This is a genomic window from Roseovarius sp. MMSF_3281 (assembly GCF_030733685.1).
Lineage (GTDB): Bacteria > Pseudomonadota > Alphaproteobacteria > Rhodobacterales > Rhodobacteraceae > Roseovarius.
The window spans coordinates 1-56,495 of the sequence record NZ_JASHIM010000015.1 but is presented as its reverse complement, the minus strand read 5'-3'; the positions used below and the strand labels follow the sequence as shown (position 1 = coordinate 56,495).

60 protein-coding genes (1 of these 60 running past the window's edge) are annotated in these 56,495 nt (G+C 61.8%); 33 read left to right on the top strand and 27 right to left on the bottom strand.

Annotated elements, in window-relative coordinates:
- The 9 genes from RBB32_RS14195 to yihA form a co-directional block, all read left to right on the top strand.
- Positions 1-495, top strand: the 3' portion of a protein-coding gene (locus tag RBB32_RS14195; protein ID WP_306153582.1) for an ABC transporter ATP-binding protein. 165 nt of this gene lie to the left of the window's left edge; 495 of the gene's 660 nt are visible here — the last part of the coding sequence; the start codon falls outside the window, past its left edge; it ends in the stop codon at positions 493-495.
- Positions 473-2,149 (top strand): capsule biosynthesis protein, encoded by a 1,677-nt coding sequence (locus RBB32_RS14190; protein ID WP_306153580.1) that lies wholly within the window; start codon positions 473-475, stop codon positions 2,147-2,149. The genes RBB32_RS14195 and RBB32_RS14190 overlap by 23 nt, the downstream gene beginning before the upstream one ends.
- A 3-nt stretch (positions 2,150-2,152) precedes the next feature.
- Complete coding sequence (kdsA, locus tag RBB32_RS14185) at positions 2,153-2,986, top strand: 3-deoxy-8-phosphooctulonate synthase (RefSeq protein ID WP_306153578.1); 834 nt, start codon at positions 2,153-2,155, stop codon at positions 2,984-2,986.
- Positions 2,987-3,068: 82 nt separating this feature from the next.
- Entirely contained in the window at positions 3,069-4,508 is a 1,440-nt protein-coding gene (locus RBB32_RS14180; protein WP_371931065.1) for a phosphomannomutase/phosphoglucomutase, read from the top strand.
- A gap of 47 nt (positions 4,509-4,555) precedes the next feature.
- Positions 4,556-5,425, top strand: coding sequence for a tRNA 2-thiocytidine(32) synthetase TtcA (ttcA, locus tag RBB32_RS14175; RefSeq protein WP_306153574.1), 870 nt, complete (start codon positions 4,556-4,558; stop codon positions 5,423-5,425).
- A 56-nt stretch (positions 5,426-5,481) separates the two neighbouring features.
- Positions 5,482-6,996 carry a bifunctional diguanylate cyclase/phosphodiesterase gene (locus tag RBB32_RS14170; RefSeq protein ID WP_306153572.1) on the top strand — a complete coding sequence of 505 codons (1,515 nt, stop codon included), beginning with the start codon at positions 5,482-5,484 and terminating at the stop codon, positions 6,994-6,996.
- Between the two features lie 112 nt (positions 6,997-7,108).
- Complete coding sequence (yidC, locus tag RBB32_RS14165) at positions 7,109-8,941, top strand: membrane protein insertase YidC (RefSeq protein WP_306153570.1); 1,833 nt, start codon at positions 7,109-7,111, stop codon at positions 8,939-8,941.
- Positions 8,938-9,681: an MOSC domain-containing protein gene (locus tag RBB32_RS14160; RefSeq protein ID WP_306153568.1), complete on the top strand. Its 744-nt coding sequence runs from the start codon at positions 8,938-8,940 to the stop codon at positions 9,679-9,681. Before yidC ends, RBB32_RS14160 begins: the two co-directional genes overlap by 4 nt.
- Positions 9,681-10,331: a ribosome biogenesis GTP-binding protein YihA/YsxC gene (gene yihA / locus RBB32_RS14155; protein WP_306153566.1), complete on the top strand. Its 651-nt coding sequence runs from the start codon at positions 9,681-9,683 to the stop codon at positions 10,329-10,331. Before RBB32_RS14160 ends, yihA begins: the two co-directional genes overlap by 1 nt.
- Positions 10,332-10,444: 113 nt before the next feature.
- Here yihA and RBB32_RS14150 read toward each other — a convergent pair whose 3' ends face one another.
- The 8 genes from RBB32_RS14150 to crcB form a co-directional block, all read right to left on the bottom strand.
- A complete protein-coding gene (locus tag RBB32_RS14150) occupies positions 10,445-11,212 on the bottom strand; it encodes an amino acid ABC transporter ATP-binding protein (RefSeq protein ID WP_306153564.1) in 768 nt (255 codons plus the stop codon).
- A gap of 15 nt (positions 11,213-11,227) precedes the next feature.
- Positions 11,228-12,529 carry an amino acid ABC transporter permease gene (locus RBB32_RS14145; RefSeq protein WP_306153562.1) on the bottom strand — a complete coding sequence of 434 codons (1,302 nt, stop codon included), beginning with the start codon at positions 12,527-12,529 and terminating at the stop codon, positions 11,228-11,230.
- Position 12,530: 1 nt separating this feature from the next.
- A complete protein-coding gene (locus RBB32_RS14140) occupies positions 12,531-13,745 on the bottom strand; it encodes an amino acid ABC transporter permease (RefSeq protein WP_306153560.1) in 1,215 nt (404 codons plus the stop codon).
- Between the two features lie 129 nt (positions 13,746-13,874).
- Entirely contained in the window at positions 13,875-14,894 is a 1,020-nt protein-coding gene (locus RBB32_RS14135; RefSeq protein ID WP_306153558.1) for an amino acid ABC transporter substrate-binding protein, read from the bottom strand.
- A 204-nt stretch (positions 14,895-15,098) separates the two neighbouring features.
- Positions 15,099-15,809 (bottom strand): ATP12 family chaperone protein, encoded by a 711-nt coding sequence (locus RBB32_RS14130; RefSeq protein ID WP_306153556.1) that lies wholly within the window; start codon positions 15,807-15,809, stop codon positions 15,099-15,101.
- Entirely contained in the window at positions 15,806-16,489 is a 684-nt protein-coding gene (locus RBB32_RS14125) for an HAD-IA family hydrolase (RefSeq protein ID WP_306153553.1), read from the bottom strand. Before RBB32_RS14125 ends, RBB32_RS14130 begins: the two co-directional genes overlap by 4 nt.
- Positions 16,486-17,529 carry an RluA family pseudouridine synthase gene (locus RBB32_RS14120; RefSeq protein WP_306153551.1) on the bottom strand — a complete coding sequence of 348 codons (1,044 nt, stop codon included), beginning with the start codon at positions 17,527-17,529 and terminating at the stop codon, positions 16,486-16,488. The genes RBB32_RS14125 and RBB32_RS14120 overlap by 4 nt, the downstream gene beginning before the upstream one ends.
- Entirely contained in the window at positions 17,526-17,903 is a 378-nt protein-coding gene (gene crcB, locus RBB32_RS14115) for a fluoride efflux transporter CrcB (RefSeq protein ID WP_306153549.1), read from the bottom strand. Before crcB ends, RBB32_RS14120 begins: the two co-directional genes overlap by 4 nt.
- A gap of 108 nt (positions 17,904-18,011) precedes the next feature.
- Between crcB and RBB32_RS14110 the strand changes: the two genes are divergently transcribed.
- Positions 18,012-19,271, top strand: coding sequence for a glycerate kinase (locus tag RBB32_RS14110; protein ID WP_306153547.1), 1,260 nt, complete (start codon positions 18,012-18,014; stop codon positions 19,269-19,271).
- Between the two features lie 177 nt (positions 19,272-19,448).
- Here RBB32_RS14110 and galE read toward each other — a convergent pair whose 3' ends face one another.
- On the bottom strand, positions 19,449-20,441 hold the full coding sequence (gene galE, locus RBB32_RS14105; protein WP_306153705.1) for a UDP-glucose 4-epimerase GalE: 993 nt from the start codon (positions 20,439-20,441) through the stop codon (positions 19,449-19,451).
- A gap of 321 nt (positions 20,442-20,762) precedes the next feature.
- On the opposite strand from galE, the gene RBB32_RS14100 reads away from it, so the two are divergent.
- From RBB32_RS14100 to RBB32_RS14065, 8 genes are all read left to right on the top strand, one after another.
- The gene (locus RBB32_RS14100; RefSeq protein ID WP_306153545.1) at positions 20,763-21,689 is read left to right on the top strand and encodes a branched-chain amino acid ABC transporter permease; all 927 of its coding nucleotides are present in this window, start codon (positions 20,763-20,765) and stop codon (positions 21,687-21,689) included.
- Complete coding sequence (locus RBB32_RS14095; protein WP_306153543.1) at positions 21,686-22,630, top strand: branched-chain amino acid ABC transporter permease; 945 nt, start codon at positions 21,686-21,688, stop codon at positions 22,628-22,630. The genes RBB32_RS14100 and RBB32_RS14095 overlap by 4 nt, the downstream gene beginning before the upstream one ends.
- Positions 22,627-23,334: an ABC transporter ATP-binding protein gene (locus RBB32_RS14090; RefSeq protein ID WP_306153541.1), complete on the top strand. Its 708-nt coding sequence runs from the start codon at positions 22,627-22,629 to the stop codon at positions 23,332-23,334. Before RBB32_RS14095 ends, RBB32_RS14090 begins: the two co-directional genes overlap by 4 nt.
- A complete protein-coding gene (locus RBB32_RS14085; protein WP_306153539.1) occupies positions 23,334-24,029 on the top strand; it encodes an ABC transporter ATP-binding protein in 696 nt (231 codons plus the stop codon). Before RBB32_RS14090 ends, RBB32_RS14085 begins: the two co-directional genes overlap by 1 nt.
- Positions 24,030-24,084: 55 nt before the next feature.
- On the top strand, positions 24,085-24,948 hold the full coding sequence (gene argB / locus RBB32_RS14080; protein ID WP_306153534.1) for an acetylglutamate kinase: 864 nt from the start codon (positions 24,085-24,087) through the stop codon (positions 24,946-24,948).
- Between the two features lie 72 nt (positions 24,949-25,020).
- A complete protein-coding gene (locus RBB32_RS14075; protein ID WP_306153532.1) occupies positions 25,021-25,815 on the top strand; it encodes a sterol desaturase family protein in 795 nt (264 codons plus the stop codon).
- Positions 25,812-26,444, top strand: coding sequence for a ferredoxin (locus RBB32_RS14070; RefSeq protein WP_306153530.1), 633 nt, complete (start codon positions 25,812-25,814; stop codon positions 26,442-26,444). The genes RBB32_RS14075 and RBB32_RS14070 overlap by 4 nt, the downstream gene beginning before the upstream one ends.
- Positions 26,441-26,935 (top strand): histidine phosphatase family protein, encoded by a 495-nt coding sequence (locus RBB32_RS14065; RefSeq protein ID WP_306153528.1) that lies wholly within the window; start codon positions 26,441-26,443, stop codon positions 26,933-26,935. The genes RBB32_RS14070 and RBB32_RS14065 overlap by 4 nt, the downstream gene beginning before the upstream one ends.
- Before the next feature lie 4 nt (positions 26,936-26,939).
- On the opposite strand, the gene RBB32_RS14060 is transcribed toward RBB32_RS14065, so the two are convergent.
- Positions 26,940-28,412, bottom strand: a complete 1,473-nt coding sequence (locus RBB32_RS14060) for an ABC transporter substrate-binding protein (RefSeq protein ID WP_306153527.1) — start codon at positions 28,410-28,412, stop codon at positions 26,940-26,942.
- Between the two features lie 157 nt (positions 28,413-28,569).
- Between RBB32_RS14060 and panB the strand changes: the two genes are divergently transcribed.
- Both panB and panC read left to right on the top strand, forming a co-directional pair.
- Entirely contained in the window at positions 28,570-29,397 is an 828-nt protein-coding gene (gene panB / locus RBB32_RS14055) for a 3-methyl-2-oxobutanoate hydroxymethyltransferase (RefSeq protein WP_306153525.1), read from the top strand.
- On the top strand, positions 29,394-30,242 hold the full coding sequence (gene panC / locus RBB32_RS14050) for a pantoate--beta-alanine ligase (protein WP_306153523.1): 849 nt from the start codon (positions 29,394-29,396) through the stop codon (positions 30,240-30,242). The genes panB and panC overlap by 4 nt, the downstream gene beginning before the upstream one ends.
- A gap of 6 nt (positions 30,243-30,248) precedes the next feature.
- Here the strand turns inward: panC and RBB32_RS14045 are convergent, their stop codons facing one another.
- The 12 genes from RBB32_RS14045 to RBB32_RS13985 all read right to left on the bottom strand — a co-directional run bounded on the left by RBB32_RS14045 (position 30,249) and on the right by RBB32_RS13985 (position 39,341).
- A complete protein-coding gene (locus tag RBB32_RS14045; protein ID WP_306153521.1) occupies positions 30,249-31,091 on the bottom strand; it encodes a DUF1989 domain-containing protein in 843 nt (280 codons plus the stop codon).
- Positions 31,092-31,411: 320 nt separating this feature from the next.
- Positions 31,412-31,567, bottom strand: coding sequence for a hypothetical protein (locus RBB32_RS14035; RefSeq protein WP_306153517.1), 156 nt, complete (start codon positions 31,565-31,567; stop codon positions 31,412-31,414).
- 168 nt (positions 31,568-31,735) lie between these two features.
- Positions 31,736-32,515 (bottom strand): succinate dehydrogenase iron-sulfur subunit, encoded by a 780-nt coding sequence (locus RBB32_RS14030; protein ID WP_306153514.1) that lies wholly within the window; start codon positions 32,513-32,515, stop codon positions 31,736-31,738.
- A gap of 13 nt (positions 32,516-32,528) precedes the next feature.
- A complete protein-coding gene (locus RBB32_RS14025) occupies positions 32,529-32,855 on the bottom strand; it encodes a succinate dehydrogenase (RefSeq protein WP_306153512.1) in 327 nt (108 codons plus the stop codon).
- Positions 32,856-32,866: 11 nt separating this feature from the next.
- A complete protein-coding gene (locus RBB32_RS14020) occupies positions 32,867-33,742 on the bottom strand; it encodes a hypothetical protein (protein WP_306153510.1) in 876 nt (291 codons plus the stop codon).
- Between the two features lie 55 nt (positions 33,743-33,797).
- Complete coding sequence (gene sdhA, locus RBB32_RS14015) at positions 33,798-35,603, bottom strand: succinate dehydrogenase flavoprotein subunit (protein ID WP_306153509.1); 1,806 nt, start codon at positions 35,601-35,603, stop codon at positions 33,798-33,800.
- A gap of 19 nt (positions 35,604-35,622) precedes the next feature.
- A complete protein-coding gene (sdhD, locus tag RBB32_RS14010; RefSeq protein WP_306153507.1) occupies positions 35,623-35,994 on the bottom strand; it encodes a succinate dehydrogenase, hydrophobic membrane anchor protein in 372 nt (123 codons plus the stop codon).
- A gap of 13 nt (positions 35,995-36,007) precedes the next feature.
- Complete coding sequence (gene sdhC, locus RBB32_RS14005) at positions 36,008-36,391, bottom strand: succinate dehydrogenase, cytochrome b556 subunit (protein ID WP_306153505.1); 384 nt, start codon at positions 36,389-36,391, stop codon at positions 36,008-36,010.
- A 291-nt stretch (positions 36,392-36,682) separates the two neighbouring features.
- Entirely contained in the window at positions 36,683-37,714 is a 1,032-nt protein-coding gene (locus tag RBB32_RS14000) for a MaoC family dehydratase (protein ID WP_306153503.1), read from the bottom strand.
- Positions 37,715-37,716: 2 nt separating this feature from the next.
- The gene (locus RBB32_RS13995; RefSeq protein WP_306153501.1) at positions 37,717-37,920 is read right to left on the bottom strand and encodes a DUF1737 domain-containing protein; all 204 of its coding nucleotides are present in this window, start codon (positions 37,918-37,920) and stop codon (positions 37,717-37,719) included.
- A gap of 5 nt (positions 37,921-37,925) precedes the next feature.
- Positions 37,926-38,471 carry an NnrU family protein gene (locus RBB32_RS13990; protein WP_306153499.1) on the bottom strand — a complete coding sequence of 182 codons (546 nt, stop codon included), beginning with the start codon at positions 38,469-38,471 and terminating at the stop codon, positions 37,926-37,928.
- A 6-nt stretch (positions 38,472-38,477) separates the two neighbouring features.
- Positions 38,478-39,341: a CoA ester lyase gene (locus RBB32_RS13985; RefSeq protein WP_306153498.1), complete on the bottom strand. Its 864-nt coding sequence runs from the start codon at positions 39,339-39,341 to the stop codon at positions 38,478-38,480.
- On the opposite strand from RBB32_RS13985, the gene RBB32_RS13980 reads away from it, so the two are divergent.
- Both RBB32_RS13980 and RBB32_RS13975 read left to right on the top strand, forming a co-directional pair.
- Entirely contained in the window at positions 39,340-39,474 is a 135-nt protein-coding gene (locus RBB32_RS13980; protein ID WP_306153497.1) for a hypothetical protein, read from the top strand. The two genes, RBB32_RS13985 and RBB32_RS13980, sit on opposite strands and share 2 nt — an antisense overlap.
- A 60-nt stretch (positions 39,475-39,534) precedes the next feature.
- Entirely contained in the window at positions 39,535-39,843 is a 309-nt protein-coding gene (locus RBB32_RS13975; protein ID WP_371931064.1) for a hypothetical protein, read from the top strand.
- A gap of 4 nt (positions 39,844-39,847) precedes the next feature.
- Here the strand turns inward: RBB32_RS13975 and RBB32_RS13970 are convergent, their stop codons facing one another.
- Complete coding sequence (locus RBB32_RS13970; RefSeq protein ID WP_306153703.1) at positions 39,848-40,603, bottom strand: sulfite exporter TauE/SafE family protein; 756 nt, start codon at positions 40,601-40,603, stop codon at positions 39,848-39,850.
- Between the two features lie 162 nt (positions 40,604-40,765).
- Here RBB32_RS13970 and mdh point away from each other — a divergent pair, with 162 nt between their 5' ends.
- From mdh to lpdA, 10 genes are all read left to right on the top strand, one after another.
- Positions 40,766-41,728 carry a malate dehydrogenase gene (gene mdh / locus RBB32_RS13965; RefSeq protein WP_306153495.1) on the top strand — a complete coding sequence of 321 codons (963 nt, stop codon included), beginning with the start codon at positions 40,766-40,768 and terminating at the stop codon, positions 41,726-41,728.
- Positions 41,729-41,824: 96 nt separating this feature from the next.
- Positions 41,825-43,015: a DUF563 domain-containing protein gene (locus RBB32_RS13960; protein ID WP_306153494.1), complete on the top strand. Its 1,191-nt coding sequence runs from the start codon at positions 41,825-41,827 to the stop codon at positions 43,013-43,015.
- A gap of 239 nt (positions 43,016-43,254) precedes the next feature.
- Positions 43,255-44,448, top strand: a complete 1,194-nt coding sequence (sucC, locus tag RBB32_RS13955) for an ADP-forming succinate--CoA ligase subunit beta (RefSeq protein WP_306153491.1) — start codon at positions 43,255-43,257, stop codon at positions 44,446-44,448.
- Between the two features lie 57 nt (positions 44,449-44,505).
- The gene (gene sucD / locus RBB32_RS13950; protein ID WP_306153489.1) at positions 44,506-45,390 is read left to right on the top strand and encodes a succinate--CoA ligase subunit alpha; all 885 of its coding nucleotides are present in this window, start codon (positions 44,506-44,508) and stop codon (positions 45,388-45,390) included.
- Positions 45,387-45,707: a hypothetical protein gene (locus tag RBB32_RS13945; protein WP_306153486.1), complete on the top strand. Its 321-nt coding sequence runs from the start codon at positions 45,387-45,389 to the stop codon at positions 45,705-45,707. Before sucD ends, RBB32_RS13945 begins: the two co-directional genes overlap by 4 nt.
- A 131-nt stretch (positions 45,708-45,838) precedes the next feature.
- Positions 45,839-48,799 (top strand): 2-oxoglutarate dehydrogenase E1 component, encoded by a 2,961-nt coding sequence (locus RBB32_RS13940; RefSeq protein ID WP_306153484.1) that lies wholly within the window; start codon positions 45,839-45,841, stop codon positions 48,797-48,799.
- 3 nt (positions 48,800-48,802) lie between these two features.
- A complete protein-coding gene (gene odhB, locus RBB32_RS13935; protein ID WP_306153482.1) occupies positions 48,803-50,335 on the top strand; it encodes a 2-oxoglutarate dehydrogenase complex dihydrolipoyllysine-residue succinyltransferase in 1,533 nt (510 codons plus the stop codon).
- Positions 50,336-50,407: 72 nt separating this feature from the next.
- Positions 50,408-50,920, top strand: a complete 513-nt coding sequence (locus RBB32_RS13930) for a hypothetical protein (RefSeq protein WP_306153480.1) — start codon at positions 50,408-50,410, stop codon at positions 50,918-50,920.
- On the top strand, positions 50,917-51,312 hold the full coding sequence (locus RBB32_RS13925) for an MAPEG family protein (protein ID WP_306153477.1): 396 nt from the start codon (positions 50,917-50,919) through the stop codon (positions 51,310-51,312). Before RBB32_RS13930 ends, RBB32_RS13925 begins: the two co-directional genes overlap by 4 nt.
- A 129-nt stretch (positions 51,313-51,441) precedes the next feature.
- Positions 51,442-52,830 (top strand): dihydrolipoyl dehydrogenase, encoded by a 1,389-nt coding sequence (gene lpdA, locus RBB32_RS13920; RefSeq protein ID WP_306153475.1) that lies wholly within the window; start codon positions 51,442-51,444, stop codon positions 52,828-52,830.
- A gap of 451 nt (positions 52,831-53,281) precedes the next feature.
- Here the strand turns inward: lpdA and RBB32_RS13915 are convergent, their stop codons facing one another.
- Genes RBB32_RS13915 through RBB32_RS13900 form a run of 4 tightly spaced genes read right to left on the bottom strand, consistent with a single transcriptional unit; the run spans position 53,282 to position 56,190 of the window.
- Entirely contained in the window at positions 53,282-53,896 is a 615-nt protein-coding gene (locus tag RBB32_RS13915; RefSeq protein ID WP_306153474.1) for a pyridoxamine 5'-phosphate oxidase family protein, read from the bottom strand.
- The gene (locus tag RBB32_RS13910) at positions 53,880-54,614 is read right to left on the bottom strand and encodes a 1-acyl-sn-glycerol-3-phosphate acyltransferase (RefSeq protein WP_306153472.1); all 735 of its coding nucleotides are present in this window, start codon (positions 54,612-54,614) and stop codon (positions 53,880-53,882) included. Before RBB32_RS13910 ends, RBB32_RS13915 begins: the two co-directional genes overlap by 17 nt.
- Complete coding sequence (locus tag RBB32_RS13905) at positions 54,611-55,516, bottom strand: ABC transporter permease (RefSeq protein WP_306153470.1); 906 nt, start codon at positions 55,514-55,516, stop codon at positions 54,611-54,613. Before RBB32_RS13905 ends, RBB32_RS13910 begins: the two co-directional genes overlap by 4 nt.
- Positions 55,513-56,190, bottom strand: coding sequence for a cell division ATP-binding protein FtsE (locus RBB32_RS13900; protein WP_306153468.1), 678 nt, complete (start codon positions 56,188-56,190; stop codon positions 55,513-55,515). Before RBB32_RS13900 ends, RBB32_RS13905 begins: the two co-directional genes overlap by 4 nt.
- 163 nt (positions 56,191-56,353) lie before the next feature.
- On the opposite strand from RBB32_RS13900, the gene RBB32_RS13895 reads away from it, so the two are divergent.
- Positions 56,354-56,495 (top strand): zinc-ribbon domain-containing protein (locus RBB32_RS13895; RefSeq protein WP_306153701.1); only part of this gene is annotated, 142 nt, incomplete at its 3' end.

Sequence of the window (56,495 nt, the reverse complement as noted above, 5' to 3'; positions counted from 1 at the left end):
AAGCCCGACGAAGGCGAAATTCGCCGTGGCTGCCGGATCAGCTTTCCGCTTGGCTTCATGGGGGGGGTCATCTCGAAGATCTCTGCCATGGAAAATTCCCGATACATCGCGCGCCTTTACGGCCTCGACCCCGATTATATCGAGGCATTCTGCCGCTGGATGTGCAATCTGGGTGAATATTTCGACCAACCGCTCGGGACGTACTCCTCGGGGATGCGGGCGCGCTTCACCTTCTCACTCATGCTCGCGCTGGATTTCGACATGTACCTCATCGACGAGGGCATGCCCGGTTCGACAGACGTGGAATTCAACCGCAAGGCCGGTGAAATTCTCAAGGAACGCCTGCGCACCACCACCGTGATCATCGTGTCCCACCAACCCGAAACGCTCGAAAAATTTGCACGGTCCGCTGCCGTTCTGATGAATGGTCAGTTATACATGTTTGATACCTTGGAAGAGGCAAAGCAGCTTTATGACTACGAAACCCAAGGCTAGAAAGTTCCGCATCCGCCGCACCATCCCCACGCCCAACGGTGCAGCATCGCAGCAGGCTGAAACCGCCCGCGCCGCAGACCAGGGCAGCGAGGCACCCGCCGATCAAACTGCGCCGCATGTCCATGCGCCACAGGCCCATGAGGGCGAGGTAAGCTCGGCCCGTGAAATGGCCTCGGCCCAAAGCATTGATGAAATTCGCAAAGAGGGGCTGACCGGCCGCCAATTGCGCATGGCCCGCCGCATGGCGCAAAAATACGGCCTTGCACCGACGTCCGACTTCGATGCCGTCAGGCTTTTGCGCGCCAAGGGCGTGGACCCGTTCCAACGGGCCAATATCCTTGAACTGGTGGCCCCCGGCGGTGGCGGCACGGGCAACGGCGGTACGGGAAACACCCAAACCGGGGTCACACCGGAAAGTGACACCCCCAAGGTGCAACTGCCGCAGACGGTTCCGGCGGGGCAGCAAAACCTGCCCACCACCAATCAACTCAGCCCGGCAGACCGCCGCGCCCATGAAATCCAGGAAATTCAACGCGACATCGCCAAACGCCGGCGCCGCAGGCTGCTTTTGCTGCTGACCCGCCTGTCGGCCTTCGTGTTTCTGCCCACGCTCATTGCAGGCTACTATTTCTATGCGGTCGCCACGCCGATGTATTCGACCAAATCGGAGTTCCTTATCCTGACCGCCGATGGCGGCGGCGGCGCGGGCGGTGCGGCGGCAGGCCTGTTCAGCGGAACCGCCTTCGCAACCGGGCAGGATTCGATTGCAACGCAATCCTATCTCGAATCGAAAGACGCCATGCTGCGCCTTGATCAGGATGTCGGCTTTCGCGATCATTTCAGCCAAGACTGGATCGACCCGCTGCAGCGGCTTGACGAAGATGCCAGCAACGAAGCGGCCTACAAACTTTACAAGAAATACGTGAAACTTGGCTATGACCCGACAGAGGGCGTGATCCGGATGGAGCTTTCTACCGCCGATCCGGAAACCAGCGCCCGGTTTTCCGAAAAGCTTCTCGACTACGCCGAGGAACGGGTTGACCACCTCAGCCAGGAAAAACGCCAGGATGCGGTAAAAACCGCCAGCGCCTCCCTTGAGGACGCCAAGGATGAACGCCGCGCGGCCCAGGAACGGCTTGTCGCACTGCAAGAAGGCACGCTGCTTGACCCCGAGGGCGAAATCGCCTCGATCCGGTCATTGATCAACTCGGTCGAACTGCAGCTTCAGGAAAAGCAACTGGCCCTTAATACGCAACTCAACAACCAAAGACCCAACAGCGCCAAGGTGGCCGCCCTGCGCAGCGAAATCGAAGTTCTGACCGAAGAATTCGACAAGCAGTCCGCCCGCTTGAACGAAGCCACCGAAGGAAGTGCCTCACTGGCGTCACAAGCGGCAGAAATCCAGATGGCGCAGGCCGATCTGGCCACGGCCGACATGGTGCTGCAATCCGCGCTGGAATCAAAACGCCAATCCGAGATTGAAGCCAATAAACAGGTGCGCTACCTCACCGTCAGCGTCAAACCGGTCGCCTCGCAAGATCCCTCCTATCCGCGGTCTTTCGAGAATACGATCTTGGCCTTCCTGATTTTCTCGGGCATCTACCTGATGATCTCACTTACCGCATCAATCCTCCGCGAACAGGTATCGTCATAACCCATGAAACACATCGACATCTCCGGCCTGAGCGTTGGGAACGACCTGCCCCTGACGCTGCTCGCGGGGCCCTGCGCACTACAAAGTATCGACCACGCCCAAATGATCGCCGGCACCCTGCAGGAGGCCTGCGCGAAACACGGCGCGCAACTGGTCTTCAAGGGCAGCTTCGACAAGGCCAATCGCACGTCGGTTGGCGCCCGGCGCGGTGCCGGGCTTGAGGAAGGGCTGAAAATTCTTCAGGCGGTCAAAACCGGCCTTGGTGTGCCCGTGGTGACCGACATCCACCTGCCCGATCAATGCGCGCCGGTGGCCGAGGTGGCCGATATCCTGCAAATCCCCGCCTTCCTGTGCCGCCAGACCGATCTTTTGGTCGCCGCCGGGGAAACCGGCGCGGCGATCAACGTCAAGAAGGGCCAGTTTCTGGCGCCCTGGGACATGATCAATGTCATCAAGAAGATCGAAAGCACCGGGAACACGCGCATCCTGCTGACCGAACGCGGCACCTCCTTTGGCTATAACACGCTTGTCACCGACATGCGCGCCTTGCCGCAGATGGCCGCCAGCGGGTACCCGGTGGTCATGGATGCCACCCATTCGGTTCAGCAACCCGGCGGTCAGGGCGGAAGCACGGGCGGCCAACGCGAATTTGCCCCGGTCATGGCGCGGGCTGCCGTTTCGCTTGGCGTGGCGGCTGTCTTCATCGAAACCCATGAAGACCCTGATAATGCGCCCTCCGACGGCCCCAACATGATCCCGCTGGCACGGATGCCTGCGCTGATCGACAGCTTGATGAAATTCGACGCATTGGCGAAATCCGATCCGATGCACCTGTAACCATATAAAACGAGTGATTAAGACAGTGAAAAAGCCTTCTCCCCAAGTGATTCAAAACAGTTGGTCGTTCCTTCGCGACGCGATGATCGCCCCAACGGGTTTCCGCGAATATGACGCGCGCTGGAAATACCCCGACGAAATCAACCTGCCCGGCATGACGGCCCTTGGCCTCGGCCTTGGCACGCAAATCCACCGGCGCGGGATCAAGCCGGAAATCGCGGTGGGCAATGACTACCGCGATTATTCGCTGGCCATCAAACAGGCGCTGATCCTCGGGCTCATGCAGGCAGGCGTCAAGGTCAAGGATATCGGCCCGGCCGTTAGCCCCATGGCCTATTTCTCGCAATTTCATCTTGATGTGCCCGCCGTCGCCATGGTCACGGCAAGCCACAACCCCAACGGCTGGACAGGCGTCAAGATGGGCTTTGACCGCCCGCTGACACATGGACCCGATGAAATGGCCGAACTGCGCGATATCGTCCTGAACGGCGAAGGGCAGGCACGCGATGGCGGCGGTTACGAATTCGTCGACGGGGTGCGCGAGGCCTATCTCGACGATCTGGCCGGCGATTTCAAAATGTCGCGCAAGTTGCGGGTGGTCTGCGCCACCGGCAACGGCACCGCCTCGGCCTTCGCACCTGAACTTTTCGAACGCATCGGGGTGGAGGTTGTCCCCTCCCACAACGATCTCGATTACACCTTCCCCAACTACAACCCCAATCCCGAAGCCATGGAAATGCTGCACGACATGGCCCAAAGCGTGAAAGACTCGGGCGCGGACTTTGCCCTTGGCTTTGACGGCGATGGCGACCGCTGTGGCGTGGTGGATGACGAGGGCGAGGAAATCTTTGCCGACAAGGTGGGCGTCATCATGGCCCGCGACCTCAGCAAACTGCACCCCGGCGCCACCTTCGTGGCCGATGTCAAATCCACCGGCCTGTTTGCCTCGGACCCGGAGTTGCAGGCCAATGGCGTCAAGGCCGACTATTGGAAAACCGGCCACAGCCACATGAAACGCAGGGTCAAGGAAATCGGCGCGCTGGCCGGGTTCGAAAAATCCGGGCACTACTTCCTCGCCGAACCCGTGGGCCGCGGCTATGACTGCGGCATGCGGGTGGCGGTGGAAATCTGCAAGCTGATGGATCGCAACCCCGACATGTCCATGTCCGACCTGCGCCGCGCCCTGCCGCAAACATGGTCAACGCCCACCATGTCCCCCTATTGCGCCGATACCGAGAAATACGAGGTGCTGGATCGGCTGGTGGCCAAACTGGTGGCCAAGCACGAGGCCGGGGAACCCGTCGGCGGGCGCCCCATCAAGGAGGTGGTCACCGTCAACGGCGCCCGGGTCATCCTCGATAATGGCTCATGGGGCCTTGTCCGGGCCTCCTCGAACACGCCCAACCTTGTCGTGGTCTGCGAAAGCAGCGACAGCGAGGCCGAGTTGCGCGCCATCTTCGCCGATATCGACGCCGTCATTCGCACCGAACCCGCCGTGGGCGACTACGATCAAACGATCTGATCCGCTGGCGGCTTGTCCGAAACCCGCAAACCCCTTATAGGCAGCCCATGCTGGACAACGCCGACGATATCCACCCGCTGTTTTCCGGTGCGCCAAGCAGCACCGAATTCAAGAAGCTGCGCAAACGCATCGTACGTCAGACGCGCGAGGCGATCGAGCAATTCGGCATGATCGAAAAGGGCGCCAAATGGCTGGTTTGCCTGTCGGGGGGCAAGGACAGCTACACGCTTTTGGCCGTGCTGCACGAATTGCAATGGCGCGGCCTTCTGCCGGTTGAGATTCTGGCCTGCAACCTCGACCAGGGGCAGCCCGGTTTTCCGGCCACCGTCCTGCCGGAATTCCTTGAAAACATGGGCGTCCCGCACCGGATCGAATATCAAGACACCTATTCCGTCGTCATGGACAAGATCCCGCAGGGCCGCACCTTCTGCGCGCTCTGCTCGCGCTTGCGGCGGGGCCACCTTTATCGGATCGCCCGCGAAGAGGGCTGCTCGGCCGTGGTTCTGGGCCATCACCGCGACGATATTCTTGAAACCTTTTTCATGAATCTCTTTCACGGCGGGCGACTGGCCACCATGCCACCAAAGCTGGTCAACGAAGAAGGCGATCTTTTCGTCTACCGTCCACTGGCCTTTACCGCCGAAACCGATTGCGAGAAATTCGCGCAGGCGATGCAATACCCGATCATTCCCTGTGACCTCTGCGGTTCGCAGGACGGGCTGCAACGCCAGCAGGTCAAACAGATCCTCGACGGATGGGAGGCCAACTCCCCCGGTCGCCGACAGGTGATGTTCCGTGCCTTGATGAACGCACGCCCCTCGCACCTGCTTGACCCGAACCTCTTCGATTTCGAAGGTCTGGCGCGCGGGTCTTTAAAATTCGAAGAAAATCCCGACGGGTTACCGAAACTGCGTTAAGCCGGTGTTGAGGCACCGGGCGCTACGGTCATGCGGCAATATTTGGAAACCGCCGCATGATCTCCTCGCTCTCGTCGATACCGGCACACCTGCTCAACTTGGTCGCGCTTATCGGCCGAAAGCCAAAGGGCCTTGCCTTCCTGCCGGCCATCGTTCTGGCCAGCTTCTGGTTGGGCGGCGAGGTGCTTCTTCTGCTCACCGCCCTTGGCATTCCGCTGTTGCTGGCTTTCGCCGATCACAAGGCCACGACGCCCCCCACACCAGGCGAAAAGCAACTTGAAAGCGCCCTTGGCGCCACTTTGGCTATCGCGCGGCGGAAGGCCATGAAAACCGCCTCCCTCGTGATTGAAATCGACGATCACCCACAGCTTCTTGACCGGTTCGGGGCCACTGCCATGGCCGCGATCATGGCCCAAACACAAGACCGCCTGCAAAGGGTCGTAAGAACGCCCGATCAGGTGCTATCGCTGGACGCCGGGCAACTTTCGGTCATTCTCGCCCCCACGCGCCACCTTGATCATGACACCGCGCTGAAACTGGCCACCCGGCTTCAGGCGGCGATCGAAGAACCGCTCACGGTGGACGCGGCCAGTGTTTATATCACGGCCTCGGTCGGGCTTTGCCTTAACACTGCATTATCGCATCCCACGGGCGAAGATTTCGCCGATGCCACCATGCTTGCGCTTCTGGATGCGCGTCGCAATGCACCCTCGGGCCTGCGCGCCTACGCGCCGAACCTGCCGAGGCTTGTGGGCTGCACCGAAACCATAGATGCGGATATCGAAAAAGCTTTCGAGGCCGGGCAATTCAAGCCGTGGTTCCAACCGCAAATTTCCACCGAAACCGGCAAGATCAGCGGATTCGAGGCGCTTGCCCGGTGGGAACATCCCGCAAGGGGCATGATTCCCCCCTCCGATTTCCTTCCTGATCTGGAACGCACCGGAAACATGGAACGGCTTGGCGACAAGATGCTCAAGGATGCCCTGTCCGCCCTGAAAACATGGGACGAAGCCGGGCTTGACGTGCCAAGTGTCGGCGTGAATTTTGCCTCCGACGAATTGCGCAATCCAAAGCTTGTCGATCGCGTTGCCTGGGCGCTGGATCGCCATGACCTCTCGCCTGACCGCCTGTCGATCGAAATTCTGGAAACCGTTGTCTCGACCTCCTCCGACGATACCATTTCAAGCAACATCCGCCGCCTGGCCGAGCTTGGCTGCCATATCGACCTTGACGATTTTGGCACCGGTCACGCGTCGATTTCCTCGATCCGGCGGTTCGCCGTGCAACGCCTCAAGATTGATCGCTCCTTCGTGATGAAGGTCGATCAGGATAACGATCAAAAAGACATGATCGCCGCCATCCTGTTGATGGCGGACCGGCTTGGCCTTGATACCGTGGCCGAGGGCGTCGAAACAGCGGGCGAACATGCGATACTGGCCCAATTGGGCTGTGGACACGTGCAGGGATACGGGATCGCACGCCCCATGCCTTTCGAACGCACCCTGGAATGGGCGACCGACCATAGCGCCAAACTGCAAGCGCCGCCCGTCATCGGACGGAAAATCGTCTGAATACGGCGGTCCGCGTCTTTCGGCCCACCGCTTTTTGGGGGAATCCACTTGACCTTTGCCCCCGCACTCTGTTGAACCCCCCTGAACGTCAACAGACAGGTGGTCAGCGGCGATGGACGATCAGAACAAGAACCTTATCCTGGCGACTGCGCTCAGCTTCATCGTCATTCTTGTGTGGTTTGTGGTTTTTCCACCGCCCGAAACGACCGATCCCAACGCCGTGGAAACCGCGTCCGAGGACACCGAGTCGGCCACCGCAGGCGCGCCCACGGCCGAGTCCGGCGGCAATGTGGCCTCCCAATCGGGCGAGGTGACAACGCTGTCCCAAGACGCCCCGCGTCTTGCAATCGACACGCCCAGCGTCGAGGGGGCGATCTCCCTGCAAGGCGGGCGCATTGATCAGCTTTCGCTCAAGAACTACCGCGAAACCCTCGAACCCGGTTCGGACATCGTTCAACTGCTTGAACCCGTCGGCGGCGAGGCCCCCTATTACGCGCTATTCGGCTGGGCCCCCGGTACGGGCCTGACCCATGATCAGGTGCCCAATGCCGATACCATATGGTCCGCCGATGAGGGCAGCACCCTGACCCCCGACACCCCCGTTACCCTGACCTGGGAAAACGGTTCGGGCCTCACGTTCGAGCGCGTGATCTCGGTTGACGATGACTACATGTTCACCGTCGCGCAATCGGTTGAAAACACCGGCAGCACCAGCCCCTCGCTGGCCCCCTACGGCATCCTTGCCCGCCATGGTGAACCGGCCGATATGAAGAACTTCTTCATCCTGCACGAAGGCCTGATTTCCATGGCCGACGGGGAACTGGCCGAGGTCGACTACGACGACGTCACCGACTACGCCTTCAACCCCCGCGAAGGGGCCCCCGCCGAAGTCACGCAGGTAACAGAAAACGGCTGGACCGGCTTTACCGACCACTACTGGATGACCACCCTCATCCCCGGGCCCGGCACCCCGTTCAAATCGGTCAACAAGTACGACCCCAAGCGCGATATCTACCAGACCGAGACCGTGCAACCGACCCTCACGGTCCAACCCGGCGAAACAGTCACCTCCCAGACCCGCCTTTTCGCGGGCGCCAAGGAATGGGCCACCATCCGCGCCTATCAGAACGAAGGCGGCGTCGAACGCTTTCTCGATTCCATCGACTGGGGCTGGTTCTTCTTCCTGACCAAGCCGATCTTCGCGGTGCTGCACTGGCTGAACGTGACCCTTGCGGGCATGGGGATTGCCGGCTCCATGGGCTGGTCCATCATCGCCCTCACGCTTCTGATCAAGGCGGTTCTTCTGCCGCTGGCGTTCAAATCCTACGTCTCGATGGCGAAGATGAAGGAACTCCAGCCGCAGATGGAGAAAATCAAGGAATCCGCGGGCGACGACCGCCAGAAACTCCAGCAAGAGATGATGGCGCTTTACAAGAAGGAAAAGGTCAACCCCGCCTCGGGCTGCCTGCCGATCCTTCTGCAAATCCCGATCTTCTTCTCGCTCTACAAGGTGATCTTCGTCACGCTCGAATTGCGCCACGCGCCATGGATCGGCTGGATCAAGGACCTCTCGGCGCCCGACCCCTCGTCGCTCTATAACCTCTGGGGCATCTTCCCATGGGACGCGCCCGAACCCGGCTCGATCCTCGCGCTGATCTTCATCGGTATCCTGCCGCTTCTGCTGGGCATCTCGATGTGGCTGCAACAAAAGCTGAACCCGGCCCCCACGGACCCGACACAGCAAATGATCTTCGCATGGATGCCTTGGGTCTTCATGTTCATGCTGGGCAGCTTTGCCAGCGGGCTGGTCATTTACTGGATCGCGAACAACACGATCACCTTCTCGCAGCAGTACCTGATCATGCGCAGCCAAGGCTATAAGCCCGATGTGCTGGGCAACATCAGATCCAGCTTCAAGCGCAAGACGCAGACCGAAGAAAAATGACCGGACAGATCACCCAGATCATCCGGCACCCAATCAAGAGCCACGGTCGAGAGGCCGTGGCTCATGTCTCTTTGGCGGCAGGCCAAACCATGCCATGGGATCGTACATGGGCCGTGGCGCATGAACTGTCCGATGCCGACGGCACGGAATGGATGCCCTGTCAGCATTTCTCGCGCGGGGCCAAGGCGCCCGCGCTGGCGGCCATCACCGCCCAGCTCGACGAAAACAACGCCACGGTCACCCTGCACCACCCCACGAAAGGCAGCCTGACATTCTGCCCCGATACCGAAGGCGACGCATTCCTGTCATGGGCCTGCGGCCTGATCCCCGCCAACCGCGCACAATCCACCAAACTGGTCCGCGCCGCCACACGCGGCTTCACCGATAGCGATTTCCCCTCGGTGACCCTGTGCAACATGGCCTCGCATCGCGATGTCGAGGCGCGCATCGGGCGCGATCTGTCCATTCACCGCTGGCGCGGCAACATCTGGTTCGATAGCCTGCCCGCATGGTCCGAATTCGACTGGATCGGCAAAGAGATACAGATCGGCAGCGCCGTGGTCATCCCGCGCGAACGCACCGGCCGCTGCCTTGCCACCCACAGCAACCCCGACACCGGCGACCGTGATGCCGATATCCTGACCGCGCTGGACAGCTTCGGCCATCGGGATTTCAGCATCCGCGCCGAAGTCGTCCACTCCGGTGATATCGCCTTGGGCGACGCAATCAGGTGCCTATGATGCAACTTCCCTTCCCAATCGCAGAAACCCCGGACGCGGCCACGCTTGAAAAAGGCCGCAAGCTTTTCGCCGGGCCAATCGACTTCCTGAAAGGGGTGGTGGCCATGTCCGGCCTGCCCCCCGCAGACCGGGTCGAGGTCTGCTTTGCCGGGCGCTCGAACGTCGGAAAATCCAGCCTGATCAACGCGCTCACCGGGCGCAAGTCGCTGGCGCGTGCCTCCAACACGCCCGGGCGCACGCAGGAAATCAACTATTTCACCATGGGCGAAGACCGCTACCTTGTCGATCTGCCCGGCTATGGCTATGCCAACGCGCCGCTGCCCAAGGTGGAACAATGGCAACGCCTTCTCAAACAATACCTCTCGGGCCGCCAAACCCTGCGCCGCGCCTTTGTGTTGATCGACGCGCGCCACGGCATCAAACCGGTGGACGAAGAAATCATGAGCCTGCTGGACAGCGCCGCCGTGACCTTCCAATGCGTGCTGACCAAGACCGACAAGGTGAAAGCCAAGGATCGGGACAACGTGCTGAAACAGGTGCGCGGCAAGCTTTCGGCCCACCCCGCCGCCTACCCTGAAATCCTTCTGACCTCCTCGGAAAAAGGCGATGGTATCGGCACGCTGCGGGCCATCATCGCGACCCTCGACTGACCCAACCGAAATCTTCAAAAGATTTCGGACCGATTTCTTTTCCAGAAACCGGCACCACGGCACAAAAAAACGCGGCCCCAAGGCCGCGTTTTCGCTTTTCATGATCCCGTTTGTCAGTGGCCCAGAATCTGGCTCAGGAACAGCTTTGTCCGCTCCGATTTCGGGTTGTTGAAGAACTCCTCGGGTTCGTTCTGCTCCACGATCTGGCCTTGGTCCATAAAGATCACACGGTTGGCGACCTTGCGGGCAAAGCCCATCTCGTGCGTCACGCAGAGCATGGTCATGCCTTCCTCGGCAAGCTGGATCATGGTATCCAGAACCTCCGAGATCATCTCGGGGTCCAAGGCCGATGTCGGTTCGTCGAACAACATGATCCGCGGCTTCATGCACAGTGACCGGGCAATCGCCACACGCTGCTGCTGACCGCCCGAAAGCTGACCGGGGTACTTGTCGGCCTGTTCGGGGATCTTCACCTTTTCAAGGAAATGCATGGCGATTTCCTCGGCCTCGCGCTTGGGCGTCTTGCGCACCCAGATCGGCGCAAGGGTGCAGTTTTCCAGAATGGTCAGATGCGGGAACAGGTTGAAGTGCTGGAACACCATCCCAACCTCTGACCGGATCTTGTCGATGTTCTTCAGGTCCGACGACAACAGCGTCCCATCAACCGTGATCTTGCCTTTCTGGTGCTCTTCCAGCGCGTTGATACACCGGATCAGCGTGGATTTACCCGAACCCGAAGGCCCCGCGATGACGATCCGTTCACCGCGATTGACCGTCAGGTCAATGTCGCGCAGCACATGGAACGCCCCGTACCACTTGTTCATGTTTTCGATCGAGATCGCGACTTCGTCGCTGACTTGCATTTGAGCGGCTTCAGACATGGTGCCCTGCCCTCCTTAACGATGTTCAGTTTGCAGCTGACGTTCCAGCCACTGTGAATATTGCGAAATGCCGTAGCACACGACGAAGAACAGAAGCGCGGCAAAGCCCAGAAGCTCCCAGTACACGCCGTTCCACTCGGTCGAGGCAAGGACAGGCCCGCGGATCATCCCCACGAGGTCGAACATCGAGATGACCGACACAAGCGTGGTATCCTTGAACAGGCCCACCGCCACGTTCACGATCCCCGGGATCGAGATCTTGAGCGCTTGCGGCAGGATGATCAGGCGCATCGCCTGCGGATAATCCAGGCCAAGGCTGTCGGCGGCCTCGTACTGCCCCTTCGGAAGCGCGGCCAGGCCGCCCCGGATCACCTCCGCGATATAGGCCGAGGCGAACATCGTGATCATGATGATCACCCGCAGGATCAGGTCAAAGGTCGTGCCCGGCGGAAGGAAATAGGCCAGAACCACGTTCGCCACGAACAGCAACGTGATCAAGGGCACACCGCGAATGAACTCGATGAACAGCACGCAAATCCACTTGATGATCGGCATGTCCGATTGACGCCCCAGCGCCAGCGCTATCCCGAAGGGAATCGACAGCGACACACAGACCGTCCCGAGGATCATGTTGAGCATGAAGCCCCCCATGTCCCGGCTGGGCACGGCGGCCAGAAGCGTGTTTTCGCTCGCCATGGCCTCGACGATCATGCCACCGATCCACCATGTCACCAGCGCCGCCACGATCGCCCCGAAAAAGCCCGCCGCGAAGGATTGTGCGACCAAGCGATTCCAGACGATATAGCCCACGACAAAGCCTAACAGGCCAAACACCGGCGACAGGATCGGCCCGCCCCAGATCAGCCAATAAGCCAGGAAGGGGTAAAGCCCGGTAAAGAAGAACAGGACACGCGGCACGTGGTTGGGAAACATCACCGGCGCCGCCGCCGCAAACAGCAGCACAAAGGCCAGTGACGGGCGCCAGTATTCCTCATCCGGGTATTTGAATCCGAACAAAAGCTGGTTCCACCGCTCGGTCAGAACCGCGAAACAGCCGCCAACCTCGCCTTGCAGGATTTCCCGGCAGGCGCGGATCGAGGGCGCATCCCAAATCCCGTTGAACAGCCAAGGCAGAAACCCCGACAACAGGTAATAGATCGCGGCCAGGGCGGCCAGGGTCAGGATGCCATTCGTGACATTGGAAAACAGGTTCTCCCGCATCCATTTGACAATCCCGGTCTCCGCTGCCGGGGGCGGCGCCTCGGGCAGCATCGTGTCACGAACGAAGGGAATGGATTGCTGATGGGTATCCGACATCTCAGCGCTCCTTCAACTTGATCGAGTTGTTATAGACATTCATCAGCGCCGAAATGGCCAGGCTGATCGCCAGGTAAAACAGCATCAGCAACAGGACCGTTTCAATCGCCCGGCCCGTCTGGTTCAGCGTGATACCGCCCAGCGTGCCGGTGATGTCCATGTACCCCACCGCGATCGCCAGCGACGAGTTCTTGGTGATGTTCAGGTAATTCGAGATCAAAGGCGGAATGATCACCCGCAGGGCCTGCGGCAGGATCACAAGGTTCATGATCCGGCGCGGCCGAAGCCCCAGCGAGGCCGCCGCCTCGGTCTGTCCCTTCGACACCGCCTGGATCCCCGCACGCACGTTTTCGGCGATGAAGGCCCCGGTATAAATCGCAAGCGCGAACCACAAGGCAATCAGCGACCCGCGAATCTGGATACCACCCTGGAAGTTAAAGCCTTTCAGCGCCGGGTAATCCAGCTCGATCGGACGCCCAAGCACGAAGTACGCCAGGATGGCCGGAACAAACAGGATAGCCAGCGAAGGCCAGCCCATCGGCAACAGCTTCCCGGTGTCATACAAAAGCTTGGTCGCATAGCGGCGATACCAGAACATCCCGATGATCGAGGCGATGAACACCCCGACAACGATTGCCGATCCCTCAAGCCAGACAGGCTTGGGGATGTAAACGCCACGGTTGGTAAAGGCAAAAGCATCCAGCAGCATGGTCCGGTCGGGGTCATCGCCACGAAACGCGCTCGGCGCGGGCAAGACCGCCGTCATCACCGTAAAGATGATGATGATCCAGATCAGGACCGGCACGTTGCGGAACGCCTCGACATACCCGGCCATAAGCTTGCGCACCAACCAGTTGTTCGACAGCCGCATAACCCCGGCGATCACCCCAAGGATGGTTGCCGTGACACAGGCCAGAACGGCAACAAGAAGCGTATTGAGAATACCTGCAACCGACGCCCGCCAATGCGACGACCGGCTGTCGTATTCGATCAGCGTCTGGTTGATGTCGTATCCCGAAGGTTCACTCAGGAACCCGTACGAGATGTTCAGCCCCGCTTCGCGCAGGTTGTACATGAGGTTCGACCCAAGATAGGCGAACAAGGCGATCACCGCCAAAAGCGCGATGAACTGGAATGTGTAGGATCGATACCGCGTATCGTTAATCAGCATAGATAGCCGAAACGACTCGCGCGGTGGGTCGCTGAGTGTTGTCATGAATGACTTCCCTGATCGTCCCCGGGCTCATTTTCGGCGGGTTTATCCACGCTCGTCCGACCCGGTTTATTGATTGTCCTGCTTACACAGGAAAAGGGGCGCGGTGTGTCCGCGCCCCCAAAAGTCCGATTAACGGAACGGCGGGCTGTAGAGCAGGCCACCTTCGGTCCACTGCGCGTTCAAGCCGCGCGACAGGCCGATGGGCGTGTTCTCACCGATGTTCTTTTCGAACAATTCACCGTAGTTGCCGCCAACCGAAATGGCCTTCACGGCCCAATCGGATTCAAGGCCCAGCATCTCGCCAAGGTTCCCCTCGGTGCCCAGAAGGCGGTTGACCTCGGGCTTGTCGCCGGGGGCCGATGCCATGTCGGCAATATTCGCACTGGTCACGCCGTATTCCTCGGCGGCGATCAGGGCGTTCAGCGTCCAGCGCACGACATCACCCCATTCGTTGTCGCCGTGGCGCACAAGCGGGCCAAGCGGCTCTTTCGAAATGGTTTCGGGCAGGATCACGTGGTCGCTGGGGTTTTCAAAGGCGGCACGCGTCGCGGCCAGACCCGAGCGGTCGGTGGTATAGACGTCACAAGCACCGGCAAGGTACTGTTGCTGCCCTTCGGCATTGGTTTCGATCGGAACCGGCTCGTAATCCATGTTGTTCGCACGGAAATAGTCCGCAAGGTTCAACTCGGTGGTGGTCCCGGTCTGGATGCAGACGGTCGCGCCGCTGAGTTCCTTCGCCGAGCTGACCCCAAGCGCCTTGGGCGCGATGAAGCCTTGACCGTCATAGTAGTTAATGCCGGTGAATTCGAACTTCAGGTCAACGTCACGGCTGAAGGTCCAGGTGGTGTTCCGGGCCAGCATGTCGATCTCACCGGATGCAAGCGCGGTGAAACGCGTCTTGCCGGTGGTCGGCACGAATTCGACGGCCGAACCGTCACCAAGTACTGCAGCGGCCACAGCGCGGCAAACGCCAACGTCAAAGCCATCCCATTCGCCGTTTGCATCGGGTGCAGCGAAGCCGACAAGACCCGTGGTCACACCACAGTTCAGCGTGCCACGCGCCTTCACGTCATCCAGCGTGCCCGCCGCAGCAGCACCAGCAGCAATGCCGGCGACAGTCAGCGCGCCAAGAAATACGGATTTTTTCATTTTTACCTCTTCCTGATTGTCCGTTCTTTATGAACGGTTCATTCGGCCAGACAAGGCCGGGGCGATACATAAAAGGGGAGAGTCCCCTTTCAGTGTTCGTAAGTGTGAGTGAATTCATTCGAAAACGTCAAGCCCAAGATCACAAAAAGCGATGATCGCCCCCCGGAGTTAACCTATAGTTAACCGCTTTGACCTGATCAGGGCCTATAGTCGCGCAAGATTATGAAAGGTCTTGGCGTGCAAAAACTCATTTTCTTTTCTTGCGGCCAGCGCCCGGGCCTCTTCGTCGGGGCCCCAAAGTTCTTCCTGCCACTGCTCATCAACACGCGAAAGCAGCCACAGATCGCGCGTTTCCTGCATGTCGTGCAGCGCGGCCAGCCCGATGATGAAAGACCCCGACAGGCTGACAAGGTCATGAAAGGCGGTCAGGGTAAAGTTGTCCATGCCATGCGCCTGCTTGGCCATGATATCCAGGGCCTTGGGCGATTGCGGCTGATGCATCACGCCCGCCACCGGGGTCAGGCGCGCGCCAAGGGTTTCGTCCGCCCAGTCCAACAAAGGGTCCCACGCCTCGGCTTGCCGGGCAACCAGTTCAACAGGGCTCTCCGCGCGATAACACAACAGGTCCGAATCCGCGTAATCGGCCAGCATCTGCGCCACCTCGGCGTGCTGGATCGCCACCTTGTCGATCGCCGCATTGGCCGACCGGGTCACCGGCATCTGGTTCGGGTTGATCTCGCCCTCCTGAGCATCCCATTCCGCCGCGATGGCCTGCGCCATGGCCTGCGTCGGCACCACAAGGGCGCGCTTGGCCGGGGTTTTCACGCCGCGCCCGTCCAGCTCAACGGAAAATCCCTGCTCCGCCTCGACAACGCGGGCCTCTTTCCAAAAGCGTTTCGCCTTCCATTCGCTCATGCGGCGACCTCCCACAGTGTCTTCAGGGCGCGGGGCAATTCGTCGAATCCGTCAATCACCTGCCGCGCCTCGGCCAATGCCTCGATATCGTGGTATCCCCAACCGACACCAATGCCGGCAACGCCCGCGGCCCGGGCCATCTGCATGTCAAAGCTGGTATCGCCGATCATGACTGCATCGCGCGGCGCAACCCCGGTTTCCGACAGCGCGGTCATGATCATCGACGGATGCGGTTTTGACGGGTGATGGTCGCTGACCTGCTGGGTGACGAAAAACCGCCCCAGATCATGCGCCTCAAGCAGCTTGTCCAGCCCACGCCGCGATTTGCCCGTTGCCACGCCCAGCAACACTTCGGGGATGTCATGCAAGGCCTGCAACACCTCCAGCGCCCCGGGATAAAGCGGCGAGGATTCCGCCGCGCCCCGCTTGCCACGCAGGGCGACGTAGGCGTCCTTGTACCACGCCACCATGCGCTCATGCTGCGCGGCGTCCAATTCCGGCGCAAGCCGCGCCACCGCCACGTCCAGCGAAAGGCCCACAATACCCAGAACCGCCTCGCGCGGCGGCATCGGATGGCCCGCTTGCTCAAAGGCCATGCCCATCGCCGCCAGGATATCCGCCTGGCTGTCGACAAGCGTGCCGTCGACGTCGAAGATCACCAACCGCAGGGGCAAGCTCATGTCACCTCCTCGAAGGGATCGTCCGGCGCGTCCGAGGCCTGCCACTGGAACATGTCCCACGTGCGCTGCATGTGGTCGGGCATCGGCGCGGTCAGATGCAGGGTTGCCTTGGTCGCCGGATGCTCAAGCGTCAAGGACCGGGCATGCAGGTGCAACTTGCGGCTCAACTCCCCGCCCAGTTGCGCGCCCCAGCCATCGCCAAGGTTTTCCTGCCCCGATCCACCGTACTTACCGTCCCCGGCAATCGGATGCCCGATCTCGGCCATATGCGCCCGAAGCTGATGGGTCCGCCCCGTTACCGGCACCAGCGCAACCCAGGCACAGCGCCCGCCGGCGGCCTCGATCACCGCGTAATCGCTGGTGGCATGTTTCGCGCCCTCGGTGGCCTCCACCTCGCGCGGGTGCAGGCACAGCATCTTCTCGCCCTCGCCCTTGGCCCCATGCCCCGGCGCCTTGACCAGACCGAACTTGATCGTCCCCATCCGCGGGCTGGGCACACCGGCAACAGCGGCCCAGTAGATCTTGCGCGTGTCCCGATGCCGGAACGACGCCGTCAAGGCCTTGGCCATGGCCCGCGTCCGCGCCATGATCAAAACGCCCGAGGTGTCCTTGTCCAAGCGATGCACCAAACGCGGCTTTTCCTCCAGCCCGAACCGCAGCGCATCGGCCAAACCGTCCACATGGCGGCTTTGCTTGCTGCCGCCCTGCACCGGCAGGCCCGGCGGCTTGTTCAAAGCGATGATGTGATCGTCACGGTAAATCACGCAGGCCTGGATCATCCTGGCATCCGCCGGGCTGACGGGGCTGGCCTCCCGCGCCGCGGCCTGTCCCGGCTCGGGCAGCGGCGGCACACGCACGCTTTGCCCCGCCTCAAGCCGCGTATTGGCCTTCACCCGGCCACCATCGACGCGCAATTCCCCCTTGCGGCACATCTTCTCGATCCGCCCCTGTGGGACATGCGGAAACTGCCGCCGCAACCAACGGTCCAATCGCTGATCGGCATCCGCCTCGGCCACCGTCAAGTTCTGCACCCGGCTCATGCCCAAATCCCCCGCGCGATCCAAACGCCAAGGGCCAGCGCCCCAAGCGACACGACAGCAGACAGCGCCACGTAAAGCCCCGCCGCCGTAACCTGCCCCCGCTCGTACAGCGTGAAGGCCTCAAGCGAAAACGCCGAAAAGGTGGTAAACCCACCCAAGACCCCGGTCATCACCAAGGGGTTCAGATGCTGAACCCCGCGATGAAAGGAATACACCGCGAAAAGCCCCATCAGGAACGACCCCAGCACATTGACAAAAAGCACGCCAAGGGGAAACCCGGGCGCGGCAAACCGCAAGGCCCCAAGGCCCACGGCAAAGCGCAGCATCGCCCCGATCGCCCCGCCCAGCGCCACTTGAAGAAAGGTCATGATCATGGCCGCGTCATGTCGCCCGCGCCCGGCCCTTTGTCAAGCTGCGCGATTGCACCCCGGGCCGCGGTATGCACAAGCTGAACCACCAACACCCAAGGCAAGGAGGCCCCGATGCCCGACCCCGCCGTTCTGCTGCGCGCCCTCTTCGACCGGGCGGTCAAGGTGGCCGACCCGATGCAAAGCCTCGCCCACCACCTGCCCGCCAAACCCAAGGGGCGGCTGGTCGTCATCGGCGCGGGCAAGGCCAGCGCCCGCATGGCCGAGGCGGCCGAGGCCCACTACGGCCCCTGCGAGGGGCTGGTCATCACCCGCTACGGCTATGCCCGGCCCTGCCAAGGCATCGAGATCGTCGAGGCCGCCCACCCGGTGCCGGACGATTCCGGCCTGCAGGCCACCGCGCGGATGCTCGACCTTCTCAAGGGCCTTGCAAAGGACGACACCGTGCTGGCGCTGATCTCGGGCGGGGCCTCTGCCCTGCTGGTCCACCCCGCAGACCCGGTCACACTGACCGAAAAACAGGCAATCAACACCGCGCTCCTCGCCTCGGGCGCCACCATCGGACAGATAAACACCGTCCGCAAACACCTCAGCCGCGTGAAAGGCGGGCAACTGGCCGCCGCCGCCTATCCTGCGAAGATGCTGACGCTGATGATCTCGGATGTCCCAGGCGACGATCCGGCGATGATCGGCTCCGGCCCCACCGTGGGCGACAAAAGCACCCCGCAAGAGGCCCGCGCCCTGCTCGATCACTACGGCATCACCCTGCCACCCTCGGCCCAATCCGTGCTGGATGGCCCGACAGGCGTTATTCCCCCCGGCGACGAACGCCTTTCAACCGTGGAAAACGTGATCTACGCCGCCCCCTCGCAATCGCTCAAGGCCGCGGCCGAACTGGCCAAGGCACAGGGCCTTGCCGTGACCCTTCTGGGCGATGCCATCGAAGGCGAAGCGCGCGACATCGCCAAGGCCCACGCCGAAACGGCCCTGACGCTTCAACGCGACCTTGCCCCCGGCGACGCCCCGGCCCTGATCCTCTCCGGCGGGGAACTGACCGTTACCCGGCGCGGCGACGGCATCGGCGGGCCAAACGCCGAATACGCCCTCGCCTTGGCACTTGCCTTGCAAGGCGCGCCGGGCATTCACGCCATCGCCTGCGATACCGACGGCGTGGATGGCGCCGCCGAGGTCGCCGGCGCGATCATCGGCCCCGACACCCTGCAGGCCGCCGCCACAACGGGCGAGGATGCCCAAACCGCGCTCGATGCCAACGACGCGCACGGCTTTTTCGGGCGCACCGGCGGACAGGTCATCACCGGCCCGACCCTCACCAACGTCAACGACTTTCGGGCGATACTGGTCACACCAGCCTGACGGGCAAAGGCCACAACGGCGGCACCTTGCAAGGCTTTTCGAAAAGCCTTGCCCCACGCAAATTCGAATTTGCGTGCCAAAGCGCCTTTCAAGGCGCTTGCAAAAAGGCGTTTCAAAACGCCTTTCCCTTACCCATGACAAAGCCCGCCGAAAACACCTGCGGTGGCGCGGTGCCACTCAATCGCTGTGCGATTCATACCCCCCGGTCCGGTGCCAGCGCCATGCATCCTCGATCATCTGGCGCATGCTCGACCTTTCGGTCGACCAGCCCAGATCCCGAACGGCCTTTTCCGACCCCGAGACCAGCTTGGTCGCATCCCCCGCGCGCCGGGGGCCTTCCACGTAGGGCACGTCGCGGTTGGTCACCACGCGCGCGGCCTCCATCACCTCGCGCACGGAAAATCCCTCTCCGGTGCCAAGGTTGAACACCGCGCTGCCCTTGCCAGCCTCAAGATGCTTGAGGCCAAGGATATGCGCCTCCACCAGATCGCAGACATGCACATAGTCGCGGATACAGGTGCCATCGGGCGTCTCGTAATCGGTGCCATGGATCGTCAGCTTGTCGCGCTGCCCGTCAATCGCCTGCAAGACCACCGGGATCAGGTGGGTTTCAGGCTCATGCGCCTCGCCCACTTCGGCCTCCGGGTCCGCCCCCGCCACGTTGAAATAGCGGAAAATAACGCTTTGCAGGTCATGCGCCGCGCCGAAATCGCGCAGGATATCCTCGATCGCCCGTTTCGAGGCCCCATAGGCATTCAGCGGCTCTTGCGGCGTGTCCTCGTTCAAGACGACGTTGTCATGTTCCCCATAGGTCGCACAGGTCGACGAGAACACGACATTGCGGCACCCGGCCGCCACGCAGGCCTCGATCAGCGTCAGCGATCCGGCCACGTTGTTGCGCCAGTACAGGCCCGGCTTTGCCATGGCCTCGCCCACCAGCGACAGCGCCGCGAAATGCATGACCGCCACCGGCTGATACTTGGCAAACACCTCGTCCAGCCGCGCGCGGTCTTCAAGCTCGCCCTGCTCGAAGGGGCCGAATTTCACCGCCGCACGCCAGCCGGTCGACAGGTTGTCGTAAGTGATCGGCTCGTATCCGGCCTGCCTGAGCAACTTGCAGGCATGCGATCCGATATACCCCGCGCCACCTGTTACCAGAACCCGTTTCACATTCCGCTCCATGCTGTTCCTCCGAGCGGTAGCAACCGCAACCTGCCTTCACAAGGCGCAAATTGCCCCGCCCTCTCGCAAAGGCTGACCGAAAGACTGCCGCGAAAATCTTAACATGCCCTGACGGCACCGCGCGTTGCCACCCGGCGGGGGCCTGCCGGTGGCGGGTTTCGTACGACTCGTACGTTCCACGCCACGCGACCCCGGATTTTCGTACGAAACGCGGGGGTAAAACGTACGACTCGTACGTTTCCTGGCCCGCGACTGCGGCAAAAATGGGCTTGCCCTTTCGGCCTGCTTGAGGTCAACCCTTACATCACCATGGAACTCGGCCCCTATATCCTGCTTGCCAGCCTCGAAGGCGCGGTTTCCGCCGCTGTTCTGGCCCTCACCGCCGTCGGCCTGTCCTTGGTGTTCGGCGTGATGCGCGTGGTCAACATCGCCCATGGCGAGTTCTTCATGCTCGGTGCCGTGATCGCATGGTTCGTGGCCCAATCCTTGGGCGGTCACCCCGCCATCGGCTTCACCGCCGCGCTGATCGTGGCCCCGCTTTTGGTGGGGGCAATTGCCGTCGTGGCCGATCTGGCGATCCTCAAACGCATTGCCTATGACCCCGAGCGCACGATCGTGGCCACCATTGGCCTTTTGTATATAATTCAACAAGTTACACTGATGACCTATGGCCCCGAGGCCCGGCCCGTCGAGGCCCCGTTCAACCAGCGCATCGCGCTGCCGTGGTTTGAATTCGGCGATAACGGCCTGGAATTCTATTACCCCTGGGGCCTGTCGACCACCTCCTACAAACTCGCCGTCATCGCCGCCGCCGCCACCGTTCTGGCCGGGGTCTGGCTCTTGATGACCCGCTCTCGCGCCGGCCTTTTGATGCGCGCCACCCAGGCCGACCGTGACATGGCACTGGCCTTCGGTATCCCGGTCGAACGGGTCTATGCGCTGGTCTTCGGCTTCGGCGCGGCCCTCGCCGCGCTGGGGGCGGTTCTCGTCGTCCCGATCCAGCAGGCGCATTACCTGATGGGCGCCGACCCCTTGCTGCTTTCCTTCATCGTCGTCATCATCGGCGGCCTCGGCTCCCTGCCCGGCACGCTGGTCGCCGCCATCCTCATCGGTTTGTCCGACGGGATCATATCGGTCTTCTTCTCGCCGACGCTGGCCAAGATCCTCGCAACCCTGCTTGTCGGCCTCGTCCTCGTCTTCCGGCCCCAAGGCCTTTTCGGAACGCGCGCGGCATGACGAACGGGCAGCGCATTATCGGCCTGCACCTTGGCCTGCTGGTGGTGCTTTTCGCCCTGCAATTCCTGCTGCCTGCCTACCACCATGGCAACATGGCGCGGATCATGGTGCTGGCCAGCTATGCCATTGGCTACAATATCCTTTTTGGCTACACCGGCCTTCTAAGCCTTGGCCACGCGCTGTTTTTCGCGGCTGGCATGTATGGGCTCAGCCTGACCATCCAGCATGCCGGTTTCACACCCGCGCCCGCCCTTCTCGCCGGAGTGATTGCCGGCATCATGGTGTCGGCTGGCCTTGCGTTTCTCGCCCTTCGCACAACCGGCGTCGCCTTCATGATCGTCACCTTGATGTTCGCGCAGGCCGGATACCTGACCATCCTCTATTTTGCCGAATACACGCGCGGCGACGAAGGCTTCGTGATCCAGGCAGGACAACGCCTGCTTTGGGGCATTGACCTTAGTGATCCGACAAACCGCTATTTCGCGGCCTTCACCCTTTTCGCCCTCTGCCTTCTGGCCTCGCTTGCCCTTGTACGCTCCCCCTTTGGCCGAACGCTGGTGGCCATCCGCGAAAACGAGGAACGGGTGACGATGCTTGGCTACAACACCTTCGCCCACAAACTGGCCGCCATGGTGATATCGGGCACCCTGTCGGCGGCAGCGGGGGCCACATATGGCCTTCTTTTCGGCTATGCGGGGGCCAGTTTCGCCAGCGTGCAATATTCGATCTTCCCACTGCTTTGGGTTCTTCTGGGCGGGGCGGGCACGGTTCTTGGCCCCTTCATCGGCACGCTCTTCATGTTTTACCTGATCGACCTAAGCTCAGGCATTACAACCGCCTACATGCTGATCGCCGGCGTGACGCTGGTGCTGCTGACGCTCTTTGCGCCCCAGGGCCTGATCGGAGAGCTGCGCCGCCGGGTCTGGAGGTGGCTGCCATGACCCTTCTTTCAACCCGGAGCCTGTCAAAGCACTTCGACGGGCTGAGCGCCGTCAGCAACCTGGATTTCGACCTGCCCAAAGGCCAGGTGCGCGCCCTGATCGGTCCGAACGGCGCGGGCAAAACCACCCTTGTCAGCATGATTTGCGGTCGCCTCGCGCCCTCCTCGGGAAAGGTGATTTTCGAAGGCCGCGACATCACCCACCTCCCGGCGCATAAACGCGTTTGCCTCGGGATCGCCTATACCTTCCAGATCACATCGGTGTTTCCCCGCCTCACGGCGCGTGAAAACGTGGCCCTTGCCGCGCGCCGCCATCTTCCCAAGGCCAAGGTTCAGCCCGCCGTTGAAGACGCCTTGAAGCGCGTCGGACTACAAGACAGGATAGATGAAGACGCAGGCAACCTAAGCTATGGGCACCAAAGGTTGCTGGAAACCGCCATGGGCTTTGTTCAACAGCCCCGCCTGCTTATCCTTGATGAGCCAACCCAAGGCCTTGCCGATAACGAGATCGACAACTTCAAGGCCCTGATCAACGACCTGCGCAAGACAACCACGATCCTTCTGATCGAACATAACATGAGCGTGGTCATGGAACTGGCCGATCGCGTCACCGTGCTGAACTTCGGGGAAACTCTGGCCGAAGGCACCCCGCAAGAAATCCACGAAAACGCAACCGTCCAAGCGGCCTACCTGGGAACCGGATGATGCTGGAGCTGGATCGCATCAACGCAGGCTACGGTCAGGCACAGGTGTTGCGGGATTTCTCGCTGAATGTCTCGCCGGGCGAAATCCTTTGTCTGCTTGGGCGCAATGGCGCGGGCAAGACCACAACCATGCAGGCCATCATGGGCCTTGTGCCGCTTATGTCGGGGGCCGTTCGTCTGGAAGGCCAAGACATCAGCCGCCTGCCCCCGCACAAGATTCCGCAGGCCGGTGTTGCCTATATCCCGCAAGGCCGCCGGTTGTTCACCGGGTTGACCGTGGCCCAGAACCTTGAGGTCGGGCTGCGCACCCGCGGGCACGGCAAGGATACGCTGGAAGAGGTGCTCGAGCTTTTTCCCCGCCTGCGCGAACGCATGGACCAACGCGCCGAAACCCTGTCGGGCGGCGAACAACAGATGCTGGCCACGGCGCGGGCGCTGTGCCTCAAACCCAAGGCGCTTTTGCTGGATGAGCCCACCGAGGGCCTGCAACCTTCGATGATCGAAGCGATCCGCCGGGTGATCGTTAAAATGCGTAACGCCGGTGTGGCGATCCTTCTGGTCGAACAGAGGGTCGATGCGGTGCTCGAAGTGGCCGACCGCGTGGCCTTTATCGAAAACGGGCGTAACGGGGCCACGATGGGCGCCGAAGCCCTGCGCGCCGATCACACCATCGTTGATCGTTACATCGGCGTCTGACCCCCTTGCGGATACCGCCCCATCCGGGGATAACACCGCAAGCGAGGGACCACGGATGAAGAAAAGAGATATGAACCGCGATTGGATCGCCACAGCCCGCACCCTGTCCGAAGCTTTGCCTTACCTGCAACGCTATGACGGGGCGATTGTCGTTATCAAACTGGGCGGCCACGCCATGGGCAGCGACGAGGCGATGGACAGCTTCGCGCGCGACGTGGTTCTGATGCGCCAGGTGGGCGTGAACCCGGTGATCGTCCACGGCGGTGGGCCGATGATCAACCAGATGCTTGATAAGCTCAGCATCAAATCCGATTTCGTGAACGGCAAGCGCGTAACCGATGAGGCCACGATGGAAGTGGTTGAAATGGTCCTTTCCGGGCGGGTCAACAAACGCATCGTGCAGGCCATCAATGCCCAAGGCGGCAAGGCGGTGGGCCTGTCGGGCAAAGATGCCAACCTGATGACCTGTGATCCCGCGGACCCCGCGCTTGGCCTTGTCGGCACTCCGGCCGAGATGGACCCAAGCCTGCTGCATACCCTGTTCCGCGATGATACGATCCCGGTGATCGCCCCGCTGGGTTCAGGGCGCAACGGCGAAACCTTCAACATCAACGGCGACACCGCCGCCGGGGCCATCGCGGCAGCGCTCAAAGCTGACCGCCTGCTGCTGCTGACGGATATCGACGGTGTACGCGATTCCAGCGGCGAGGTGGTGACCGAGCTCACCGCCGACCAAATCCGCGACATGACCACCCAAGGCATCATCGCGGGCGGCATGATCCCCAAAACGGAAACCTGCCTTGCGGCCATCGACGGGGGCGTGCGCGCCGCCGTTATCCTTGATGGTCGCGCGCCCAATGCCTGCTTGCTGGAGTTGTTTACCGATCACGGGGCCGGGTCGATCATTCGCAACGGTTAACCGCCTGTCACGGTTGCGTCATTGCGCTGCAAGTGGCTTGCGCGCGGGCGCCTTTGACATAACTCTAGGCGCATGGAAAACGAAGCCGTCATTCGCCTGAGCGTCTTCTTGGGCCTCTTCGCCCTTTTCGCGGTGATTGAAGCCATGGTGCCCCGCCGCCCGCGCACGCAACCGCGCGGCAGCCGCTGGTTCACCAATTGGGCCATTGTCATTCTGGATACCCTCACCCTGCGCCTCTTGGCGCTTGCCCTGCCCCTTTTGACGGTCGGTGCCGCCCTTGATGCGCAGGCCAATGGCTGGGGTGTGATGTACGCCATCGGCGCACCACTTTGGGCCAAGGTCATTGCAACGGTGCTGATCTTCGATTTCGCCATCTGGGCGCAACACCTGATCACCCACAAGGTGCCCATCCTCTGGCGCATCCATCGCGTCCACCATGCCGACCGCGATATCGACGTCACCACCGCCATCCGCTTTCACCCGGTGGAAATCGCGCTTTCAATGCTGCTCAAGATCGGGCTTGTGTACTTGCTTGGCCCGCCCGCCATCGGCATTGTCCTGTTCGAGATCATCCTCAACGGCACGGCCATGTTCAACCACGCCAATATCCGCCTTCCGCTCTGGCTGGATGCCATCGTGCGGCAGGTGCTTGTCACCCCCGACATGCACCGCGTACACCATTCCATCCACCGCCATGAACACGACAGCAACTACGGCTTTGCCCTTTCCATCTGGGACCGGATGTTCCGCACCTACATCCCACAACCTCAGGCAGGCCATGACGACATGACCGTGGGCCTTGAATGGCAAGACGACAGCCCATCGAAACTCGGCTGGTCCCTCGGCTTGCCGTTTCGCCGCAAATGACGCTTGAGCAGATAGAACAGGCCCTCGCGCCGCATCACCTCACGATCTTCGGCGGGGTCAGCAAAGGCCTTCCGAAGGGGATCGGAGCCCTTGTCCTGCTCGGCCCCAAACCGCCGGAGTTCTGGCCGCATTTCACTGCCTCCCCGGAATACGAGGATGGCCAGCCCGAACCGCTTGACCGCTGGTCGAAACGCGTGATCACGCAACTGGCACAAACCTTGGGTGCGAAGGCCTTCTTTCCCTTCGGCGGCCCGCCGTGGCAGCCGTTCGTGCAATGGGCCACCGACAGCGGGCGGGCGCATGTTTCCCCCGTGGGTCTTTTGGTCCACGACGAAGCCGGGCTTATGGTCTCGTACCGGGGTGCGCTCGGGTTTCCCGAAAGCATCGCGCTGCCTGCGCCGCCGCCCAATCCCTGTGATGCCTGCGAAGAACGCCCCTGCCTTACGGCCTGCCCCGTCGACGCGTTGACCCCAGAAGGCTATGATGTTGCCGCCTGCAAGGCCGACCTGGACCGGTCCGGCAACGATTGCCTCGCGCGTGGTTGCGGCGTGCGCCGCGCCTGCCCGGTCAGCCAAGCCCACGGGCGCAGCGAAGATCAATCCGCCTTTCACATGAGGGCCTTCAAATGACCCGTCGCCTGATCCTGATGCGCCACGCGAAATCCAGTTGGGGGGACCCGACACTGCCGGATCACGCCCGCCCGCTCAACGGGCGGGGCCGCCGCTCGGCCAAGGCGCTTGGGAATTGGCTACGCGAGAATGGCTATACCCCTGATGAGGTGCTTTGTTCCTCCTCATCGCGCACCCGCGAAACACTGGACCGGCTCACCCTCGACGCCCCGACAACCTTTCTCGACAGCCTCTATCACGCCAGCCCGCGCAGCATGTTCAATGAATTGACCCGCGCAACAGGGGCTTGCGTTCTCATGCTTGGGCACAATCCCGGAATCGCGGGTTTTGCCGAAAGCATACTGGCCACGCCCCCCGAGCACCCGCGCTTTCACGACTACCCCACTTGCGCGACACTTGTGGCTGATTTCGACATCAAAAACTGGTCCGACATGACAAAGGCCAGCGGAACACCGCTGGCCTTTGTAATCCCCCGCGAACTGACCGGGTAATCGGTTACTCCCAATAGACCTTGGTCAAATCCGTCGCCTGCGTCGGCGCATCTTCCCAAAGCCCGCGCAACCGCGCATTGGCCACCGTCGGCGTCGCCAGTTGGAAAAGGTAGCCGTTCACGTAATCCTCGGCGATCATCGTCTGCATCTGCTCCAACAGATCCGAGCGTTTCGCCGGATCGGCCTCGGCCCCAAGCGTTGCGTTCAACTCCTGAAACGCGGGCTTGTCATACTGGAAATAATAATCGGGCCGGGCATAGATATTGATATCAAACGGCTCGGTATGGCTGACGATGGTCAGGCCGTAATCCTTGCCTTTGAACACCTGCTCCAGCCACTGCGCCCACTCCAGGTTGGTGATCTCGGTTTCGATCCCGACCGCGCGCAACTGTGCCGCGATGATCTCCCCGCCGCGCCGCGCGTAAGACGGCGGCGGCAGTTTCAACGTGGTGGTAAAGCCATCGGCAAAGCCTGCCTCGGCCAGCAATTGGCGCGAAAGCTCGGGGTCATAGGCCGACAAATGCTTGAGGTCCACGTAATCCGGGTTGTGTGGGGCAAAATGCGTGCCGATCGGCGTGCCAAGCCCGAACATCGCCCCGTCAATAATGGCATCGCGGTCAATCGCATGGGCAATGGCCCGGCGCACCTTGGGGTTATCCAGCGGCGGGAGCTTGTTGTTCGTGCTCAGGATGGTTTCGCCCTCGGTTGATCCGACAAGCACCTGAAACCTCGGGTCGGCCTCGAACTGCGGCAGGTTTTCAGGCGCCGGGAAGGCCGGGAAAACATCCACATCCTCGGCCATGACCGAGGCAAAGGCCGCTGTCGGATCGCTGATGAACTTGAAAATCGCCCGGTCCAGCTTGGCCGCCACGCCCCAATAGTCGGGGTTCTTGGTCAGGGTGATCCGGTCCCCCTGCACCCATGATTCAAAGGCGAATGCCCCGGTACCAACCGGCTTTTGCTTGATACCCTCAACGCTTTCCGGGGCCACGATCACCGCATCGCCCCACGCCATGTTAAACAGGAAATTCCCGTCGGGGGCGTTCAACGTCACCCGCACAGTCAGGTCATCCACCGCCTCGACGTTTTCGATACCCTCGAACAGGGCCTTTTGTGCGTTCTGGCTCTCCTCGGCGCGCGCGCGATCAAGGCTGAACTTTACGTCCTCCGCAGTAAATCTCGTGCCATCGTGAAACGTCACGCCGGGCTGCAGGAAGAAAGTATATTGCAACCCGTCCTCGGAAACCTCCCACCGCTTGGCCAGACCGGCTTTCACCGATCCGTCAGGCGCAAACCGTGTCAGCCCTTCGAAGACATTGGCATAAAGCACTTGGTCAATCGCACCCGCCGCGGCGCTGGTCGGGTCCAGATGCGGTGGCTCCAGTTGCAGGCCCACCACGATATCGCCCTGGGCATAAGCAGAGGCCGCCCCCCATGTCGCCACACAGGTTAGTGCGGCAAAAGCCAAGCGTTTCATCCCTCGTCTCCTCTAGCTGCGCGCGCAACAGGCGCCTTGCAAACAAGTCTCGGATGAATTCGCGGCGTAATCAAGTCACGCCGGATAATAGATTTATGGCTTTTGGGCCTGGGAGTTGCTATTCAACGCCGCAACGCAGCAACGCCCGGTGACTAAAATGAGTGCAACCGCCCGCAAAACCGCCCCCATGCCCGATGATATCCGGGCCATAAAGGGCGGCACAGCCATCGTCAGCCTGACGGCCTATACCACCCCGATGGCGCGTATGATGGACGGGGTTTGTGACTTTGCCCTTGTGGGCGATTCCGTTGGCATGGTCCTGCACGGCATGCCCTCAACGCTGGGTGTCACCATGGAGATGATGATCATGCACGGCCAAGCGGTGGCGCGCGGGCTGACCAAAACCATGTTGGTGATCGACATGCCCTTCGGCTCCTACGAGGAAAGCCCGGAACAGGCTTTCGGCAACGCCGCCCGCCTGATGCGCGAAACCGGTGCGGCCGCGGTCAAACTGGAAGGTGGGGCACATATGGCCGACACCATCGCCTTTCTGGTGAAACGCGGCGTGCCGGTCATGGCCCATATCGGCCTGACCCCGCAATCCATCAACACGCTGGGCGGCTACAAGGTGCAGGGCCGCGACGATCAGGCCGAGGCCCTCAAGGTCGACGCCCGTGCCGTAACCGACGCCGGCGCTTTCAGCGTCGTGTTAGAGAAAGTCCCCGCCAAACTGGCCGATGACATCACCGCCGGAATCGCCATTCCCACAATCGGTATCGGCGCCTCTGCCGGGTGCGACGGGCAAATCCTTGTGGTGGATGATATGCTGGGCCTCTTTACCGCCTTCAAACCCAAGTTCGTCAAACGCTATGGCACGTTGGGCGAAGATGGCAAGGCCGCGATCCGCGCCTATGCCGATGAGGTCCGCGCCCGCAGCTTCCCCGCCCCCGAACACACCTTCGCAGACAAGGCGCCCGCCAAATGACCCCACCGATCATCCGCACCCTTTCCGAACTGCGCACCCGAACCACGGGCTGGATGCGCGCCGGCGAAAAAATCGGTGTCGTCCCCACCATGGGCGCGCTGCACGATGGGCACTTGTCATTGGTACAGGCCGCGAAAGACACCTGCGACCGGGTGATCGTCACGATCTTCGTGAACCCCAAACAGTTCAACAACCCCGCCGATCTGGAAAACTATCCCCGCACCGAAGAAGAAGACGCCGGCAAGCTGGCGCGCTTCAACGTCGATACCGTCTATGTGCCAGATGGCGATGTAATGTACCCCGAACGCTTCGCCACCACCGTATCGGTCGAGGGCCTGACCGATGTGATGGAAGGCGCGCATCGCCCCGGTCACTTCGATGGCGTTGCCACCGTGGTGACCAAGCTTTTCCTGCAAACCATGGCGAGCGACGCGTTCTTCGGTGAAAAGGACTTTCAACAACTGCTTGTCGTCCGCCGCATGGCCCGCGATCTGGACATACCTATCACCGTCCACGGCTGCCCCACCATCCGCGAGATTGACGGGCTGGCTATGTCATCCCGCAACCTGCTTTTGTCGGACCGCGCCCGCGTCATCGCCCCGCGCCTGTTCGAGGAAATGGAAAGCGTCGCCGAGGGCGTCGCCAAAGGTCAGGATTTCGAACCGCTTCAGGCCGAGGCGATCAAACGGCTGGAAAACGCAGGCTTCACCAAGGTCGAATACCTCGAGATGCGCGCACAGGATGACCTCTCGTTCCTTGAGGCCGCAACGCGCCCCGCGCGCCTCTTTGCGGCCGCCCATCTGGCCGGTGTCCGCCTGATCGACAACATCGCGATTGGCGACTGACGCTTACTACCGCCCGTGACTGCGGTCATAACCGTTCACGGGCGGGCTTTGCCATCCATCCAAGGCTCCTGCCTTCGGCTCGAAAACCTCGACCAGCAACGGGTAACAGGCCGCCGTGTCGCTGGAATGCTCCGCCGAACAATCCCCGCCCGGACAGGCACTCAAGGCCCCCAACAGGTCGATCTCGGCAAAGAACTCCAAATAGTCCCCGGGCCGCACCGGGCTGGCCTTCATGAAATACTGCCCGGTATCGCGGGTGAACCCGGTGCACATGAATACATTCAGCACATCGTGCACATGCGGCTCCGCCTCGGCCAAGCTCACGTTCAGTTCATCCGCCAAGGCCCGCGTCAGGTTGGAATGGCAGCAATGGTGATACTGCGACCCCGCCAGAAGGTTGCCGGTGTAGGGATCACAGCGCGTTCCAATCACGTCATGCACCGACCCGCCGTATTGATCCATCCCGTACCAACCCAGCGTATCCTCGGTGATCGTCGCCATGGGCCGAAGATAGGGAAAGGACGACCACATGCGCTCCCCTGTTGTCAGATGCGTACCATGCAAGGCGCGCGACTTGCCTGAATAAAACCGCTCGCCAAGGTCATTGGCATTCCACAGGTTCAAATCCCCAACCTGCGGGCCATCCACACTGGAAATCCGGAAAAACTGCCCCGCCTTGGCGCGAAAACAGCCCGCATCGCGCGGCTGAATCAAAACCTCGTCCACCTTCTCAGCCCCGGCCCGCGCCTGCGCATAAAGCGCAAGCTCCGGCACCGGCAAGGTATCGTTGGGATAACAGATCACCGGCTGAACCGCGCGGCGCGCCTCGGCATCCTTGGGCTGGGACATGGATCACCTCATGAAGGGGGGCGTTGATGTGCCAGACAATCCAAAGGCGGTTTTCCATTGGATGTAAAGGCCTCGGCCCCACAGGCGATACAGCGATACTTGCGCTGACCATCCCGATCGCCGCGCCGATCCTCGCGCCAGCGGCAGGCCCGCGTGCGCCGGTTGGAGAATATCAAGATCAGGAGAAAGGCCAAAATCAGGCCCAGAACAATAATCAACGGCGCCTCCGCTCTTGGGTCTTTCCTACCACGCGCGGCGGGAAAGCCAACAGGGGGGCCTGCGCGGGCCTATCCTGTGAAAGGCCCGCACAAAAACAGTCATCAAGCGTCGTAATACGCGAACATCTGGTCCAACACGCTCAGGTCCGGCGCGGTCGGGACATTGGCAGGCTCGGGCGTGTAGTAGACTTCGTACCACTCTGCCACTTGGGCGGCAGGTTGGGCTTGGGGCTGCGGTTTTTCTGCGGGAAGGGCCATCTTTGGTGCTCCATCGTTGTTCTACGACAGAACTTAGGATGCTGCAGCGCGGCGTAAAACCGACAGTTATGCACAGTCGCTATGCATGACGTGCAACTACCCCTACGTAAACTAAAAAGCCCCGGCACATGGGCCGGGGCTTTCAAATCTCTGCATCCCGTTACCCGATCAGACAGCGCGCTCCAGCATCAGTTTCTTGATCTCGGCAATCGCCTTCGCGGGGTTCAACCCCTTGGGGCAGGTCTTGGCGCAGTTCATGATCGTGTGGCAACGGTACAGCTTGAACGGATCTTCCAGATCGTCCAGACGCTCGCCCGTCGCCTCATCGCGGCTGTCGATGATCCAGCGATAGGCATGCAACAGGGCCGCCGGCCCAAGGTACTTGTCACCGTTCCACCAATAGCTGGGGCAGGCCGTCGAGCAGCTGGCGCACATCACGCATTCATAGAGCCCATCCAGTTTCTCACGGTCCTCGATGGACTGCTTCCACTCCTTCGCCGGGCGATTGGTCTTGGTTTCCAGCCACGGCATGATGCTGGCGTGCTGGGCATAGAAATGCGTCAGGTCGGGGATCAGGTCTTTCACCACGGGCATATGCGGCAGCGGGTAAATCTTAACGTCGCCCTTGATCTCGTCCATGCCATAGATACAGGCCAGCGTGTTGATCCCGTCGATATTCATCGCACATGATCCACAAATCCCCTCACGGCACGAACGCCGGAACGTCAGCGTCGGGTCGATCTTGTTCTTGATGTAGATCAGCGCATCCAGAACCATCGGCCCGCAATCGTCCATGTCGACGAAATAGGTGTCCACGCTGGGGTTTTTCCCATCATCAGGGCTCCAGCGGTAAATCTGGAATTTCCGCAGGTTGCTCGCGCCTTCCGGCTTGGGCCATGTCTTGCCCGACGTCATACGCGAGTTCTTGGGGAGTGTGAGTTGAACCATATTTCTACTCCTTTCAACCGCCCAATAGGGTCAGGCTATTGTCGGCTATGCAGTTCACGGCCTCGGGGCGGGCGGCAATCTCAACCACCTTCTCCGCCGTGGATTGGGTCACGCCGGTTACGCTGGCACCGGCAATCTCAAGGATTTCCCCGGCCGTGGCGGCATCAATGATGCAGTCGGTCACAGGGCGGGCATTCAGCCCGGGAAAACGCTCTTCGACCACGCCGTTGACCACCGTCTTGGCCCGGTCCCGCGCCACCGCATCGGCGGCGTCATTGGCCGCGGCACACCCGCTCAGGATCACGGCGGCACAGGTCAGGCTGGTCAACTTCATCGTCATGGTCATCTCTTTTACCCTTCGCTCACACTGGTCACCAAAACATCAGACAAACGGGCCGCATCCTCGGGGAAATGCGCCTCCACCTGCGCCATCAAATCCACCTCGCGTGCGGCAATACCCAGGAAGGCGCGGAAATCCGCATCATCCGCCATCTGCCGCCAGCGTTCGCCGGTCTGCAATTCCTCCGGCGCGGCAGCGTCCTTTTGAAACGACGATCCACCACCATAGCTTTGCACATCACCTATCGCGTTTTCCTTGACGGGCAAGCCAAGCTGCCCAAGCACATCCTCGCGATAGGCCCCGTCCACGAACCACCGATCATAACAAATCGGCACCATGCCGTTGCCCGGGGCTTGGCCCACAAGCTCCAGCATCCGGGCATAGCGATCCGCGGTATTCAGCATGATCGCCACCCGCCGCATCGCGCCATAGCCCGGGTTGCCTTGTAGTTTCTTGATCAGCGACGCCGCCCAATTCAGGAAACTGCGGTAAATCAGAACATCGCAGGCAAAAAGCCCGCTGTCGAATTCCCCCGAAATCTGCCGCTTCGGCCCGAAATCCGCAGGTGACAAATCTTCGTAGGACACCAGCAAAAGCGCCCCGTCGCCCAACCGCGCGGTTTCTCCCGGAAGGTGGGCGCGCGCCCGGCGCGCCGCCTGTTTTTTTCCATCCACTTCGATCGTGGCAAAGCTGTCCAAAGGCGATTTGCCCGGCTTGCAGTTGTTCAGAAACACCGAATGACCAGCGGGCGCATTGCGCATGATCCAATCGGCAATCGCGTGATTGCCCGACCGGCGCATGCCAAAGGCCCTCAGCGCGGCACCGGGCACGACGCCAAGCTGCGCCCATTCGGGCGCATCTTGCATATCGCGCAACGGGGCCGTCATCCTTGGCCCCGTCCCGCTTGCGTCACGCTGAATGCCCGCATGGTCCAACACCTGACTAGAACGTCCGTTCCTTGGGCGCGATCTTCTTAAGGCTGATCCCGCCCTGGTTCTCGGTGGTCAGCGGGTCCTCGATGATCGGGCGATAGCTAAGGGTCGTCTTGTTGCCCTCAACCCGTGCAATCGTGTGCACGCGCCAGTTTTCATCGTCACGCGTGCTGAAATCCTCATGCGCATGGGCGCCGCGCGATTCCTTGCGCGCCTCGGCGCCGGTGATCGTGGCCAATGCGTTGGGCATCAGGTTGGTCAGCTCCAGCGTTTCCATCAGGTCGCTGTTCCACACAAGGCTCCGGTCGGTGACCTTCAGGTCATCCAGCTTGGCGGCAATCGCGCCCATCTTGTCGACACCGTCCGACAAGGTTTTCGAGGTCCGGAACACCGCCGCGTCCTCCTGCATGGTCCGCTGCATCTCGTCCCGCAGGTCGGCGGTGGCAATCGCGCCATCGGCATTGCGCAGCCCGTCGAAACGATCCAGGGCCTTGTCCACCTGGCCCGTGTTGGTCGCCGGAACGGCGCTTTCACGGTCCACGACCTTACCGGCACGAATGGCCGCGGCACGGCCAAAGACCACCAGGTCGATAAGCGAGTTCGAACCAAGGCGGTTCGCGCCGTGAACGCTGGCACAGCCCGCCTCGCCCACGGCCATCAGGCCCGGGACCACGGCGGTCGGATCGTCCTTGGTGGGGTTCAACACCTCACCCCAATAGTTGGTCGGAATACCGCCCATGTTGTAATGCACGGTCGGCAGAACCGGGATCGGCTCTTTCGTCACGTCCACACCCGCGAAAATCTTGGCTGACTCCGAAATACCCGGCAGGCGCAGGTTCAACGCCTCGGGCGGCAGGTGCGACAGGTTCAGGTGAATGTGGTCGCCATTGGCCCCCACGCCCCGCCCTTCGCGGATTTCCATGGTCATAGACCGGCTGACATAGTCACGTGGTGCCAGGTCTTTGTAGTTGGGCGCATAGCGCTCCATGAACCGTTCCCCTTCGGAGTTGGTCAGATACCCACCTTCCCCGCGCGCCCCTTCGGTGATCAAACAGCCCGAGCCATAGATGCCCGTCGGGTGGAACTGCACAAACTCCATATCCTGAAGCGGCAGGCCCGCCCGGGCCACCATGCCGCCCCCGTCGCCGGTGCAGGTATGCGCCGAGGTGGCGCTGAAATAGGCCCGGCCATAGCCGCCGGTCGCCAGAACAACCATCTTGGTGTTGAACACGTGGATCGTGCCATCGTCCAGCTTCCAGCAAACAACACCGGTGCAGGCGCCATCGTCGCTCATGATCAGGTCGATGGCGAAATATTCGATGTAGAACTCGGCCTTCTGCTTCAGGCTCTGACCATAAAGCGTGTGAAGGATCGCGTGGCCGGTCCGGTCGGCGGCGGCACAGGTCCGCTGCACGGGCGGGCCTTCGCCGAATTCAGTGGTATGGCCCCCGAAAGGCCGCTGGTAAATCTTGCCTTCCTCGGTCCGGCTAAAGGGCACGCCATAATGCTCCAGCTCGTAGACCGCCTTGGGCGCTTCGCGGGCCAGATACTCCATCGCATCCGTATCCCCCAGCCAGTCCGAGCCCTTGACCGTGTCGTACATGTGCCACTGCCAGCTATCCGGCCCCATGTTGCCAAGGCTGGCCGCGATGCCGCCCTGTGCTGCCACGGTGTGGCTTCGTGTCGGGAAAACCTTGGTCACACAGGCGGTCCGCAGGCCCTGTTCGGCCATGCCCAATGTCGCCCGCAGGCCCGCGCCACCGGCGCCAACCACGACCACGTCGTATTCATGTGTCTCGTATTCGTAAGCAGCCATTGCTTGAAAACTCCGCGTCTTAAAGGGCGATCTTGGCGATTGCGAACAGGCCCGTGGCCATCGCGCCATAGCTCAGACAGGTCATCAGGATGATCCAGACCTTCTGCGCCGCACCGTGAACATAATCCTCGATCAGAACCTGAACACCGTCGTTGAAATGCTTGAATCCCACGATGATGGTCAGCGCCGCGACAATCGCCGGGAAGGGGCGCGAATAATAGGCCACCACCTCTTCGTAGGACGAGCCCAGCACACAGCCGAAGGTGAACACGAAAAGCGGGATCAGGATCAGCAAGGCAACCGAAGACACCTTCATCGCCCAGAAATGATGCACACCGGATTTTGCAGACCCAAGGCCAACAGCGCGCTTACGGTCGGTCAGATAACGCATCTCTTGGCCCTCCTTACACGATCAAAGCGGTGATAACGGTCAACACGACCGAGCCGATGACCACGGCCCAGCCCAGCTTTTCGGCGGCCTCGACCTCAAGCATCATCGCGTTGTCCCAGATCAGGTGCCGGACACCGGCCAGCGTGTGATACCAAAGCCCCCAAAGCGAAAGGAACATGATCAGATCACCGAACCAGCTTGTGATAAAGCCATTCGCGATGGAGAAATACTCCGCACTTGTCGCAGCGGCCAGGAACCACCAAACGATCAGCAGCGCCGCAACCAGCAGGGCGTTTCCCGTGATCCGCGTCAGGATCGAGGTGATCGAGGTCAATTGTGGGCGGTAAACTTGAAGATGTGGCGATAGCGGCCTGTCGCCGCGATTCACGTCAGCCATGGATCGGTCCCTTCGTTCGCTTGCGCCGGGGTCAATCACCCTGCGCCGGGTCTGCCCCGTGTTTCGCTCTTTTTAACGCGCCTGTCACCTCTGCACAGCCCAAAATCCCGATTGATGCAATCATTTCGCAAGAAATTGCAGCATTTGTGATCACAAAAATAATGGTGTGATCACAAAGAATTACCCACAGAATCAGTCAGTCATTCCCGGCACAGATATTCCCATACGCTAATACGAAAACAGGCCCGCGCTTTCGCCGGGCCTGTGATCACAATTTTCGCAATCTACAAATCACACCGGCATCAGGGCCCAGTAATCCAGATCAAGCATCACATGCGGCAGGTATTTCCCGTCTTCACCTTTCAGGGTAAACGGCTCCCCGCCCTTCGTGGCGACCAGACGCAGGCGCAGCGCGCCAACACCCGGCACGCCGGTTTCGGCCTTGTCCAAAACTTCGCTCCACGCCTTGATCGTATCGCCGCTGTAGCAGGGGTTCGCATGCGCCCCGCCATTCAGGCCGACGATCATCTGCGCATTGGCCAGCCCGTTAAACGACAGGGTCCGCGCCATGGAAATCACGTGCCCGCCATAGATCAACCGGTTGCCATCCTCGCGCAGCGTGGCGTCGAAATGCACCTTGGCGGTGTTCTGCCACAGGCGCGTGGCCATCATGTGCTCGGCTTCCTCCACGGTCACGCCATCGACGTGGTCGATGGTCTCGCCCACCTCGTAATCGCCCCAGCGATGCGGCTCACCGGACAGCGTGAAATCGTAATTGGTGAAATCCAAGCCCTCGGGCACCACCAGATCGCCAACCTCCAACACCGTCTTCAGGTCGGGGATGGTGGTTTCGGGCGCGGCACTGCCTGCATCGCGCTTGCGCACCATCACCCAGCGGACGTAATCCATGACGGTCTCGCCGCGCTGGTTTTCCCCCTTCGTGCGCACCCAGACAACGCCGGACTTGCCATTCGAATTCTGCTTGAGGCCAATCACCTCCGAGGTCGAGCGCAGCGTATCACCGGGATAGACCGGCTTCAGCCACCGGCCCTCGGCATAGCCCAGGTTCGCCAAGGCATTGAGTGAGATATCGGGCACCGTCTTGCCAAAGACCACGTGGAACGCGGCCAAATCGTCAATCGGGCTGGCAGGCAAACCGCAGGATTGCGCAAAAGCGTCCGAGGAATACAAGGCATGCCGCGCCGGATACAGCGCATGGTAAAGCGCCCGTTCCCCGCCCGAAACGGTGCGCGGCACCGCGTGCTCAATGGTTTCGCCAACGGTATAATCTTCGAAAAACCGGCCCGGGTTGGTCTTGGCCATGATCACTGTTCTCCAAGTTTCATATCGGGGGAATAGGTGCCTTCCACCTCTTTCACCACCGCCTGCCCACAGCGCATGACGCCATTGGCATGGTCAAAGGCATAGGTCGGGTCACCATGAAGCGCCCACCCCTTGTTCAGGGCCTCGGTCACCTTGTGACAAAAAACCGATGTGTCGTCGGCGCTCAGAAAACGGTAAAGTTTCATGGTCCTCACCCGAATGCCGGATAACCAAGGGCATAGTGAACCCCGGCAATCCCCCCATACACAAGGATCGCCGCCACCACGGCAATCGCTTCCTTCGACTTGCCGGCGGGTGCGGGCCGGGTCCAGTTCGGCTCGGCCTTGTTGATCACGATCATCTGCACCACCGCCCAGGCGATCAGCCCGCCGAACAACACGAACGACGGCACATCACCATTCACCAGAAGATGCGCCAAGGCCCAAACCTTGACGCCGCCCAGCATCGGGTGCCGCATCTTGCGTGCCAGCGCGGTTTTCATCCCCGCCGCCGCGAACATGTAGACCGCAAGCAGCATCAACAGGTTATTGATGCCAACCGTGGCCGGGTGGCGGCCCCAGAAAAACGCGCCATCCGCCGCACGATAGCCCACCACCATCAACACCACACCGGCCAGGATGGCCAAGGCGGCCACCCCCTTGCCTGCATTGCCCATGCCCGCGCGCATCTCCGGCGCGACGCGTTTGAAAAGGTGGCCTGCCGTCCAAAGAACCAGACCAAGGATAAGATATGTCATACGGTGTTACTCCGCCGCCAGTTCTTGGATCGCCGCCGATTTGGCCAGCGTCCGCTGCGCCGCCACGACATGCAGGTTTTCCACGATCTGCCCGTCCACCACGGCCACACCCTGCCCCGAGGCCTGGCATTCCTCAAACGCCGCGATCTGGCGCTCGGCAAGGTCGATCTCGGATTGCGTGGGTGCAAAGGCGGTGTTGGTCACGTCGATCTGTGCCGGGTGGATCAGGGTCTTGCCATCAAAGCCCAGGTCGCGGCCCTGCTCACATTCGGCCTTCAACCCGTCGCCATCGCGGAACCGGTTGTAAACACCGTCAATCGCCACAACGCCCCGTGCCGCGCGGGCCGCCATCACGATCATCTGAAGCGACGTCATCAGCGGCAGGCGGTCCGCTCGGCTACGGCACCCCAGATCCTTGGTCAGGTCATTGGTCCCGGCCACAAGCCCCGTCACCTGCGCATGCGCGGCGATCTCGCGGGCGTTGAACACGCTCACCGGGGTTTCCATCATCACCCAGATCGGCATCTGCGGCCCCAACAGATCGGCCAGCGCATCGACATCCGTGGGCGTGTTGACCTTGGGCAGAAGGAAAACATCGGCGCCCGCATCCTTCAGAACGCGCACATCCTCGTTGCCCCATTCGGTGGTCAGGGCATTGATCCGCACGATCTTGGCCCGCTTGCCAAAGCCACCGGCCTTCAGGGCCTTTGCTAGGGTTTCGCGCGCTTCGGCCTTGGCATCGGGCGCCACGGCATCCTCAAGGTCGAAAATGATCGCATCGGCTGGAAGGGTCTGCGCCTTTTCCAAGGCCCGCTCTTTCGAGCCGGGAATATAAAGAACCGAACGATAGGGGTGCTTTGTCAAATCCATGGGTCAACTCCTTGCCTGTGGCAATGACGGCAACAATCTTGCGCAGGAATGGCATTTTTCAACGGAAAAGTTCAAGCACTTTATCGCCGCGGCGCAGCAAGCCCTGCGTCATCCCCGGCGCACGCTCCGTTAACCGCAATGAAGTATCCAGCCCACAGGCTTCTGGCATCCGACCACCAGAAAGGGGTTACCGATGAAAGTTGTCATGCCTTTTGCCTGTGCCGCGCTCGTGGGGGCATTCGCCCTTCCCGTCGTCGCGCAAACCCGAAACTGCGCCCCGCGCGAGGCGATCGTCGACCGCTTGACCGATCACTTCGGCGAAACCCGGCAGGCCATGGGCCTCGGGGCGAACAACGCCATGGTCGAGGTTTTCGCCTCCCCGACCTCCGGCACCTGGACAATCATCGCGACCTCGGCCCATGGCATCACCTGCCTTGTCGCCAGCGGTCAGGCCTTTGAAACACTTGCCGAAGCCCTGCCCACCGATGGCAGCGACGCCTGACACCCTATGTCAGGCCATCCCAGATCAATTTCACCCCGGTCACCGTCAAAAGCACATAGGTGATCGCGAAAAACAGTGCCTCGGGCACAAGCCGATGCGCCTTCACCCCCAGCCACGCCCCCAACAGGGCGAAGGGGGCCAATAGAATATCCATCACCACGGTCTGCAACGTGAATATCCCCAGAAAGGCATAGGGGATGAATTTCGCCACGTTCACCATCCAGAACAACAGGACTGTCGTCGCCTGAAAGGCGGTTTTGTCCAGCCTCCTCGACAACAGGTAGGCCGCCGCCGGCGGTCCGCCCGCGTGACTGACGAAACTGGTGAACCCCGCCACCAGCCCCGCCAAACCACCGGCCCAAATCGGCAATTCCCGGCCCCGCGCCCGGATCATTCCGGCCCGGCTCATGGCTTGCCACGCGACGAACGCCAAGGAAATCGCCCCGATCAGCAAGCGGAACACATCCGGTTCGGTCGCCTTGTACAAAAGCGCCCCAAGGATCACGCCCGGAACCGCCCCCAACAGCAACAGCCGCGCGTCCGGCCAGCTCCACCGCTTCCAATAGGGCCTCAACGTCGCCACGTCGATCAGCATCAAAAGCGGCAACATCAGGCCCAAAGCCACCCCGGGCTCCACCACAAGCGCCAGAATCGATGCGCTCGCAAAGGCCGCCCCCGAGCCGAAACCGCCCTTCGACACCCCGGCAAAGACCACCGCGGGCACCGCGACGGCGTATAACGTCCAATCAATCGCGCCGATCCCGATCACCGCCTAACCCCCTGTTTCCACGCCACGTTAGCGCGCGAACCCGGGGCATGACAGCCCCCCTCGCGCCTTATGCCGCGGCGCGGCACCCTTGCGTATGCGGCCATTCGGGGCTACCCAAGCGCGAAATCTATCAACGGACCGGAGAGATATCCAATGGCCAGACCCAAGATTGCCCTTATCGGTGCAGGACAAATCGGTGGCACCCTTGCCCACCTCGCAGCGATCAAGGAACTGGGCGACGTCGTCCTTTTCGACATCGCCGAAGGCACCCCCGAAGGCAAAGCCCTCGACATTGCCGAATCCGGCCCCTCCGAAGGCTTCGATGCAAAACTCAAAGGCACCCAGGATTATGCCGATATCGCGGGCGCCGATGTTTGTATCGTCACCGCCGGCGTCCCCCGCAAACCGGGCATGAGCCGCGATGACCTGCTGGGCATCAACCTCAAGGTCATGAAATCCGTCGGCGAAGGCATCCGCGACAACGCGCCCAACGCCTTCGTGATCTGCATCACCAACCCGCTCGATGCGATGGTCTGGGCCCTGCAACAATTCTCGGGCCTGCCCGCCAACAAGGTCTGCGGCATGGCCGGTGTTCTGGACAGCGCCCGCTTCCGTCACTTCCTTGCCGAAGAATTCAACGTGTCGATGAAAGATGTCTCCGCCTTCGTTCTGGGCGGTCACGGCGACACCATGGTGCCCTGCGTGCGCTATTCCACCGTTGCCGGTGTGCCCCTGCCCGATCTCGTTGACATGGGCTGGACCACCAAGGACAAACTCGACGCCATCGTACAGCGCACCCGTGACGGCGGCGCCGAAATCGTTGGCCTGCTGAAAACCGGGTCGGCCTTCTATGCCCCGGCCACCAGCGCCATCGAAATGGCCGAAGCCTACCTCAAGGATCAAAAGCGCGTCCTGCCTTGTGCCGCCTACTGTGACGGCGACCTTGGCGTGAAAGGCATGTACGTGGGCGTGCCCACCGTGATCGGCGCCGACGGGATCGAGCGGATCGTCAACATCAAGCTCAACAAGGAAGAGCAAGAGATGTTCGACACCTCGGTCAACGCCGTGAAAGGCCTCGTGGATGCCTGCAAGGGCATCGACAGCTCGCTGGCCTGATCGTCAGCCGATACCAAGACCAACGGGCGCCCTTTTCGGCGTCCGTTTTCTTTTGCGCAAAGCTGCTTTAATGCTCGCTCGAAAGCAGGAGCGCCCATGCCATCCGACACCGAATCCATCCATGAAACGGGCCTGACACCCCGTCAGCTCACCAGGTTGCCCACCGTGGATACCGTGGCGGACCTTCGGCGCAGTCGCCGGGACGTGATCCATTATCCCGACCTCTTGCCACCCTCCCGGCCCCACCGGGGCTGGATGGACCCCGAGGGAAAGCCCTACATCATGGCGCTGAACAATGCCGTGTTCTATCCAAGGCGGTCCTTGCCCACGGCTTCGACACCGCAGAACCTTCCGGCGCGCTTGGCGTCGCGCGATCTGGGCCTTCTGGCACCCGCCGACGGCGCGCTTTACCCCGACAGCTTCAGCAAATCGCGCTTCATCCCAAGCGCGCTGACCCCTCAAGAAAAGGGCCCATGGCAGGCCCGCCTGCCCGACAACGTGATCGACCTGCCCGGCACATGGCTGTTCGGCGAACTCTTCTATGCCCATTTCGGCCATACGCTCGTTGATATGCCCGCGCGCCTCTGGCCCTTGGCGGATAAGCTGCTGCGCCCGCGCCAGATCACGGGCGTCCTCGGCCAAGGCATGCTTGGCACCGGCCCACGCGGCCAACACCTGCCGGGCTACGTCATGCAAGTCCTGCAAGGCATGGGCCTGAAGGAAAAGCAAATCCGCTTCGCCGACCGCCCGCTTCGCGTCGAGCGCCTCTTGGTGCCCCGCCGCATCGCGCCCTATATGGGCCTGTGGAACCCGGTGATCTCCCGCCTGATGCGCCAGGCCGGCGAACGGATTTCGCGGCGCCCCGGCCCCCATCGGAAAATCTGGCTCAGCCGCAGCCGCCTCAAGGTCGACCCCCGCGGTCACCCCAGCCTCGCACAACTTGACGAGATTTTCGCCGACCACGGGTTCGAGGTCATCCACCCTCAGGAGCTCCCGTTTGCGCAACAGGTGTCCTTGGTGCAGGGGGCAACGCATATCGCCGGGCCGGTAGGCTCGCAAACCCATCTTTGCGCCTTCGCCAACACCCCCGGCGCGCGCGTCTTCTCGGTCGGGCCCAGCTATTTCTCGATCACCATCAACGATACGCTCCTGCAGGATATCGGCGGCGGGGAAACCCATTTCTTCCTGCAACGCGACCGCCCCGAGGGCACACGCGACAAGGCCCCTTGGGCCTTTGATCCGGCCGAACGCCCTGCTCTGGAAGCGGCCTTGCGCGATTGGATTTAATCACCGCCCGGCACATAACGCACCAGGCGCCCCCGCAAACCGCGTTATAACTGGCAAACGCGGTGCAATTCGATTCGATTGTATACTGTGTGAGGGCCATTTGTGATCACACGATTTCGCGCTGTGATCACAAATCGCAGAAATACGCGCGAATTGGGCAGAAATCTCAAAAAGGCATTTATCCGGGCAAAAGGAATATGGGTATAAATGTTCCGAATGCAGCAAAACGGGACAGTTTCATGAACATCCATGAGTATCAGGCGAAGTCGCTTCTTCGCTCCTACGGTGCCCCGGTGTCGGACGGCCGCGTCGTCCTCCGCGCCGAAGAGGCCAAGACAGCCGCAGGTGAACTCGACGGCCCCCTTTGGGTGGTCAAGGCACAAATCCACGCCGGTGGCCGTGGCAAAGGCACCTTCAAGGAATCCGGCGCCGGTGAAGCAGGCGGCGTGCGCCTTGCCAAATCGGTCGAAGAGGCCGCCGACGAGGCCAAGCGCATGCTGGGCCGTACGCTGGTGACCAAGCAAACCGGGCCTGTGGGCAAGCAGGTCAACCGCATCTACATCGAAGACGGCTCCGGCATCGAATCCGAGATGTACCTCGCCCTTCTGGTCGACCGTCAAACCAGCCGCGTGTCCTTCGTCTGCTCGACCGAGGGCGGCATGGATATCGAGGAAGTCGCGGAAAACACCCCTGACAAGATCCTCAGCTTCTCGGTCGACCCGGCCACCGGCTATCAGCCGTTCCATGGTCGCCGCATTGCCTTCAACCTCGGCCTCACCGGCCCGCAGGTCAAACAATGCGTCAAGCTGATGGGCATTCTCTACAAGATGTTCCTCGAAAAGGACATGGAGATGCTCGAGATCAACCCCCTGATCATCACCGACAAGGGCGATCTCAAATGCCTCGATGCCAAGATGGGCTTCGATTCCAACGCGGTCTACCGCCACGCCGACATCGCCGAGTTGCGCGACACCACCGAGGAAGACCCCAAAGAGCTTGAGGCCTCCAAGTACGACCTCAACTACATCGCTCTGGACGGTGAAATCGGCTGCATGGTGAACGGCGCGGGCCTTGCCATGGCCACCATGGACATCATCAAGCTTTACGGTGCCGAACCCGCCAACTTCCTCGACGTGGGCGGCGGTGCCACCAAGGAAAAAGTCACCGAGGCCTTCAAGATCATCACCTCAGACGAGAACGTCAAAGGCATTCTAGTCAACATCTTCGGCGGGATCATGCGCTGCGACGTCATCGCCGAAGGCGTCGTTGCCGCGGTCAAGGAAGTGGGCCTCAAGGTGCCGCTTGTTGTCCGCCTCGAAGGCACCAACGTCGAACAGGGCAAGGAGATCATCAACACCTCCGGCCTCGACGTGATCGCCGCCGACGACCTCAAGGATGGCGCCCAGAAGATCGTGAAAGCGGTCAAAGGCTGATTGTCAGGTGCGCAGCCGCTGCGCACCTCCCCGGAATTTCCAAAGGAGAACGCCAAGATGGCAGTCCTCATCGACGAAAACACCAAAGTGATCTGTCAGGGCCTTACCGGCTCGCAGGGCACATTCCACACCGAACAGGCCATCGCCTATGGCACCAAGATGGTCGGCGGGGTCACCCCCGGCAAAGGCGGCACCACGCACCTTGACCTGCCGGTCTTCAACTCGGTCCACGAGGCCAAGCACAAGACCGAGGCCAACGCCTCGGTGATCTACGTGCCGCCGCCCTTCGCCGCGGATTCCATCCTCGAAGCGATCGACGCCGAGATGGAAGTGATCATTTGCATCACCGAAGGCATCCCCGTGCTCGACATGATGCGCGTTAAACGCGCGCTGGAAGGGTCGAATTCCAAGCTGATCGGCCCGAATTGCCCCGGTGTCATCACCCCCGACGCCTGCAAGATCGGCATCATGCCCGGCCACATCCACACCCGCGGGTCCTGCGGCGTTCTCAGCCGCTCGGGCACCCTGACCTACGAGGCCGTCAAACAGACCTCCGACCTGGGCCTTGGTCAGTCCACCGCCGTCGGCATCGGCGGCGACCCGATCAAGGGCACCGAACATATCGACGTGCTGGAATGGTTCCTCGCCGATGACGAGACCGAATCGATCATCATGATCGGCGAAATCGGCGGCTCGGCAGAAGAAGAAGCCGCGCAGTTCCTCAAGGACGAGGCCAAGAAAGGCCGCTCCAAACCGGTCGCGGGCTTCATCGCCGGGCGCACCGCCCCGCCGGGCCGCCGCATGGGCCATGCCGGTGCCATCGTCGCCGGTGGCAAAGGCGGCGCCGATGACAAGATCGAGGCCATGCGCAGCGCCGGGATCGTCGTTGCCGACAGCCCGGCAGGGCTGGGCGAGGCCGTGCAGGAAGCGATCAAGGCATGATAGGCGACGGTCTGGCACGGGCGCACCGCGCCAGCCCGGCGCACGGGCGGGGCAACAGCCCTGCCCCCCGCCCTTGGCGTCAAGGCATCATGGCCGCGGCCCTCGGCCTGGTCGGCTTTCTTGTCCTGTCGCCGGCACAGGCGGCAGATCAACGCGCCGGGGTTTTGAACTTCGACCCCGGCACAAGCATGGAAGACATCGAAGCGCGGCTTGCCAAGATCTGCGCCGGTTTCGACACCATCACCATCGTATCGGGGCCGGAACCGGCGCTCGACCCGAACCAGCAACAGGTGCAGTTCAAATGCACGAAAGACTGAAACCGGCCAAGACTGCTCCGGGGGCAGACACGTGAGCAGTGGATCGACCGAAACAGGTACCTTCGCCCCCAAGGCGGCATCCGGCCGCAGGCAGGCACCATTGCGCATATCAACATGCTGAGAGAACAGTCATGACCGAACACTCCCCCAACGACCAATTCCACGCCTCCTCATTCATGCAGGGGCACAACGCGGAATACCTCGAACAGCTCTATGCCCGCTATGCCAATGACCCGAACGCCGTGGACGAGGCATGGCAGAACTTCTTTTCGCAACTGGGCGACGGCGATCAGGACGTCAAGAAAGAGGCCGCGGGCCCCTCATGGGCGCGCGGCGACTGGCCGCCCATGCCCGAGGATGACCTGACCAGCGCGCTGACCGGCGAATACCCGGCCGCCGCCGAAGCCAAGGACGCGGGCAAGAAAATCAAGGACAAGGCCGCCGAGAAAGGCGTCGAGGTGACCGATGACGCCATCAAGCGCGCGGTGCTCGATTCCGTGCGCGCCCTGATGCTCATCCGCGCCTACCGCATCCGTGGCCACCTCGAGGCCGAGCTTGACCCGCTGGGCCTGCGCGATCACGGCTACCGCCCCGAGCTTGATCCGAAATCCTACGGGTTCACCGAATCCGACATGGATCGCCCGATCTTCATCGACAACGTGCTTGGCCTGCAAATCGCCTCGATCCGCGAGATCGTCGCGATTGTGCGCCGCACCTACTGCGGCACCTTCGCGCTGCAATACATGCACATCTCCAACCCCGAAGAGGCCGGTTGGCTGAAGGAACGCATCGAAGGCTTCGACAAGGAAATCACCTTCACCCGCGAAGGCCGCAAGGCCATCCTGAACAAGCTGGTCGAGGCCGAAGGCTTCGAGAAATACCTGCACGTCAAGTACATGGGCACCAAGCGCTTCGGCCTTGATGGCGGCGAAAGCCTGATCCCGGCGATGGAGCAGATCATCAAGCGCGGCGGCAACCTTGGGGTCGAGGATATCGTCATCGGCATGCCCCACCGGGGCCGCCTGTCGGTCCTGGCCAACGTGATGGGCAAACCCTACCGCGCCATTTTCAACGAATTCCAGGGCGGCAGCTTCAAACCCGAGGATGTCGACGGCTCGGGCGATGTGAAATACCACCTCGGCGCCAGCCACGACCGCGAGTTTGACGGCAACAACGTCCACCTCAGCCTCACCGCGAACCCCTCGCACCTTGAGGCGGTGAACCCCGTGGTTCTGGGCAAGGTCCGCGCCAAGCAGGACCAGTTGAACGACGAGGAACGCATCAAGGTTCTGCCCATCCTGCTGCATGGCGACGCGGCCTTTGCCGGGCAGGGCGTCGTGGCCGAATGTTTCGGCCTGTCGGGGCTGAAGGGCCACAAGACCGGCGGCACCATGCATATCGTGGTCAACAACCAGATCGGCTTTACCACCGCGCCGCACTTCTCGCGCTCCTCGCCCTATCCCACGGATATCGCCCTGATGGTCGAAGCGCCCATTTTCCACGTCAACGGCGACGACCCCGAGGCCGTGGTTCACGCCGCCAAGGTCGCCACCGAGTTCCGCCAGAAATTCCACAAGGACGTGGTGATCGACATCTTCTGCTACCGCCGGTTTGGCCATAACGAGGGCGATGAGCCCATGTTCACCAACCCGCTGATGTACAAGAAGATCAAGCAGCACAAGACCACGCTGTCGCTTTACACCGAACGTCTGGTCAAGGATGGCCTGATCCCCGAGGGCGAGATCGAGGATATGAAAGCCGCCTTCCAATCCCACCTCGCCGATGAATTCGAGGCCGGGAAGGAATACCGCCCCAACAAGGCCGACTGGCTGGATGGCAAGTGGTCCCACCTCGACACCAAGGACGAGGATTACCAGCGCGGCGAAACCGCCATCAAACCCGAAACCTTCGAGGAGATTGGCAAATCGCTGTCCTCCGCCCCCGATGGCTTCCCGCTGCACCGCACGGTGGGCCGGGTGCTTGAAGCGCGCGGCAAGATGTTCGAAACCGGCGAAGGCTTCGATTGGGCCACGGGCGAGGCACTGGCCTTCGGCTCGCTGCTGACCGAAGGCTACCCCGTCCGCCTTGCAGGCCAAGACAGCACCCGCGGCACCTTCTCGCAACGCCACTCGGGCCTGATCAACCAGGAAACCGAGGAACGGTACTTCCCGCTCAACAATATCCGCAAGGGTCAGGCACAATACGAAGTCATCGATTCCATGCTCAGCGAATACGCCGTGCTTGGGTTCGAATACGGCTTCAGCCTCGCCGAACCCAACGCCCTCACCCTGTGGGAGGCCCAGTTCGGCGATTTCGCCAACGGCGCGCAAATCATGTTCGATCAGTTCATCTCGTCGGGCGAAAGCAAATGGCTCCGCATGTCGGGCCTCGTCTGCCTGCTGCCCCACGGGTACGAAGGCCAAGGCCCCGAACACTCTTCGGCCCGCCTTGAACGCTTCCTCACCATGTGCGGACAGGACAACTGGATCGTCGCCAACTGCACGACCCCGGCCAACTATTTCCACATCCTGCGCCGGCAGTTGCACCGCACCTTCCGCAAGCCGCTCATCATGATGACGCCGAAATCGCTCCTGCGTCACAAGATGGCGGTCAGCAAGGCCGAGGAATTCACCACCGGCTCCTCCTTCCACCGCGTCCTCTGGGACGATGCCCAATACGGCAACTCGGAACTGAAGCTGAAACCCGACAACAAGATCAAGCGCGTCGTCATGTGCTCGGGCAAGGTCTATTACGACCTGCTGGAGGAACGCGACAAGCGCGGCCTCGACGATGTCTACCTCCTGCGGGTTGAGCAATATTACCCGTTCCCCGCCATGTCGATGGTCAAGGAACTGGAACGCTTCAAGGGCGCGGAAATGGTCTGGTGTCAGGAAGAACCCAAGAACCAGGGCGCCTGGGCCTTCATCGAACCCAACATCGAATGGGTCCTCGGCCGCATCAAGGCCAAGCACACCCGCCCCATCTATGCCGGCCGCGCCGCCGCCGCCTCGCCCGCCACGGGCCTGGCTTCGACCCACAAAGCACAACAAGACGCGCTGGTTGACGCCGCGCTGACCATCGAAGGGAAATAACCCATGACGACAGAAGTTCGCGTCCCCACCCTTGGCGAATCCGTGACCGAGGCCACGGTTGCCACATGGTTCAAACAACCCGGCGATGCCGTGGCCGCCGATGAAATGCTCTGCGAGTTGGAAACCGACAAGGTCACGGTCGAGGTGCCCGCCCCCGCCGCTGGCACCATGGGCGAGATCGTGGCCAAGGAAGGCGACACCGTGGGCGTTGATGCCCTCTTGGCCACCATCGAGGCCGGAGAAGGCGCCGCGCCGAAGAAAGAGGAAAAATCCGAAGCCAAGGCCGACGCCCCCGCCGCATCGGGCGGCTCCGAGGCCTCCGGCGACTCGATTGACGTGATGGTCCCCACGCTTGGCGAATCCGTCTCCGAGGCCACTGTTTCCACATGGTTCAAAAAGGTCGGCGATAGCGTCGCCGCCGATGAAATGCTCTGCGAACTGGAAACCGACAAGGTCTCGGTCGAAGTGCCCGCGCCCGCCGCTGGCACCCTGACCGAAATCATCGCCGACGAAGGCGCGACCGTACAGGCAGGTGGCAAACTCGCCGTCATGGCCTCGGGTGACGGCGCCGCTGCCGCCGCCCCGGCCGAAAAATCCGAACCCGCCGCCGCGCCCGCCGCCTCGGGCGGTTCGGGCAAGGACGTGGAAAACGCGCCGTCGGCACAAAAGGCCATGGCCGAAAAAGGCCTCTCGCCCGATCAGGTGCAGGGCTCGGGCCGCGATGGCCGCGTGATGAAGGAAGACGTGGCCAAGGCCGCCGCCGCGGGCTCCTCGGCCCCCGCTGCCTCCGCGGCCCCGGCCCAAGCGCCGCGCGCGCCGGTCTCTGCTGACGATGCCAGCCGCGAAGAACGGGTCAAGATGACCCGCCTGCGCCAGACCATCGCCAAGCGCCTCAAGGACAGCCAGAACACCGCCGCCATGCTCACCACCTATAACGAGGTGGACATGACCGAGGTGATGGAACTGCGTAACGAATACAAGGACGAGTTCCTCAAGAAACACGGCGTGAAACTGGGCTTCATGTCCTTCTTCACCAAGGCCTGCTGCCACGCCCTGAAAGAGGTGCCCGAGGTCAACGCCGAAATCGACGGCACCGATATCGTCTACAAGAACTTCGTGCACATGGGCATCGCCACCGGCACGCCCACGGGCCTTGTCGTCCCGGTAATCCGCGACGCCGATTCCATGGGCTTCGCCGCGATCGAGAAAGCCATCGGCGAAAAAGGCGCCCGCGCCCGCGATGGCAAGCTGTCGATGGCCGAAATGCAGGGCGGCACGTTTACGATCTCCAACGGCGGCGTCTACGGCTCGCTGATGTCCTCGCCCATCCTGAACCCGCCGCAATCGGGTATCCTGGGCATGCACAAGATCCAGCAACGCCCGATGGTGGTAAACGGCGAAATCAAGGCCCGCCCGATGATGTACCTCGCGCTTTCCTACGACCACCGCATCGTCGACGGCAAAGGCGCGGTGACCTTCCTCGTGCGCGTGAAAGAAGCCCTGGAAGATCCCCGCCGGTTGTTGATGGATTTGTGAGACAAGGGCACGGGATGGGGCGGGCTATGCCCGCCTCTTCGCACGTCATACCGCAGGTCGGAGGTATCTACTATGCAGCCCAAGCCAATGATCGAACTACGTCGCAGCGCAACGGCTGCCGAGCGCCGTTACGCCCGGGTTTATTTCGCGTTGCGGCTGGTCTTGGGTGCCTTCGGTCTTGGCGCATCCCTACTTTGGCTCTCTGATCCGCACCTTAGCGTCGCGCTGGTTGCGGTCGGGGCACTGCTTGTGATGTTATTTCTCTCTGATGGCCTGCTCACGGTGCTTAAAGCTGGGATGAGCAACACCCCTTGGAAAGCGCGGCCATGGCTTCATTGGCTGTTGACGGCCCTCGGCCTGACCATGATTGCCGCCACCATCGCCAATCAATTGAGCCTTCAGGACGATGCGGTCTTGCACCAGCTGCAAGGCGCAGGGCTGATCGGCATGTATCTTATCTTAATCTACGCTGCCTTAGGTGGTACGCTTTACCCTTGGGCCAGCTTTCATCGCACACCCAAAGGTGCAGCCCGCAAACCGCTGATGACAGCGCCCCTGAACCAAGAGCACGCGCCGCCGAAATGACCCCCGAACTCACCGCCCTCACCCTCGCCGCCCTGCTCCAGGTCGTCCAATACGTCCTCTACGCGGTCCCGGCCAACCTCGAACTGGGCACCGGCTACACGACCTCCGCGCGCGATCGCGCCCCCTCGAAACAAATGTCCGACCGCACCGCCCGGCTTGGCCGTGCCATGGACAACCACTTCGAGGGGCTGATCCTTTTCACCATCGCCTGCGTGGTGATCACCCTTGCGGATAAATCCGGCGCCTTCACCACCGCCTGCGCCTTCACCTACCTCGGCGCGCGCCTCCTCTATATCCCCGCCTACGCCCTCGGGCTGCGCCCCTGGCGTTCCTACATCTGGGCCATCGGCTTTTTCGCAACCCTGCTGATGCTCCTCGCGGCCCTCCTGTGATCTTCATCTTTCCAAAAATACTCAAAAAGCCGCCGCAGGCGGCAACACAAAGCCCCGAACCGAAACCGACCCTATACCGACATAAGACCGACGTGATACAGACGTCCCAAAACCGAAGGAAACAGACCCATGGCAAACTATGACGTCATCGTCATCGGCTCCGGCCCCGGCGGCTATGTCGCCGCCATCCGCTGCGCGCAACTCGGCCTGAAAACCGCCTGTGTGGAAGGGCGCGAAACATTGGGCGGCACCTGCCTCAACGTCGGCTGCATCCCCTCCAAGGCGCTGCTGCACGCCTCGCACCAATTGCACGAGGCCGAACACAACTTCGCCAAGATGGGCCTCAAGGGCAAATCGCCTTCCGTGGACTGGAAACAGATGCTCTCCTACAAGGACGAGGTCATCGGCCAGAACACCAAGGGCATCGAATTCCTGTTCAAGAAGAACAAGATCGACTGGCTCAAGGGCTGGGGCTCCATCCCCGAAAAGGGCAAGGTCAAGGTGGGGGATGAGGTCCACGAGGCCAAGAACATCATCATCGCCTCCGGCTCCGAGGTCAGCACCCTGCCCGGCGTCGAGATCGACGAGAAAACCGTGGTCTCCTCCACCGGCGCGCTTGAACTGTCCAAGATCCCCAAGAAAATGGTGGTGATCGGCGCGGGCGTCATCGGGCTGGAACTCGGCTCGGTCTATTCGCGCTTGGGCTCCGAGGTGACCGTGGTGGAATTTCTTGACAACATCACCCCCGGCATGGACGGCGAGGTGCAAAAGCAGTTCCAGAAACTGCTGAAGAAACAAGGCCTTAACTTCATCATGGGCGCGGCGGTGCAATCGGTCGAGGCGATGAAAACCAAGGCCAAGGTCAACTACAAGCTCCGCAAGGACGACAGCGAGGAAACGCTGGACGCCGATGTCGTGCTCGTCGCCACGGGCCGCAAGCCCTTTACCGATGGCTTGGGCCTCGACGCTTTGGGCGTGAAACTGTCCGACCGCGGCCAGATCGAAACCGACGATCAATGGCGCACCAATGTCGAGGGCATCTACGCCATCGGCGACGCCATCGACGGCCCCATGCTCGCCCACAAGGCCGAGGATGAAGGCATGGCCGCCGCCGAGGTGATCGCCGGCAAGCATGGCCATGTGAACTATGGCGTGATCCCCAGCGTGATCTACACCCACCCCGAGGTCGCCACCGTCGGCCAGACCGAGGAACAGCTCAAGGAGGCGGGCCGCGCCTACAAGGTCGGCAAGTTCTCCTTCATGGGTAATGGCCGCGCCAAGGCAAACTTCGCCGGTGACGGCTTCGTCAAACTGCTGGCCGACAAGGAAACCGACCGTATCCTTGGCGCCCATATCATCGGCCCGATGGCGGGCGACCTCATTCACGAGGTTTGCGTCGCCATGGAATTCGGCGCGGCGGCCGAGGACCTGGCCCTCACCTGCCACGCCCACCCCACCTATTCCGAAGCCGTGCGCGAAGCGGCGCTGGCCTGCGGCGACGGCCCGATCCACAGCTAACAGGCCTTACAATCAAACACATGAAAGGCGGCCAGATTGGCCGCCTTTTTTCGTACCAACAAGAACACCTTAAAGCGTTTCGCGAAAAACCTGAATCACAGATTTTCGCGAAACGCAGTGCTCCGCTCAATCGTTGCATGCGTTCCGCCTTTCGCCGATGTCTCGGATTAAAGGCGGAACGCTTTAGTCTATTTGTAAATAGTGCAATTACCGAGGTCTTTTCGCCCGCGCGGAATCAAGGCGCGGTACGCGCCGCCGCGCATCGCCGGGCCGCCCCCCGGCACGGCGATTGGATTAGCCTATGCGAATAGCCAAAACGCCACGCGCCAGTATCCGGGATAAAGTGCCTCGACTTGAATGTGGGATCGCCGCACCGCGGCCCGTCAAGGCGCGGCTTTCAGGGAACTTCATTTAAACAACGTACTCCCTCATCACCTTGCCCGAACCCACCTCACCAAAGCGTCCGAACCGCCCGCTCCTGCCACTCCGCGTCATAGGTGGCCCCGCCTTCCTCGCCGCGCGTCTGCTCGGCCAGGATATCGCCGACGGTCGGCAATCCCTTGCTATCGTCGCGGCTCCACAGCCCCGCGCGCATGCTGGCGCGGGCGCATTGGGTGTAAACCTCGCCGATCTTGATGACGATCACCGTGGCCGGCTGCTTGCCCTGCCGGTTGAACATCGCGCGCAATTGCGCATCCGCCGTCACCCGCGCCTGCCCGTTGATCCGCACCACCACGTCCGACCGCGGCACCATGAAAAGCAATGAAATCCGCCCGTCACTCACGATATTGCGCAGCGTATCAAGGCGGTTGTTGCCCCGCCAATCCGGCATCGCCAGCGTCTGCGCATCCAGTTCGGTCACCACCGGGCCGTCCTCGCCCCTCGGGCTGCCGTCGGTGCCCTCGGTCCCCACGGTCGAAACGATGCAATAGCGCGATTTCGCAATCCACTTGCGATAAAGCGGCGTCAGCCGCGTTGCCACCTTGCGCAAACTTGGCGCACCCGGCGCATTGTAATGCGCCTCAAGGCTGGCGATATCCTCGATATATTCAACCTTCGGGGTCAAATCCTGCCTCCCGCATCAATGTGTTCGAGGCGGTCTCAACCTCCTCTTCCAGCCGCGCCATGAACTCTGCCCGCGTCAGCCCGCTTTCGATCCGGGGCAAGAACTCCACCACCGCCGTACCCGGCTTGCGCATGATCCCCTTGCGCGGCCAATAAAGCCCGACATTCGCCGCCACCGGCACGCAATCCTGCCCAAGCTCTTCGTATAAAACGCCGGTGCCCACCTTGTAGGGGGCCTTCACGCCCGGCGCGATCCGCGTGCCCTGCGGGTAAATGATCAATTGCCCCGGTTGCTGGCGCCCCTTGGCGACATCATCCACCATCTTCTTGATGGCTTGGCTGCGCTTGCCGCGATCCACCGGAACACAACCGATCTTGAGGGCATACTGCCCGATCACCGGCGCATACATCAACTCGCGCTTCATGATGAATTTGCCCGCCGGGACGCTGGCAAAAATCAGGATGATATCGAGGAAGGATTGATGCTTGGCGGCAATCAACACCTCGTCACCGGGCGGCGTGCCGCGCACCTCGGTGCGCAGGCCCACCATCCACACCGCCGACCAGCGCACGACCTTGCACCAGGATTTGCAAGCCGCCAGCGCGCCGCGGCGGCTGAACAGGGCCCAAGGCAGAAAGAGAATGCCCAATACCGGCATCATCGCATAGATAAAGACCACGAACACAAGCGAACGCAGCCACTGTATCGCATCCCTCATGACATCTCCCTCAAGGTGCGCAGGGCGGCGCCCCGCGTCGCGGCAAAGGCCACAGCGGCGGCCAAAAGCGGAATGAACAGCGGCCAGACCCAATGCCAGCCGCGAAAGCCAAGCCCGGTCAGGAACCCGCCGCCCGCATCCGCCGAGGGCAAAAGCAGAATGGCAAGCGCCCCCGCCACCATGCCGATCGCGGCCCCCGTCAAGGCCCGCAGGGTAAAGCGCCGGACAAAGGCATTGGCGATGTAATCGTCCCGCGCCCCCACAAGGCGCAACACGCTGATCACCTGCGCATTGGCGGCAAGGGCGGCCTGCGCGGCCAGCGTGATCATCGCTGCCGTCGCCGCCCCGATCAGCCCCATCGACACCCAGCCCAACAGGCGCAACCGGCTTGCCGCGCGCTCCAAGGGCCTGCGCCAACGGGTATGGTCGTCCAGAACCGCGCCCGGCACCTCCGCCGACAGGCGCAATCGCAACCCCTGCGCATCAAATCCGTCACCCTCTTCCACCACTTCGATCAGTTGCGGAATCGGCAGGGTGTCCACCGGCACGTCCGGGCCGAACCACGGCTCCAGCAAGGCGCGCTGCTCGTCTTCGTCCAGCGCCCGGGCCGAGGCAACGCCCTTGGTGGTCTGCAACACCCGAAGCGCGGCCTCTGTTTGGGCCGTCATCTGTCCGTCAGGGGCCGAAATCCGAATGGTCGAGGTCCGCGCCAGCTCTTCCCCCCAGCGGTCCGCCAACCGCCCGGCCGCCAGCGACAGGGCCAAGGCAAAGACCGCCAGAAAGGCCATTGCCGCCGCGCTGAACAGGGTCAGCGTCGCGGTAAACCCTGTGGGCGGCACAACCCGGTCGGCCTGTGCATCGCCGATGACGAATTCACTGATACTGGCGATATTCAGCTTCACAGGTCCGCCCCCGCCAATTGCAGCCGCCGGTTGGAAATCCGCAGGACCCGCGCCTGCACATGCGCCTTGGCCGCCCGGATCAGGGCCAGGTCATGGGTGGCAATCATGATCGTCTTGCCCATCCGGTTCAACTCGATCAACAACCGCAACAACCGCTGCGACATCTCCCAATCCACGTTGCCCGTCGGCTCATCGGCCAGGATCACGTCCGGCGACATGATGATCGCCCGGGCCAGCGCGGCGCGCTGCCGCTCGCCGCCCGACAATTCCGGCGGCAAGGCCCCGGCGCGCGCCTTCAGACCCACCCAGCCGATCAATTCCTTCAGGTTGGCGTCCTCGCGCAGCATATCCTGCCCCGAGACCATCAGGGGCAGCGCGATATTGTCGGCCACCGGCAAATGATCCAGGAACTGGCAATCCTGATGCACCACGCCGACGCGCCGCCGCACCATGGCGATATCGTCGCGTTCCATCGCGCGCACATCGCCATCGAACAGGCGCACCTCGCCCGCCGTGGGCATCAAGGCCCCGTAACACAACTTCAAAAGCGTGGTCTTCCCCGCCCCCGACGGCCCCGTCAGGAAATGGAAAGACCCCGGGGCCAGCTTGAGTGATATCTCGCTCAAAAGCTCCCCACCGCCGTAACTATAGGCGACGTTGTCCAGCTCGATCAAACCTGCCCCCACACCTTGAATACGGGCCTTTCATGCCCCACGGGACACATATGTGCAACGATAACGGCCATGAATTCCTTTGCTCTTTTCGGATAAGCATTTACGACATATGGTATAGTTCACAAAACACTCCCGGTCAGCGGGGCAGGCGACAGGTGGCAAGATGAGGCTGATTTGCCCGAATTGCGGGGCACAATACGAAGTCCCGGACGAGGTCATCCCGGAAACCGGGCGTGACGTGCAGTGCTCGAACTGTGGCGATACGTGGTTTCAGCACCACCCCGATCACCCCGCCCCCCAGCCTG

Coding starts and splice junctions, on each gene's coding strand:
- lpdA (WP_306153475.1), top strand. CDS start 51,442: ATGGCAAACTATGACGTCATCGTCATCGGCTCCGGCCCCGGCGGCTAT.
- yidC (WP_306153570.1), top strand. CDS start 7,109: ATGGACGATCAGAACAAGAACCTTATCCTGGCGACTGCGCTCAGCTTC.
- yihA (WP_306153566.1), top strand. CDS start 9,681: ATGCAACTTCCCTTCCCAATCGCAGAAACCCCGGACGCGGCCACGCTT.
- RBB32_RS14145 (WP_306153562.1), bottom strand. CDS start 12,529: ATGTCGGATACCCATCAGCAATCCATTCCCTTCGTTCGTGACACGATG.
- mdh (WP_306153495.1), top strand. CDS start 40,766: ATGGCCAGACCCAAGATTGCCCTTATCGGTGCAGGACAAATCGGTGGC.
- RBB32_RS14135 (WP_306153558.1), bottom strand. CDS start 14,894: ATGAAAAAATCCGTATTTCTTGGCGCGCTGACTGTCGCCGGCATTGCT.
- panB (WP_306153525.1), top strand. CDS start 28,570: ATGAGTGCAACCGCCCGCAAAACCGCCCCCATGCCCGATGATATCCGG.
- RBB32_RS13925 (WP_306153477.1), top strand. CDS start 50,917: ATGACCCCCGAACTCACCGCCCTCACCCTCGCCGCCCTGCTCCAGGTC.
- RBB32_RS14140 (WP_306153560.1), bottom strand. CDS start 13,745: ATGACAACACTCAGCGACCCACCGCGCGAGTCGTTTCGGCTATCTATG.
- RBB32_RS14190 (WP_306153580.1), top strand. CDS start 473: ATGACTACGAAACCCAAGGCTAGAAAGTTCCGCATCCGCCGCACCATC.
- sdhC (WP_306153505.1), bottom strand. CDS start 36,391: ATGGCTGACGTGAATCGCGGCGACAGGCCGCTATCGCCACATCTTCAA.
- RBB32_RS14025 (WP_306153512.1), bottom strand. CDS start 32,855: ATGACGATGAAGTTGACCAGCCTGACCTGTGCCGCCGTGATCCTGAGC.
- RBB32_RS14035 (WP_306153517.1), bottom strand. CDS start 31,567: ATGGCCCTTCCCGCAGAAAAACCGCAGCCCCAAGCCCAACCTGCCGCC.
- sdhA (WP_306153509.1), bottom strand. CDS start 35,603: ATGGCTGCTTACGAATACGAGACACATGAATACGACGTGGTCGTGGTT.
- RBB32_RS14085 (WP_306153539.1), top strand. CDS start 23,334: ATGCTGGAGCTGGATCGCATCAACGCAGGCTACGGTCAGGCACAGGTG.
- RBB32_RS13975 (WP_371931064.1), top strand. CDS start 39,535: ATGAAAGTTGTCATGCCTTTTGCCTGTGCCGCGCTCGTGGGGGCATTC.
- RBB32_RS14070 (WP_306153530.1), top strand. CDS start 25,812: ATGACGCTTGAGCAGATAGAACAGGCCCTCGCGCCGCATCACCTCACG.
- RBB32_RS14180 (WP_371931065.1), top strand. CDS start 3,069: ATGATCGCCCCAACGGGTTTCCGCGAATATGACGCGCGCTGGAAATAC.
- RBB32_RS14000 (WP_306153503.1), bottom strand. CDS start 37,714: ATGGCCAAGACCAACCCGGGCCGGTTTTTCGAAGATTATACCGTTGGC.
- RBB32_RS13960 (WP_306153494.1), top strand. CDS start 41,825: ATGCCATCCGACACCGAATCCATCCATGAAACGGGCCTGACACCCCGT.
- RBB32_RS14095 (WP_306153543.1), top strand. CDS start 21,686: ATGACGAACGGGCAGCGCATTATCGGCCTGCACCTTGGCCTGCTGGTG.
- RBB32_RS13930 (WP_306153480.1), top strand. CDS start 50,408: ATGCAGCCCAAGCCAATGATCGAACTACGTCGCAGCGCAACGGCTGCC.
- kdsA (WP_306153578.1), top strand. CDS start 2,153: ATGAAACACATCGACATCTCCGGCCTGAGCGTTGGGAACGACCTGCCC.
- sucC (WP_306153491.1), top strand. CDS start 43,255: ATGAACATCCATGAGTATCAGGCGAAGTCGCTTCTTCGCTCCTACGGT.
- RBB32_RS14110 (WP_306153547.1), top strand. CDS start 18,012: ATGCCCGACCCCGCCGTTCTGCTGCGCGCCCTCTTCGACCGGGCGGTC.
- RBB32_RS14045 (WP_306153521.1), bottom strand. CDS start 31,091: ATGTCCCAGCCCAAGGATGCCGAGGCGCGCCGCGCGGTTCAGCCGGTG.
- argB (WP_306153534.1), top strand. CDS start 24,085: ATGAAGAAAAGAGATATGAACCGCGATTGGATCGCCACAGCCCGCACC.
- RBB32_RS14020 (WP_306153510.1), bottom strand. CDS start 33,742: ATGACGGCCCCGTTGCGCGATATGCAAGATGCGCCCGAATGGGCGCAG.
- RBB32_RS14100 (WP_306153545.1), top strand. CDS start 20,763: ATGGAACTCGGCCCCTATATCCTGCTTGCCAGCCTCGAAGGCGCGGTT.
- RBB32_RS14030 (WP_306153514.1), bottom strand. CDS start 32,515: ATGGTTCAACTCACACTCCCCAAGAACTCGCGTATGACGTCGGGCAAG.
- sdhD (WP_306153507.1), bottom strand. CDS start 35,994: ATGCGTTATCTGACCGACCGTAAGCGCGCTGTTGGCCTTGGGTCTGCA.
- RBB32_RS13985 (WP_306153498.1), bottom strand. CDS start 39,341: ATGGATTTGACAAAGCACCCCTATCGTTCGGTTCTTTATATTCCCGGC.
- RBB32_RS14170 (WP_306153572.1), top strand. CDS start 5,482: ATGATCTCCTCGCTCTCGTCGATACCGGCACACCTGCTCAACTTGGTC.
- crcB (WP_306153549.1), bottom strand. CDS start 17,903: ATGATCATGACCTTTCTTCAAGTGGCGCTGGGCGGGGCGATCGGGGCG.
- RBB32_RS13995 (WP_306153501.1), bottom strand. CDS start 37,920: ATGAAACTTTACCGTTTTCTGAGCGCCGACGACACATCGGTTTTTTGT.
- RBB32_RS14060 (WP_306153527.1), bottom strand. CDS start 28,412: ATGAAACGCTTGGCTTTTGCCGCACTAACCTGTGTGGCGACATGGGGG.
- RBB32_RS14150 (WP_306153564.1), bottom strand. CDS start 11,212: ATGTCTGAAGCCGCTCAAATGCAAGTCAGCGACGAAGTCGCGATCTCG.
- RBB32_RS13945 (WP_306153486.1), top strand. CDS start 45,387: ATGATAGGCGACGGTCTGGCACGGGCGCACCGCGCCAGCCCGGCGCAC.
- ttcA (WP_306153574.1), top strand. CDS start 4,556: ATGCTGGACAACGCCGACGATATCCACCCGCTGTTTTCCGGTGCGCCA.
- RBB32_RS13980 (WP_306153497.1), top strand. CDS start 39,340: ATGGGTCAACTCCTTGCCTGTGGCAATGACGGCAACAATCTTGCGCAG.
- RBB32_RS14090 (WP_306153541.1), top strand. CDS start 22,627: ATGACCCTTCTTTCAACCCGGAGCCTGTCAAAGCACTTCGACGGGCTG.
- RBB32_RS13910 (WP_306153472.1), bottom strand. CDS start 54,614: ATGAGGGATGCGATACAGTGGCTGCGTTCGCTTGTGTTCGTGGTCTTT.
- RBB32_RS14120 (WP_306153551.1), bottom strand. CDS start 17,529: ATGAGCCGGGTGCAGAACTTGACGGTGGCCGAGGCGGATGCCGATCAG.
- RBB32_RS13990 (WP_306153499.1), bottom strand. CDS start 38,471: ATGACATATCTTATCCTTGGTCTGGTTCTTTGGACGGCAGGCCACCTT.
- RBB32_RS14075 (WP_306153532.1), top strand. CDS start 25,021: ATGGAAAACGAAGCCGTCATTCGCCTGAGCGTCTTCTTGGGCCTCTTC.
- RBB32_RS14160 (WP_306153568.1), top strand. CDS start 8,938: ATGACCGGACAGATCACCCAGATCATCCGGCACCCAATCAAGAGCCAC.
- odhB (WP_306153482.1), top strand. CDS start 48,803: ATGACGACAGAAGTTCGCGTCCCCACCCTTGGCGAATCCGTGACCGAG.
- RBB32_RS14130 (WP_306153556.1), bottom strand. CDS start 15,809: ATGAGCGAATGGAAGGCGAAACGCTTTTGGAAAGAGGCCCGCGTTGTC.
- RBB32_RS14125 (WP_306153553.1), bottom strand. CDS start 16,489: ATGAGCTTGCCCCTGCGGTTGGTGATCTTCGACGTCGACGGCACGCTT.
- RBB32_RS14065 (WP_306153528.1), top strand. CDS start 26,441: ATGACCCGTCGCCTGATCCTGATGCGCCACGCGAAATCCAGTTGGGGG.
- panC (WP_306153523.1), top strand. CDS start 29,394: ATGACCCCACCGATCATCCGCACCCTTTCCGAACTGCGCACCCGAACC.
- sucD (WP_306153489.1), top strand. CDS start 44,506: ATGGCAGTCCTCATCGACGAAAACACCAAAGTGATCTGTCAGGGCCTT.
- RBB32_RS13940 (WP_306153484.1), top strand. CDS start 45,839: ATGACCGAACACTCCCCCAACGACCAATTCCACGCCTCCTCATTCATG.